The sequence below is a fragment of the Serratia sp. EC4 genome, assembly GCF_059652115.1.
In genome coordinates this window covers 1-55,939 of record NZ_JBNIDE010000013.1, presented here as the reverse complement: position 1 = coordinate 55,939, position 55,939 = coordinate 1, and the positions used below count along the sequence as shown (strand labels likewise).

The window sequence follows — 55,939 nt, the reverse complement described above, 5'->3', positions numbered from 1 at the left end:
CGGTCAACGGCACCGTCACCGCCGGCAGCTCCTCCGCCCTGTCGGACGGCGCTTCCGCCATGCTGCTGATGAGCGAATCGCGCGCCAAAGCGCTCGGTTTGAAGGCCCGCGCCCGCATCCGCTCGATGGCGGTGGTCGGCTGCGATCCTTCCATCATGGGCTACGGCCCGGTGCCGGCCAGCAAGCTGGCGCTGAAACGCGCCGGTCTGAGCGTGCAGGACATCGATCTGTTCGAGCTGAACGAAGCGTTCGCCGCCCAGTCGCTGCCGTGCATCAAGGATCTGGGGCTGATGGACAGCATCGACGACAAGATTAACCTGAACGGCGGCGCCATCGCGCTCGGCCACCCGCTGGGCTGTTCCGGCTCCCGCATCTCGACCACCCTGTTGAACAACATGGAACGTCGCGACGCGCAGTTCGGCCTGGCGACCATGTGCATCGGCCTGGGGCAGGGCATCGCCACCGTCTTTGAACGCGTTTAGCTGTGTCTATCTTGGGATGACCGCGTCACCACTTCAAATCGCGGCATCCCGCCAAGTTTAGTTGCCGTTCTTCCCGCCTGTCAGGGGCGGGTTTTTTATGCCTGAAGTTTGCCGACGCCCAAATAAAAACGGGGCGACCCTCGGCCACCCCGTTCACCGCGCATCGCATCGGTCAGATAAACGAAAACGCGTCGCCAAACATATGCGCTTCCTGCGCGCCGCGCTCGGCGCAGAAACGCTCGCGGGCGATTTTCGCCATCTCGAAACGCCCGGCTATGTAGATGTCATGCTCCGCCAACGTGCCGAAATCCTGCAACACCGCGCTGAGCACGGTGCCGCTGCGGCCACGCCATTCGGCTTCCGGCTGCTCGACCACCGGGATCACCTTCAGGTTCGGGTGTTGCACCGACAGCGCTTCCAGCTCGCTCAAATCGTACAGGTGCTTCAGCTCACGCCCGCCCCAGTAGATTGAAATGTCGCGATCCGGCTGCTGCTCCAGCGCGGTCAACAAGATTGAACGCGCGTAAGAGAAACCGGTGCCGCCGGCGATCAGCACCAGCGGACGGCTGCCCTCTTCCCGCAGCCATGCGTCGCCGTGCGGCACGTCAACGGTGATCGCCTGCTCTTTCAGGATGCGATCCATCACCGCCATGGCATACAGATTCAGTTCCGAAGCGCCAATGTGCAGCTCGATATAATCTTGCTGCGTCGGGGTTGATGCCAGTGAGAACGGACGCTTGTCGCGCTCATCCATCACCACCATCAGATATTGCCCTGCCTTGAAAGAAAACGGCTGCTCGGGCACCAGACGTACCCGATAAACCGTATCGGTAATGGCCTCTACCGAGGTCACTTTACAGCTCAATATTGTCATGCGTTCCCTCTGTCGGGTCATCAATGCAAAGCTGAGAACAGGGCCTGACGCTATAACGTCGGTTCCCTGTCACTGAAGATTGCGAGCTCATCCCAGATTTCGTCGACGCGCGCACGTACCTTTTCATCCATCTGAATCGGACGGCCCCATTCGCGATCGGTTTCACCCGGCCATTTATTGGTGGCGTCCAGCCCCATCTTCGAACCCAGGCCGGAAACCGGCGAGGCGAAGTCCAGATAGTCGATCGGCGTATTCTCCACCAGAACGGTATCCCTTGCCGGATCCATTCGTGTGGTGATCGCCCAAATCACGTCGTTCCAGTCGCGCGCATTGACGTCATCGTCACAGACGATAACAAATTTGGTGTACATAAACTGCCGCAGGAACGACCAGACGCCCATCATCACGCGTTTCGCATGGCCGGCGTACTGTTTTTTCATGGTCACTACCGCCAAGCGGTAAGAGCACCCTTCCGGCGGCAGATAGAAATCGACGATTTCCGGGAACTGCTTTTGCAGGATCGGTACGAACACTTCATTCAGCGCCACGCCCAGGATCGCCGGCTCATCCGGCGGGCGGCCAGTGTAGGTCGAGTGGTAGATCGCGTTGCGGCGCTGGGTGATGTGAGTAACGGTGAACACCGGGAACTGGTCGATTTCATTGTAGTAACCGGTGTGGTCGCCGTAGGGGCCTTCCGGCGCCATTTCACCCGGCTCGATATAGCCTTCAAGCACGATTTCGGCGCTGGCGGGCACTTCCAGATCGTTGGAAAGGCACTTGACCACTTCGGTTTTGTTGCCGCGCAGCAGCCCGGCAAAAGCATATTCAGACAAGGTATCAGGCACCGGCGTGACCGCACCGAGGATGGTAGCAGGATCGGCGCCCAGCGCCACCGCAACCGGGAAACGCTCGCCCGGGTGCGCCTGGCACCACTCCTGATAATCCAGCGCGCCGCCGCGATGCGACAGCCAGCGCATGATCACTTTATTCTTGCCCAGCACCTGCTGGCGATAGATGCCGAGGTTTTGCCGTTCCTTATGCGGGCCGCGGGTCACCGTCAGCCCCCAGGTGATCAGCGGCGCGGCGTCTTCCGGCCAGCAGTGCATCACCGGAATACGGCTGAGATCGACATCGTCACCCTGCCATACCTGCTCCTGACAAGGCGCGGATCCCAGCACCTTGGTCGGCATGTTCAGCACCTGCTTGAACTTCGGCATTTTGTCGAACAGATCGCGGAAGCCTTTCGGCGGCTCCGGTTCTTTGAGGAACGCCAGCAGTTTGCCGACTTCGCGCAGCGCGCTGATGTCTTCCTGCCCCATGCCCATCGCCACGCGATTGGCGGTGCCGAACAGGTTGCACAGCACCGGCATGTCATACCCTTTCGGGTTTTCAAACAGCAGTGCCGGACCGCCCGCTCGCAGGGTGCGATCGGCAATCTCCGTCATTTCCAGGTAAGGATCGATCGGCTGGCTGATGCGTTTTAGTTCCCCTCTCTTCTCCAGCAACGAGAGGAAATCGCGTAAGTCACGGTATTTCATGCTGATCATTATAACGGCCAGTGGGGAGGGCATTATAAGCCCTCTTCACGGTTGTTGCTGCAATTTTGTTAACGCCGCCCGCCGCCGGGTGGCCCTCAGCCGCAGTTGAACGGCACCAGCGCAGCCAGCGCGCGCGTATCCTGATATTCACGCGTCTCCTCACCGTGGCGGAACACCTTGAAGCCCTGCCCGTTAGCGCTGAAGTAACGCAGCGCATTGCCTTCAACGTGCAGCAGGCTACCTTCACGCAGCGCCACCACCGATTCGCTTGGGTTGATCGCGCAGAACTCCGCCAGGCGCTCGTCACGGGTTTCGCCCATGTGGCCGCTGATATGCGCGTCGATGTAGTGCGGGTTGATCTGCACCGGGAACAGCCCCAGCGCCGGCAGCACCACGCTGCAGCGCACCGGCATGTCATTGGTGGTGCGAATGCTCGGCGTGGCCACGTTGCAACCGGCGCTCCAGCCGACGTAAGGCACTTCACGCTCGCGCACCGCGCGCTGGATGGGCACGATCAGGCCTTGCTCGTGCAGCATTTGGTTCAGCAACCAGGTATTGCCGCCGCTGACCAAAATGCACTCCGCCTGCGCGATCGCCGCCGCCGGTGAAGCGGCATGGTGGATGCTGGTGACTTCAATGCCCAGCGTTTGCGCCAGTTCCTGCGCACGCTGGTCGTAGTCGTAACGAATCAGGGCGTAAGGGATAAAGACGGCGGATTTGATGCCGCGACGCGCAATCATCGCCAGCAGCTGGCTTTTAGCGTACCCCAGCAGCTCGGCTTCGCCAGACAGCTTGCCGTTGCTCAACAGAAACAGCTCCATTTCTTTCCCCCTCGGTCGAAAACGATGAATAGCGTCACAGCCGGCGGCGCTACGCCTGTCATACTGTGACGGTAACAAATTTTTAGCCCTCTGTTATACCAGCGCCGTATCGATAAGTGTGTGACCCCTCGCTAATAGCCGCAGATTCATAGAGATAGGTGATGTTACACGCTGAAACTTGCATCACTATGTATCCGGAATAGCTTTTGATATGCTTACCGGCTGGCAGAAAGGCATGTGAAACTATGGAATCCTGGTATCTACTTTATTGCAAACGCGGTCAGTTGTTGCGGGCGCAGGAACATCTGGAACGGCAGCAGGTAAACTGCCTCAGCCCGATCATCACGCTGGAAAAGATCGTGCGTGGTAAGCGCATCGCGGTCAGCGAACCCCTGTTTCCCAACTATCTGTTTGTGGAGTTCGACCCGGAGCGCATTCACACCACCACCATCAGCGCCACCCGTGGCGTCAGCCACTTCGTGCGTTTCGGCGCGTTGCCGAGCGTCATCCCGAGCAAGGTGATCGATGAACTGCGCACACACGCCTGCGAAACCTATGTCGATCCGGAAACCCCACAGCCGGGGGACACCGTTCTGATCGTCGACGGCGTGTTCGAAGGGCTGCAGGCGATCTACACCGAGCCGGACGGCGAAGCGCGTTCCATGTTGTTGCTGAACCTGATCAACAAGCAGGTCAGCCAAAGCATCGACAACCGACAGTTCCAGAAGATGTAATGCAAAAGGCGCCTTCAGGCGCCTTTTTGTTGGCTCATTTTACGCTTAGCGGCGCATCGCGTCGTCGTGCAGCCACTGGGCGACACGCTTGGCGAAGTAGGTCAGCACGCCGTCGGCGCCGGCGCGTTTAAAGCACATCAACGATTCCATCACCGCAGGTTGCTCCTGCAGCCAGCCGTTCTGAATCGCCGCCATATGCATGGCGTACTCGCCGGACACCTGATAAGCGAAGGTTGGCACACCGAAGGTATCCTTCACGCGGCGCACAACGTCGAGGTACGGCATGCCCGGTTTCACCATCACCATGTCCGCACCTTCCTGCAGATCCTGCGCAATCTCCTGCAGCGCTTCGTCGCTGTTGGCCGGATCCATCTGATAGGTCTTCTTGTTGCCGCCCTTCAGATTGCCGCTGGAGCCCAACGCATCGCGGAACGGGCCGTAGTAGCAGGAAGCATACTTGGCGGAGTAGGCCATGATCTGGGTATTCACCAGGCCCTGCAATTCCAGACGATCGCGGATCGCCCCGATGCGGCCGTCCATCATGTCGCTCGGCGCCACGATTTCCGCGCCCGCTTCGGCATGGGACAGCGCCTGACGCACCAGAATGTCTTTGGTCACGTCGTTAATCACATAACCCTGCTCATCGATCACCCCGTCCTGCCCATGCGTGGTGTAGGGATCGAGCGCCACGTCGGTCAGAATGCCCAGCTCAGGCACCGCGTCTTTCAGCGCGCGCACCGTGCGCTGTACCAACCCTTCAGGGTTATAGGCTTCTTCCGCATGCAGCGATTTCAGGCTCGGTTCGATCACCGGGAACAGGGAAATCACCGGCACGCCAAGTTTGGCGATGGTTTCCGCTTCCTTGACCAGCAGATCGATCGTCATGCGCGATACGCCCGGCATCGAGGCCACTTCTTCCTGGCGGTTGCTGCCTTCCATGACAAACACCGGATAAATCAGGTCGTTGACCGTCAGTTGATTCTCGGCCACCAGGCGGCGGCTGAAGTCGTGACGGCGCACGCGGCGCATACGGCGACCAGGGAAGGTGCCCGGAAATGCATAGCTCATAGTTTTCTCCTAGCTCAAACCAGCCGGAATAGCCGGCGGGCGTTCTCATCGGTTTTTTGCCCCAGCCATTGCGGCTCTTCCCGCCGCCAGACGGCGACCTGCTGCACGATGTGGGGCAGGAAACAGGGTTCGTTGCGGCGAGATGCGGGTTTAGGCTGTAAATCCCGGGGCAACAGATAAGGGGCGTCAGTTTCCAGCAGCAGACGCTCGGCTGGGATCTGCGGCAACAGTGCGCGCAGTTCCAGGCCGCGCCGCTCGTCGCAGACCCAACCGGTAATCCCGATCGACAAACCCAGCGACAGGCAGCTTGTTAATTCTTCGGCGGTGCCGGTGAAGCAGTGCACCACGGCCGCGGGCAGTTTATCCAACCACGGCGTCAGTAGCTCGGCAAAACGTGCGTGTGCGTCGCGGCAATGCAGAAACACCGGCAGCGCCAACTCCGCCGCCAGCGCCAGCTGCGCGGTGAACGCCGCTTCCTGCTGCGCGGGCGTCGAGAAGTTGCGATTGAAATCCAGGCCGCATTCGCCGATCGCCGCCACTTCAGGGCGTGCGGCTAACGCATAAATCTGCTCGGCGGCGTGTTCATCCCAACCGCTGGCGTAGTGCGGATGCACACCGGCGGTAGACCAACAGTAACCCGCATGTTGCTGCGCCAGTTCCGCCGCTTCGCGGCTCTCTGCCAGATCGGTGCCGGTAATCAACATCCCGGTAACGCCCGCCGCGCGGGCGCGCTCCACCACCGCCTGGCGATCTTTGGCGAATTGGCTGCTGGTCAGATTAACGCCGATATCAAACATGATTTTTTCCAAAGCAAAAGCCGCCCAATGGGCGGCTTCGCAATCAATGTGGATCAGGGGGCTGGGGGTTCGTCACCCTCGTCTTCTTCTTCCGCTTGCGGACGACGTTTGCCGGTATAGAAGCGAGCGAAGAACACCCCCACTTCAAACAGCAGATACATCGGTATTGCCAACAAGGTTTGCGAGAACACGTCTGGCGGCGTCAACAGCATGCCGACCACAAACGCGCCAACCAACACATACGGCCGTTTCTTCTTCAGATCTTCCGGCGAGGTGACGCCACTCCAGCACAGCAGAATGATGGCGACCGGCACTTCAAAGGCAACGCCGAACGCCATAAACAGCGCCATGACGAAATCGAGGTAGTTTTTAATGTCGGTCGCAATGGTCACCCCCATCGGCGCGGTCTTGGCGAAGAAGCCGAAGGCCAGCGGGAACACGATGAAGTAAGCGAAAGCCATGCCGAGGTAGAACAGCAGGCTGCTGGACACCAGCAGCGGCATCATCAGGCGTCGTTCATGCTTGTACAGCGCCGGCGCGATGAATGCCCACACCTGATACAAAATCATCGGCGCGGAGACAAACACCGAGACGATCATGGTCAATTTGATCGGGGTAAAGAACGGTGACGCCACGTCAGTGGCGATCATGCTCGCCCCGGCCGGCAACTGCTTCAGCAGCGGCGCAGACACCAGTTGGTAGATGTCGTTGGCGAAAAACACCAGCACCACGAACACCGCCAGCACGCAAATAATCGAGTTCAACAGCCGCTTGCGCAGCTCTATCAGATGACTGATAAGGGGTTGGGTATCTTCAACAGCCATGTATTAACGATCGCCACTAGGTTGGTGAGACGCTGGGGTTTTATCCGCAACAGGTTCGACAGGTGCCGGCGCGGTTTCCACCGGCGCTTTAGCCGGTTGCGCCGCCACCGGCGCGACGGCTTCAGGTTCCGTGGCCGGTTTTGGCACGGCGGCGGGCGCGCTGGCGCGGGTTGCCGCTTCCGCCGGCGTCACGCCGTCGTGCAAGGCTTCCGGATCGGTGATCTGCGGGTTATGAATGGTGTTCGCCAGCTCTTCTTTCTCGCCCTGGTAGGTGCGTTTCAATGATTCCGCCGCGTCTTTCAGCTCATCCATCGACGCCTTCAGTTCCGGCGTCAGGTTCTGCAAGCCAGCCTGTTCCGCTTTTTTCAGGCTGTCCTGCAGCTCCTGCAGCTTCAGCTCCTGAGACAGTTCGTGCTGCACCGAGGCCGCCAGCGAGCGTAGCGCGCGGATCCAGCCCGATACCGTTCTGACCGCGACCGGCAAGCGTTCCGGCCCGAGAACAACCAGGCCGATCACCAGCACCAGCAGCAGCTCACTAAACCCAATGTCAAACACGGTTTATACCTGCTCTTTGTTCTTCGACTCTTCCGGTTTCACTTCCGGCTGCTTTTCGGTAATAGGCTTGGCCGAGAAGTCAGCGTCATCCAGGCTGCTTTTCTCAGCCGTGTTGGGGGTCGACGGCGTATCGTCGCCGATCGCCTTCTTGAAGCCCTTGATCGAGGCGCCGAGATCGGAGCCCAGCGTGCGCAGTTTTTTGGTACCGAACAACAGCACCACGATCACTGCGATGATCAACAATTGCGTAATACTAATACCGCCCATTTTAATTACCTCTAATTTTAAAGGGTCTTTTAAAGCCAGTCCGAATTATAGGGCCGACTTTACCAGAGTAACGAATTAAATCAGGTGGTTCGCTTCCAGCCAATCACCCAGCATACGATGCCGGCGGCCATCATCCAGGCGGGAAACACCTCGATTTGCCCCAGCAGCAACAGCGTGCCGCTTACCAACAGTGTAGCGCCAACGCCGAACAAATAACGTGACTGCCCCTGACGAACCCGCTGAGCCTGCATCTGGTTGGTCAGCTTATCAACGCTTTGTTGCAACAGTTTATGCTGCTGCAGGCTGTCGTAAAACAGCTCGGGCAGTTCCGGCAGCTTCTCCGCCCAGAACGGCGCTTTCTCTTTCAGCGCACGCACCACGGCGGGAATGCCGACCTGATCGCGCAGCCAGCTCTCGAGGAACGGCTTGGCGGTAGTCCACAGATCCAGCTGCGGGTAGAGCTGACGCCCCAGACCTTCAACATACAGCAAGGTCTTCTGCAATAACACCAGCTGCGGCTGCACTTCCATATTGAAGCGTCGTGCAGTGTTGAACAGGTTCAGCAGCACGTTGCCGAAGGAAATCTCCGCCAGCGGCTTCTCGAAAATCGGCTCGCACACGGTGCGGATGGCGAATTCGAAGTCTTCCACGTTGGTGTCGCGCGGCACCCACCCGGAGTCGACGTGCAGTTCCGCCACCTTGCGGTAATCGCGATTGAAGAAGGCGATGAAGTTTTCCGCCAGGTAGCGTTTATCATCCTTGTTCAGCGAACCGACGATGCCGCAGTCGATACCGATGTAGCAAGGATCTTCCGGATGTTCGTAGCTGACGAAAATATTACCGGGATGCATGTCCGCATGGAAGAAGCTGTCGCGGAAGACCTGGGTAAAGAACACCTGGACGCCGCGTTCCGCCAACAGTTTCATGTTGGTGCCCTGCTGTTCCAGCGTGGCGATGTCCGAGACCGGAATGCCATAAATGCGCTCCATCACCAATACGCTTTCGCGGCAGTAGTCGGAATAAACTTCCGGTACGTACAGCATTGGGCTGCCGTCGAAATTGCGGCGCAGCTGAATGGCGTTAGCCGCTTCGCGCAGCAGGTTCAACTCGTCCAGCAGGGTTTTCTCGTACTCGCGTACCACTTCGCGCGGGCGCAAACGGCGACCGTCCGGCAACAGCTTCGGCACCCAGCCTGCCAGCCGGTACATCAGACGCACGTCGGCCTTGATAATCGGCCCGATATCCGGCCGGATCACCTTCAGCACCACTTCCTGGCCGGTGGTTTTCAGCCGCGCGGTATGCACCTGCGCGATCGAGGCAGAGGCCAGCGGCTGCTGATCGAAGTCATCGAACCAGGTCTCCAGCGGGCCGCCCATCGCCAGCTCGATATGCTTACGCGCCAACGCGCCATCGAAAGGCGCCACCCGATCCTGCAGCAGCGTCAGCTGATCGGCAATGTGCGGCGGAAACAGATCGCGGCGGGTCGACATCATTTGGCCGAACTTGATCCAGACCGGCCCCAATTCCTGCAGCGCCAGCCGCAGACGTTCACCCAACGGTTTGTCCTTATGCCGATTCGGCATCCAGAACAGCAGCCGGCGGCCAAAGCGCAGCGGCAGCGTCAAACGCATTTTAGGGATCAGCTCGTCCAGCCCGTAGCTGAGAAAAACGCGGACGATAAAATACAAACGGCGCAGTTCACCTGGGGTCATCGCTTGCCCTCCAACTTGTCCATGCGGGCAGACAGCGCCTCCGCGCTGCGGGCGAGTGCGTCAACTTCTTCGTTGAACCACACCACTTCCAGCGGCCCCGGCGCCAGGCGCCACTCTTCGGTCAACGCCTCCGCCATCCCCTGCTGCCGGCGCATAAAACCGGCTTTCACCAGCGAGGCGCCTTTACCCAGCGCCTGTGTAATGCCTTGGGCGGCAATATCGCCGATGTAGGGCGCCAGCCATTCCGCCGGATCCCACTCCGCCAGATCGAGCAGGCCAACCAACTGTTGCACCACCTGAATATCGCCTTCCACCGTCAATTCGCCGCTGCGCATCAGCACCGGCAGTTGCTGGCGATCGCGCAGCTTAAGTAAGGCGGGAATGCGGCTACGCACGGTGCAATCGGCGCTGTCTTCAGACTGCCCCAGCACATCCACGCGCAGTTCGCTGAACACCAACACCAGCGGTGAAGCCAGCTCTTCCAGTTCGATGCGCAGCACCTTGCCCGCCAGGCGTTGGCGGGCGGCTTTCATGCTGCGATCGCGAAACAGCAGGTTATTCAGCGAGGTTTCCAACGCGCCGGTCAGCAGAGGGGTAAACAGCATCGGCATCTCCCTCTCAGAACTTGAAGCCGCGATGCAGGGCGACAATCCCACCGGTCAGGTTGAAATAGGTGACGTTTTCAAAACCGGCGTTGCCCATCATGCCCTTCAGGGTTTCCTGATCGGGGTGCATGCGGATCGATTCCGCCAGGTAGCGGTAGCTGTCAGGATCTTTCACCACCAATTCGCCGATCTTCGGCAGCACGTGGAAAGAGTAGGCGTCATAGGCTTTGCTCAGCGGCGCCAGCAGCGGCTTGGAGAACTCCAGCACCAGCAGACGGCCGCCCGGTTTCAGCACGCGGAACATCGAGCGCAACGCTTTGTCTTTGTCGGTGACGTTACGCAGGCCAAAGGAGATGGTGATGCAATCGAAGTAATTGTCCGGGAACGGCAGCGCTTCGGCGTTGGCCTGCACGTAATTGATGTTGCCGACGATGCCGCGATCGCGCAGCTTCTCACGCCCCATCTTGAGCATCGAATCGTTGATGTCCGCCAGCACCACCTGCCCCTGCTCGCCGACCATGCGGGAGAACTTGGCGGCCAGGTCGCCGGTGCCGCCGGCCAGATCCAGCACGCGCTGCCCGCGGCGCACGCCGCTGCAGTCAATGGTGAAACGCTTCCAGATACGGTGAATACCGAACGACATCAGGTCGTTCATCACGTCATACTTTGCCGCTACCGAATGAAAAACGTCCGCCACCATGGCCTGTTTTTCGTCTCTAGCGACGGTGCGAAAACCGAAATCGGTGGTTTCCTGCGATTGATCTGCCATTGTCCTGCCTGCTATTCAGTCAATTTTGTGTGGATGAGTGTACCAGAAGCCCGGGAAATACCCCACCTCGCCACGGCCTCAGCCGTGCGAAACGAAGCCCGATTCCCCGGCGGTATCGTCATCGTCGTTCGTCTGCGGCAGCGCGGCGACATCATCGTCGTTCGCCTCTTCCGCTTCATCGTGTTGCGCGCCGGCTTGCTGCGCCAGCAGCGGGTTTATCGGCCGTTTGACTTCAACCCCCAACGCGCGGAAACCTTCAATTTGGCCGATAAGATTACCACGGCCTTCGCTCAGTTTGTTCATCGCCTGACGATAACTGCCCTGCGCCTTGTCCAGGCTCTGCCCCAGTGCGGACATATCGTCCACGAACAGCCGCATCTTGTCATACAGTTTCGCCGCGCGATCGGCGATGCGCTGGGCGTTCTGGCTCTGATGCTCATAGCGCCACAGGTTGGTGATGGTACGCAGCGCCACCAGCAACGTGGTCGGGCTGACCAGCATGATGTTGTGCTTAAGCGCTTCGCTGATCAGCTCCGGCTCGCGATCGATAGCCAGCAGGAAGGCGGGCTCGACCGGAATGAACATCAGCACATAGTCCAGAGAACGCAGCCCCGGCAGCTGCTGGTAGTCCTTGCGGCCCAGCATGCGGATGTGGCCACGCAGCGAGGCAATATGTTCGCTCAGCGCCGCTTCGCGCGCCGCCTCATCCTCGCCGTTGAAATAGCGCTCGTAGGCGATCAGCGACATCTTGGCATCGATCACCACATCCTTGCCCTGCGGCAGGCGCACGATCACATCAGGCTGCATGCGGTTCTGGTGATCCACCCGCACGTTGACCTGCGTTTCATACTCATGCCCTTCGCGCAGACCGGAGGCCTCCAGCACCCGGCTCAGCACCACTTCGCCCCAGTTGCCCTGCGTTTTGTTGTCGCCTTTCAGCGCCTTGGTGAGGTTGATCGCCTCACGCGCCATCTGCGCGTTCAATTGCTGCAGATTGCGTATCTCATGCGTCAGCGTGTGGCGCTCCCGCGCTTCCTGGCCGAAGCTGTCCTGCACCTGACGGCGAAAACCGTCCAGCTGTTCGCGCAACGGCAGCAGTAAACGATCCAGGCTTTGCTTATTTTGCTCGTCAACCTTGCGGCCGCTGTGTTCAAAAATGCGGTTGGCGAGGTTTTCAAACTGGGTGGTGAGGCGCTGTTCGCTGTTGATCAGCAGACGCTGTTTCTCCTCCGCCGCCATGCGCGTCTCTTCCAGACGGATGGTGACTTCGCGCAGCTCAGCCTCCTGCGCGCTGTTAACCTCGCGCTGGGCGCGCAGCTCTTGGTTGAGCAGCTCGCATTCGTTGCGCCAATGGGTGAGCTGTTGCAGCTTCTCATGCCCGGCCGCCAGTTGGCTGTGCAGATTGCGAAGCTCCAGCTCGCTCTGGCGCAACTGCTGCTCGTGGCGCTGTAGCGTTTCCTGCCGCACGGCCGTTTCCTGCTGCGCCTGCTGCAACGTTTGCTCCAGCAACCGCAGTTCGGTTTCATGTTGCGCATGCGTCTGCTGCACCCGCAGACTGGCGATCAGCCACCCCAACAGCATGCCGATCGCGACGCCGCCAATCCCATAAATCAGACTGGTATCCACCCTGCCTCCTGTTGCACCTAGCCGTTGCGGCGTTTTGCTCGCCCATTGCCCGTCACGTTAAGGGGAGGCTGTATGGATGTCCAGCCTGATTTTGCCGGCCGCGCACAATATTGCGCGGCGCTGCGCAATTTAGCGAGAAATCAGCCCAGCCACTGGCTGAGCCACTTGATGCCGAATGCCCCCGGCGCCAGAATGCCAAACGCCCAGATCATCGCCGACGTGACGTTGGCCAGCTGGAAATAGCGCTGCGGCATGCCGCAAATGCCGCCCACCAGCGGCACCACGGCGCGCAGCGGGCCGAAGAAGCGGCCGATGAAAATGCCCAGCACGCCCCAGCGCTCGAAGAAGGCGTGGCCGCGCGCCAGCAGCTGCGGATTGCGCGACAGCGGCCACATATGGGCCACGCGATCCTGATAGTGATAGCCGATCCAGTAAGAGAGCCAGTCGCCGAAAAACGCCCCGGCGGCGGCGGCGGCCCAAATCGGCCAAAAGGCGATGCCGCTTTCGCCGATCAGCGCGCCCAGCGCCAGCAGGATCACCGTGGCCGGCAGCAGCAGCGACAAAAACGCCAGCGACTCGCCGAACGCCAGGAAGAAAATGATAGGAATGGCCCAGCCTTCGTGCTGACGCACGACATCGCTGACCCAGTTGATAACGTCATTGAGGCTCAATACGGGGCTCCTGATACGCGATGGTTCGCCGCCTAGGATAAGCCGGGGCGAGTTAAACCCCGACTAAACACGCGGCAATTTACTCGAGGTAGAATGCCTGCAGTGCTTCGCGCTGGGCCGCGCCCAGGCCGTATTCCGCTTCCAGCCAACGGTCGGTGGAGCCGTATTGCCGGCGGATGCAGCCCAGCGCCGTCATCAGGAACTCCTCGCGCGCGCTGAGCACGTAGGCGAATTGCTCCAGCGCCGCCGCATTCAGCTTGATAGAGAGCTGATCCAGCATCTGTTCGCGGAAAGTGGCCAGCGTGGTTTCGGTCAGCAGATAGTCTTCCAGCACCGTCGCTTCGTCGGCCCCCAGCGCGAACAGCACCAACGCCGAACCGACCCCGGTGCGATCCTTGCCGACCGCGCAGTGTTGCACGATCGCACCGCCGCCAGGGTTGCTCAACAGCTGCGCCAGCCGCTGATAGGCAGCATTGCCGAACGGCAGACGGCGATACAGCTCCAGCATGAACGCCCGAGCGTCGAAAGCGGCCAGCGTTTCGTTGGTGAGCTTTTCCAGGTTGGCGTTAACTTCGCTGCTCAGCGGGTTGGCCGGCACATGGTGATAGTCGGCGCCATTCCACAGAATATCCGGTTTGGCCTGCACCTCGTCGGCATCGCGGTAGTCCAGCACCGAACGCACCGGCACTCCAGCGAGGAAAGTGCAGTCGTTTTCCGTCAGCCGCTCGAGAGAACCGGAGCGGAACAGCAGGCCGCGTTTGATGCGGCGCCCGTCGGCCACGCCGTTGCCGCCGAAGTCACGGAAGTTAATGCCGCCGTCGAGCGGCGCAAGCGAAGGATGAAGCAGGATCTGGGCGGTCATAAACGTCCTCGTTGTTTTTGTTATGACAACGCGCGGCAGCCATCGGCGCAGCGCTGAGGAGTATCACCGTAACAGATTCGCCGCGAATGGAAAAACGGGCCGCGTCAGCGGCCCGTTGAGGGGAGGCGATTACAGCAGACGGCGGGCGGCGTCCACCACGATCTGCACCGCTTTGCTTTCGGTGTTTTTCATGGTTTCGGCGTTCGGGATCTCTTGCTGGGTGCGGTTAACGATCACCCCAGCCACCATGCCGGCGCGCAGGCCCTGGCTGGCGCACATGGTCAGCAGCGTGGCGGATTCCATTTCATAGTTCATCACGCCCATCGCCTGCCACTCTTCCATCGAGCCTTTAAAACGGCTGACCACGCGGCCGGAGTAGGTGTCGTAACGTTCCTGACCCGGGTAGAAAGTATCGGAAGAAGCGGTTACGCCAATGTGGGTGGTCGCGCCGCTGGCTTTGGCCGCTTCCACCAGCGCGGTAGTGCAGGCGAAGTCCGCGACCGCCGGAAACTCCATCGGCGCAAAGTGCAGGCTGGCGCCGTCGAGGCGTACCGCCGCCGTAGTCACCAGCACGTCACCGACGTTGATATTGGCCTGAATGGCGCCGGTGGTGCCGATGCGCAGGAAGGTGCGAATGCCCAGCTGCGCCAGCTCTTCCACCGCGATAGAGGTAGACGGGCCGCCGATACCGGTGGAGCAGACGATCACCGCCTTGCCGTCCAGCTCTGCGCGCCAGGTGGTGAATTCACGATGGGAGGCCAGATGCACCGGATTTTCCATCAGCTTGGCAATCTTCTCTACGCGCTGCGGATCGCCCGGCACGATGGCAAGCTGGGCCCCTTGTAAATCGTTCTTGGTGAGGCCGAGATGAAAAACGTCAGACTGAGACATATGAGACTCCTCATGGATCATGTTTATTGGGAGGAACAAAAAAGCACTCTACTGAAAATCGCCGTTTAATTTCGTGACGATAGTCACTATGAAAAGAGAAACAAATTACATGCTACATATTTTTTGTGAATTAAGTCACAAAAAACCCATTAATGAGCCGCCCTCAAACCGCTAAACCTCAGTCTAGCCGATAAACCTTGCCGCTCCCTGCCCGTTGGTTGCCGACTGAAACTATTTAGCGCATCAATTCGAAATACCCCCATCTTATCGGTTGCTTAGGGACAAAAAAGCCCTCTAACGCACCTTATGGCACTTACGCGGGCCAAAACGCGTAATAACATGATAAAAAGCGCTTAAAAATGCCGCAAAGCCAGATAATTAGCCGTTTTTTATCGACTTGTCCGAAAGTGCGCCACGCAGCGCCAATAATGGGTAATCTTTCCTATAGTTAATCTCAGCGCTTTTTTCTATTGCACGGAGACCGCAATGAAAACCGAACATGTGATGACATTAGAACAGGCTAAGGGGGGATTCGCCCCGGCCGCCGCGCCGTTGGCCACCTCCGCGATTATCACCGACGAACAGGGCATTCACGCCGGGCAAACGACCATCCCTTCTCAGGGCGACGCGCTGCCGGCCTACGTCGCCAAACCCGCCGACCATAACGGCCCCTTTCCCATCGTGCTGGTGGTGCAGGAAATCTTCGGCGTCCATGAGCACATTCAGGATCTGTGCCGTCGCCTGGCCAAGCAGGGCTATCTGGCGATCGCGCCCGAGCTCTATTTCCGCCAGGGCGACGCCAATGACTACAGCGATATCGGCGAGCTGTTCCAGCAGTTGGTGACCAAGGTGCCGGATCGTCAGGTGTTGTCCGATCTGGATCACGCCGCGCACTGGGCTATTCGCCACGGCGGCGACGCCGGCAAGCTGGCGATCACCGGTTTCTGCTGGGGCGGCCGCATTACCTGGCTGTACGCGGCGCACAACCCGCAGTTGAAGGCGGCGGTCGCCTGGTACGGCAAACTGGTCGGCGAGAAAACGCTGAATTCACCGAAGCATCCGGTCGATGTCGCCACCCACCTGTCAACGCCGGTGCTGGGGCTGTATGGCGGGCAGGACAGCGGCATTCCGCTGGAGACGGTGGAAACCATGCGTCAGGCGATCCGCGCCGCCAACGCCGAGGCCGAAATCGTGGTATATCCTGGCGTCGGGCACGCATTCAACGCCGACTATCGCCCCAGCTACAACGCCGAAGCGGCGGAGGACGGCTGGCAGCGCATGCTGGCGTGGTTCGCCCAGCACGGCGTCAAATAATGTCCCTCGCATAAAAAAGGGCGCCGAAGCGCCCAATCATCACACCAGTAAATCTATAAGCGGCGGTTCATCCGCCGCACGGCATCACGCGTGCTCGCGCAGGCGCTGCGCCGCCAATACCATGTTGGCCAGCGACTGCCGGGTTTCCGGCCAGCCGCGAGTTTTCAGGCCGCAATCCGGATTGACCCACAGGCGTTCCGCCGGGATGTTCTGCGCCGCTTTACGCAGCAGCGCTTCGATCCATTCCACGCTCGGCACGTTCGGCGAGTGGATATCGTAGACGCCCGGCCCGATTTCGTTCGGGTATTCGAACTCTTTGAAGGCTTCCAACAGATCCATATCGGAACGCGAGGTCTCGATGGTGATCACGTCGGCGTCCAGCGCGGCGATAGAGTCCATGATGTCATTGAACTCGCAGTAACACATGTGGGTGTGGATCTGGGTGTCATCCCGCGCCACGGCGGCATTCAGTTTGAAGGCGTCCACCGCCCAATTCAGGTAGGCGGCCCAGTCGGATTGGCGCAGCGGCAGCCCCTCGCGCAGCGCAGGTTCGTCGATCTGGATGATGCCGATGCCGGCTTTTTCCAGATCTTCCACCTCGTCGCGCAGCGCCAGCGCAATCTGCTTGGCGATCACTTCGCGGGTCACGTCTTCACGCGGGAACGACCAGCACAGGATGGTCACCGGCCCGGTCAGCATGCCTTTCACCGGTTTGTCGGTCAGCGACTGGGCGAATTTGGCCCATTCGACGGTGATGGCTTCCGGGCGGCTGACGTCACCGATGATGACCGGCGGCTTCACGCAGCGGGAGCCGTAGCTCTGCACCCAGCCGTTCTGGGTAAACACGAAGCCGTCGAGGTTCTCGCCGAAATACTCCACCATGTCGTTGCGCTCGGCTTCACCGTGCACCAGCACGTCCAGCCCGAGACGTTCCTGCTCGACAATCGCCTGTTTGATGTGCTCACCGATGCTGGTGCGGTAGTTATTGCCGTCCAAACGGCCCTGTTTGAAGTCGAGACGCAGGCCGCGGATCTCGGTGGTCTGCGGGAACGAACCGATGGTGGTGGTCGGCCAGGCCGGCAGGTTGAAACGCTCGCGCTGCGCCCTGGCGCGCTCGGCGTAAGCGCTGTGGCGTTCGCTGTCCTGCGCGGTGATCGCGGCCAGCCGGCGCTCAACCTGTGGGTTATGCACACGGATCGACTGACGGCGGGCGCGGATCGGCGCGCTGTAGGCGTCCAGTTCAGCCTGTTTCGCCGCGTCAGGCGCGTTCAGCGCCGAGCTCAACAGCGCCAGTTCGGCGCATTTTTGCAGCGCGAAGGCGAACCAGCTTTTCACTTCTTCGTCCAGACGGCTTTCCACGCTCAGGTCGATCGGGCTGTGCAACAGTGAACAAGAAGAGCCAATCCACAGCGGGCGAGTCCCCACCAGCGGCTGCAGACGCTCAAACCAGCGGCTCAGATCGGCGCGCCAAACGTTGCGGCCGTTGATCACCCCCAGCGACAGCAGCCAGTCTTGCGGCAATGCGGCGCTCAGCGCGGCGATATCGTCATGACCGGCGACCAGATCGACGTGCAGCCCCTGTACTTGCAGGGTGCGAATGGTGTCGAGGTTATGGCCGACGCTGTCGAAATACGTGGTCAACAGCAGCTTCACCTGCCCCTGCAGCGCATCGTAAGCCGGTTTGAACGCGTCCAGCCAGGCTTGCGGCAGCTCCAGCACCAGCGCAGGCTCGTCAATTTGCACCCACTCAACGCCGCGCTTCGCCAGCTCGGCCAGCACCTGCTGGTAAACAGGCAGAATCTCTTTCAGCAGCGACAGGCGGTCGAACGGTTCACCCTTCACTTTCCCCAGCCACAGATAGGTCAGCGGACCCAGCAGCACCGGCTTGATGCGATGGCCGAGCGCCAGCGCTTCATCCACTTCGTCCAACAGCTGAGTCCAGCCCAGCTTGAACTGCTGGCCTTGCTGGAATTCGGGCACCATGTAGTGGTAGTTGGTGTTGAACCATTTGGTCATTTCCGCCGCGGCCGCCGGCTCGCCGGTCGGTGCGCGGCCACGGCCGATGCGGAACAGCGTGTCCAGATCGATCGAGCCATCCGCATTCTGATGGCGCGCCGGCACGTTGCCCAGCAGCAGGCTGGTGGTCAACACATGATCGTACCAGGCGAAATCGCCGACCGGCACCAAATCCACCCCGGCCTGCTGTTGCTGTTGCCAATGACGAGCGCGCAGCTCGCGGCCAACCGCCAACAGCTCTTCCTGCGTTGAGTTGCCGGCCCAGTAGCTTTCCTGAGCTTTTTTCAGCTCACGTCGTAGCCCAACGCGAGGAAAACCCAGTGTGTGATTCAAAATTGCCATCGTCATATTCCCCATTTAGCCGTCCAGATGTTTACACATCCATAATCAGCAGGTACTGTATTAACCACAAGCGCAATTTATTCACTGTCAATGTGAAGGACTCTCATGATCGAACTGAAACATTTACGGACGCTGCAGGCTCTGCGCAACAGCGGTTCGCTGGCGGGGGCGGCGGCCCAACTTCATCAGACGCAGTCTGCCCTGTCGCACCAGTTCAGCGATCTTGAGCAACGTCTGGGCTTCAAGCTGTTCGTGCGCAAGAGCCAACCGCTGCGCTTCACCGCCCAGGGCGAGATCCTGCTGCAGCTGGCGGAACAGGTGCTGCCGCAGATCCAACAGGCGCTGCAGGCCTGCCACGAGCCGCACCAGACCACGCTGCGCATCGCCATCGAATGCCACAGCTGCATTCAGTGGCTGACGCCGGCGCTGGACAACTTCCGCCAGCGTTTCCCGCAGGTGGTGATGGACTTCACTTCCGGCGTGACTTTCGATCCGCAGCCAGCCCTGCAACAGGGCGAGCTGGATCTGGTGATGACGTCGGATATTCTGCCGCGCAGCGGCCTGCACTATTCGCCGATGTTCGATTTCGAGGTGCGTCTGGTGCTGGCGCCGGATCATCCGCTGGCCGGCAAGCCGCACATCGAGCCGGAAGACTTGAGCGATGAAACGCTGTTGATTTACCCGGTGCAGCGCCAGCGGCTGGATATCTGGCGGCATTTCCTGCAGCCGGCGGGCGTTAACCCGGCATTGAAGAACGTCGATAACACACTGCTGCTGATCCAGATGGTATCGGCGCGGATGGGGATTGCGGCGCTGCCGCACTGGGTAGTGGAGAGTTTCGAACGGCAGGGGCTGGTGGTGACCAAAACCCTGGGTGACGGCCTGTGGAGCCGCCTGTACGCCGCCGTGCGCGACGGCGAACAGCGCCAGGCGGTGACCGAAGCCTTTATCCGCTCGGCCCGCCAGCACGCCTGCGATCATCTGCCGTTCGTGCGCGATGCGGCACGCCCCGGCGCGACCGGCGCCAAAGCGTTGGCGGCCGGCGTATAAACTGTCGGCCCCCCGTTTAGCCGAGCTGTTTCGGCGCCACCCAGCGGCGGTGCACCCACAGCGAAGCGACGATCACCGCCCCGCCGATGATAAAGCTCGGCCAGTGCGGCTGCTGCTGCCAGATAGCCAGGTTGACCAACAAGCCGGCCGGCACATGCATGTTGTTCATGATGCCGAGCGTGCCGGCATCCACCTGCGTCGCGCCGTAGTTCCACATGAAATAGCCCAGCCCCGACGCCACCACGCCCAGCCAGATCAGCACGCCCCACTGCAGGTTGGTGGTTGGCAACTGCTGCGGATTGCCCCACAGGAACCAGGCCACTACCGCCACCGCCGCCGCCCCCAGGTAGAACCAGGAAAAGGCGGTGTGCTGCGGCAAGGGGTGCACTTCCATCAGGCGCTTATAGCCGACCATGCCGATGGCGAAGCTGATGTTCGCCGCCTGCACCAACAGCAGCCCCCACCAGAAGTGTTCGCTCAGTTGGTGATAGCGAATGATCGCCGCGCCCAGCACCGCCAACAGCGCGCTGAACACATAGCCCCAGCGCAGACGGCGGCCGCTCAGTAAGTCGTAGATCAGCGTGATGTACAGCGGCGTCAACACGGTGAACAGCAGGAATTCCGGCACCGTCAGGTAGAGATAGGCGCGGAAGCTGAACAGGTACATGATGCCCAGCTGGAAGGCGCCCACCAGCATATACAGCAGGATCACCCTGGGCTTGATATTGCGCCAGCGCAGGAACGGCAGGAACACCAGCGCCGCCAGCCCGATGCGCACCAGCGCCGAGAACCCGCTGTCGACATGGCCCGCCAGGTACTCGCCGATCAGGCTGAAAGAAAACGCCCACAGGATGGTGGTTATAACCAAAAGCAGCACGATGGGTTCACCCTAAAAAGACCGAAAGGGCGATTGTAACGGAAGATGGACGCATAAGGGGATGAAAGGCAGTTTACATCTGAACAAAAGACAAACTACCGGCAAAATTTCACCGCTGGGTTAGGCTTAGTAAAAAGGCGAGGTAACCATCATGAAAACATCTCACATTCTGTTCGCTCTGCTGTTGCTGCCAGGGTTGGCGGCGGCGGCCAACGGCGTAACCGACCTGCGTTCACAGCAGCAGTTACTCAACCAAAACAGCCAGCAGGCGCAGCAACAGCGCTTGTTGAACAACCGGCAGATGGATCAACGCCGCCTGCAGCAACAGCGACAGTTCGACAATCAACGGCAACAGCTGTTGCAAACCACGCCGAACGGCGGGCAACTGCTGCCTAACGGCAACCAGCCGCGCGATCCGTTCAATCGCACCGTGCCGGCGGTGCCGCAGGCGCCGCTGCCGGCTACGCCCGCACGCCCATAACGGTGAGGATCAGCGGCGTGGTGATCGCCGCCAGCACGGTGGACATCACCAGGCTGGTGGCGGCCGGGCCGGTGAGCGTATTGAACTGGCGCGACATCAGGTAGACGTTCACCCCCACCGCCATCGACCCAAGCAGCACCACAACCCGGGTCTCCATCGGCGGCAGATCCATCATCCAGGCCAGCAGCCAAATCACCAACGGCTGTACCAGCAACTTCAGCACGCAGATGGCGCTGCTCAGCTGCCAGCCTTCGCTGATGCGGTACTCGGCGAGCCCCATGCCAAGCACCACCAGCGACAGCGGCGCCGCCACCTGGCCGAGCATGCTGACCGGTCGCTCGACGAAGTCCGGCAGCGGCAAGCCGGTCAGGCTAAACAACGTGCCGGACAAAATGCCGACGATCAGCGGGTTGGTCAGCACGCTGCGCGCGGTTTTAGCGAAGCCGCCCAGCGTCGGCGAGCCGTTGCGCGCCCATTCGATCGACACCGTCACCAGCGTCCACAGGATCAGGCCGTTGAACACCAGCACCAGCGCCACCGACGGGATCGCCGCCTGCCCCAGCATTACGCTGGCGATCGGTAAACCGAGCATCACGTTATTGGAGAAAATACCGCCCAGCGCAAACACCGATCCGGCGACGCCATCCAGCCGGAAGAGGTGCCGGGCGACCAGGCGGCCAAGCACGAACACGATCAGGCAACTGCCGAAGAACGCGATCAACAGCCGGGCGTCGACCGCCGGGCGCTGCGAGAAGTCGCACATCATGCGAAACAGCATGGCGGGCAAGGCGAGGGAAAACACGAAACGCGTCAGGCCATCGGTGATGCTGGAGGGCCATTTCCCCCAGCGAATCAGCCCATAACCCAACGCGATCAGGGCGAACAGCGGTAAAGACAGCACGATCTGGTGCCACAGTGACATCATAAAGCCTGGCATCGCATTCCTTCCGTTGGCGCGGCGGCAAGGCTTGTCGTCGCGGGATTTATCGGCGCCGGATTAAAAATCCGGGCCAATCAAATCTATCCGGTCGGTGCAAATGCAGTCAACGCCCCAGTCGAGCAGCAGGCGCGCGCGATCCGGTTGGTTGACGGTATACACCAGAATGCGCAGCCCGGCGTCTTTCAACGCGTTCACCCGTTCGGCGGTCAGCGCTTTGTGATCGATATGCAGCGAGACGCAATCCAGACGTTCGGTCAGCTCGCGCCAGTTGTCGTCCCAGTCCTCCAGCAGCAAGCCGCGCGGCAAATCCGGCACGGTGCGTTGCGCCGCCGCCAATGCTTCCACCGAGAAGGAGGAGAGCAACGGGTCGGTCTGCCCTTGCCACAGCAGCCGCGCCGCCAGCGCCACCACCCGGCCGGTTTCATCGTCGCTGCCGGTGGTCGGTTTGATCTCGATATTGGCCATCAGGCCGTGTTCCCGGCAGCGTTCCGCCACCTCCGACAGCAGCGGCAGCCGCTCGCCCTTGAAGGCCGAGCTGTACCAGTTGCCGGCGTCCAGCTGCACCAGTTTATCCCACGGCAGTTCGCCCGCCACGCCCCAGCCGTTGCTGGTGCGATCCAGCGTATCGTCATGCAGCAGGAAAATTTGTCCGTCCTGCGCCAGTTTGGCGTCGAACTCGATCATCTTGTGGCCGTGGCGCGCGCCGACGTCGATCGCCGCCAGGGTGTTTTCCGGCGCCAGAGAACCGCCGCCGCGGTGGGCGACAATATGAGGGTAAGGCCAGGGTCTCGTCATCAATCCATCCGTAATCCGCTGTGGGTGTCAAAGAAGTGCAGCGCCTGAGCAGGCAGCTGCAAATATAGCGTACTGCCCGCCGCCGGCAAGGTTTCATGCGACAGCCGCGCGATCACCCCGTGTCCGCCCCACTGGCCGTGCGCCAGATTGTCGGCCCCCAGCAGTTCCAACGTCTGCAGCTGCAGCGGCACGCCCTGGCCTTGCGCCACCAGCTGAATATGCTCCGGCCGAATGCCCAGCGTCAACGGCCGCCCCGCCCACTGCGGCTTGGCCGCCGGCAACGGCAGCGCCATGCCGTCCGTCAGCAGCAGCTGGCCGCCGTCAGCGCTCAGGGTGCCGGGCAGCAGGTTCATCGCCGGCGAGCCGATAAAGCCGGCGACGAACAGCGAAGCCGGCCGCTGATATACCTCGCTCGGGGTGCCGATCTGTTCCGCCACGCCCTTGTTCATCACGATCACCCGCTGCGCCAGCGTCATCGCCTCCACCTGATCGTGGGTCACGTACAGGCTGGTGGTTTTCAGGCGTCGGTGCAGCTGCTGCAGCTCCAGGCGCATCTGCACCCGCAGCTTGGCGTCCAGGTTGGACAAGGGTTCATCGAACAGGAACACCGCCGGTTCGCGCACGATGGCGCGCCCCATCGCCACCCGCTGGCGCTGGCCGCCGGAAAGTTCGCGCGGCTTGCGCTTGAGCAGCGGCTCCAGCTCCAGAATGCGCGCCGCCTCCTCCACCCGCTGGCGGATATGATCCTTGCCGAAACCGCGGATCTTGAGGCCGTAGGCCATGTTGTCGTACACGCTCATGTGTGGATAGAGCGCGTAGTTCTGGAACACCATCGCGATGCCGCGATCCTTGGGCTCCAGATCGGTCACGCGCCGGGTATCGATATAAATATCGCCGCTGGTGGTGCGCTCCAGCCCGGCCACCATGCGCAGCAGCGTGGATTTGCCGCAGCCGGACGGGCCGACCATCACGATGAATTCACCGTCCGCCACGTCGAGGTCGATCTGTTTGATCACCGGCGTTTTACCGTCGTAAGACTTGGTGACCGCCTGTAGTTTTAATCCTGCCATCGTCGTTATTTCTCGCTATCAACCAGACCGCGCACAAACCAGCGCTGCATCAGAAGCACCACCGCCAGCGGTGGCAATAAAGTCAGAATCATCGCCGCCATCACCTGGTTCCACTGGGTCGGCGCGCCGGAAGTGGAGATCATGCTCTTGATGCCCGCCACCGCGGTGCCCATCGAGGCATCGCTGGTGATCAGGATCGGCCACAGGTATTGGTTCCAGCCGTAGATAAAGGTGATGACGAACAGCGCCGCCAGATTGGTTTTCGACAGCGGCAGCACGATGTCCCAGAAGAAACGCATCGGCCCGGCCCCGTCGATGCGCGCCGCCTCCAGCAGCTCATCCGGCAGCGTCATGAAGAACTGGCGCAGCAGGAAGGTGGCGGTGGCCGAGGCCATCAGCGGCAGCGTCAGGCCGGTATAGCTGTCCAGCAGGTTGAGGTTGGAGATCACCTCCACCGTCGGGAAAATGCGCACCTCCACCGGCAGCATCAGGGTGAGGAAAATCAGCCAGAAAAACAGGCTGCGCAGCGGGAAACGGAAATACACGATGGCGTAAGCCGACAGCACCGACACCGCGATCTTGCCGCAGGTGATCGCCAGCGCCATGATCACGCTGTTGAGCAACAGCAGCGAGAACGGCACCTTGAGGTTGCCCACGCCGCCCTGCCAGATATTGCGGATGTTCTCCCACAGGTGCCCGCCGGGCACCAGCGTCATCGGCACCTGAAACACCTGTTTGTCGTCCAGCGTGGCGGCGACAAAGGCCACGTACAGCGGGAACAGCACCACCAGCACGCCGATAATCAGCATCACATGGCTGAAGACATCCAGCCCGCGTCGATTCTCAATCATTGGTAGCGCACCTTACGTTCAACGAAGCGGAACTGGATCACCGTCAGGCCGATCACCAGCAGCATCAGGATCACCGACTGCGCGGCGGAACTGGAGAGATCCAGCCCGGCGAAGCCTTCACGGTAGATCTTGTAGATCAACGTGGTGGTGGACTGCACCGGCCCGCCGCCGGTGGCGGCGTCGATCACCGGGAAAGTATCGAAGAAGGCGTACACCAGATTGACCACCAGCAGGAAGAAGCTCACCGGCGCGATCAGCGGCAGCACCAGATGGAAGAAACGCCGCACCGGGCCGGCGCCGTCGATGGCCGCCGCTTCCACCAGCGAACGCGGGATAGACTGCAGCGCCGCGAGGAAAAACAGGAAGTTATAGCTTATCTGCTGCCATACCGAGGCCAGCACCACCAGGAACATCGCCTGGCCGCTGTTTTGCGCATGGTTCCAGTTATAGCCCAGCCCGTTGAGGAAATGGGTAATCAGCCCCAGACCGGGGTTGAACAGAAAGATCCACAGCACCGCCGCCACCGCCGGCGCCACCGCGTAGGGCAGGATCATCAGCGTGCGATAGAGGCGGCTGCCGCGCAGCACGTAGTCCACCAGCGCGGCGAAGAACAGCGAAACCGCCAGCCCGATGCCCGCCACCAGGAAGCTGAAGATCAGCGTGGTGTAGAACGAGTCGAGGTAGTAAGGATCCTGGAACAGCTGTTTAAAGTTATCCAGCCCGACAAACTGGCTGGACAGGCCGAACGGATCGAGGCTCTGCACCGAATACCACAGCGCTTCGCCGGCGGGCCATAAAAAGAAGACGGCGGTAATCAGCAGCTGCGGCAGCACCAACGCATAGGGCAACCAGCTGCAGCCGAAACCGGGACGGGAAGATGACATAGCAGTTAAACCATTAATCGGGTACGGAAGGATCGGCGTGAAGACGCGAGCCCGGTCTGCCGGGCCCGCGACGCAGGGTTACTTGGTCGATGCTTCGAAGCGGCGCAGCAGCACGTCACCGCGCTGCACGGCGGCGTCCAACGCCTGCTGAGGCGTTTTCTTGCCGGTCCACACGCCTTCCAGCTCTTCATCCACCACGCTGCGGATCTGCGGCATGTTGCCCAGGCGCAGGCCCTTGGTGAACGGCAATGGCGGCTTGTTCAGCATCTGGCGAGTGGCGACGTCGGCCCCCGGGTTCTTATCGTAGAAGCCCTGCTGCTTGGTCAGATCGTAAGCCGCGGTGGTGATCGGCAGATAACCGGTCTTCTGGTGCCATTCGGCGGCGATTTCCGGCTGCGCCAGGTACTGCAGGAACTCGGCCACGCCCTTGTAGGTGGCGGCGTCTTTGCCGTTCATCACCCACAGACTGGCCCCGCCGATGATGGCGTTCTGCGGCGCGTTTTTCGCGTCGGCGTCGTAAGGCATCATGCCGACGCCGTAGTTGAATTTGGCGTAGTGCTTGATGTCCGCCAGCGAACCGGAAGAGGCGGTGGTGATGGCGCAATCGCCGTTGTAGAACTTCTCGGTGGATTCGTCTTTGCGGCCGAAGTAGGTAAAGTCGCCCTTCTTGTTCATCGCTTCGAGCAACGCGATATGCTTGACCTGCAGCGGTTGGTTGAACTCCAGCTTGGCGCTGGTGCCGCCAAATCCGTTGTTTTCACTGGCGAACGGCACGCCGTGCCAGGCGCTGAAGTTCTCGAGTTGGATCCAACCCTGCCAGCCGCTGGCGTAACCGCACTTCATGCCTGCTTCGCGCAGTTTGGCGGTATCCGCCGCCAGTTCCTGCCAGGTTTTCGGCGGCTGATCCGGGTTCAGGCCGGCCTTTTTGAAAGCGTCTTTGTTGTAGTACAGCACCGGCGTGGAGCTGTTGAACGGCTGCGACAGCAGATGGCCGCTCTTGTTGTCGGTGTAATAGCCGGCCACCGTCGGCACGAACACCGACTCGTCGAAGTTGATGCCGGCCTCTTTAAACACTTCGTAGACCGGCTTGATGGCTTTGCTGGCCATCATGGTGGCGGTGCCCACCTCGTAAACCTGCAGGATCGCCGGCGCCTTGCCGGAGCGGTAAGCGGCGATGCCCGCCGCCAGGCTCTGTTCGTAGTTGCCTTTATAAACCGGCACAATCTTGACGTCGCTGTGCGACTGATTGAAGCGATCCGCCAGGGAATCCACTTCCTTACCCAGTTCGCCTTCCATTGAATGCCAGAACGGGATTTCTGTCGCCGCCAGCGCCTGAGCGCTGACCGCCAGGGTCAATGCGACGCACAGCGTGGTTTTGCGAATAGCGTAGGTGAGCATGCCTAACTCCTGAAAAAGCTGGTGTAAAAGCGCGTGAGCGAAAAGAATCAGTTTTTTGTTCGGAAGCTAACATGCCATGCGCGGATGACAGAAAAATAACCGTTATATGACAGCCACATGACGGCAAGGTGAAGTGAAGATGGCGGTTTGATGTCGGCGGCGGGCATCGGCTCCGCCGCCGCGAGGATTACAGCGAACGGCGCAGGCGCGCCACCGCTTCTTGCATCTGCTGCTCGGTGGCGGTGGCGAACGACAGGCGGAAGGTCGAACGATCCGGGTTGTCGGAGAAGAAGTATTCCCCCGGCACGAACACCACGCCCTGCTGCAGCGTGGTGTTCAGCCATTCGGTGGCGTTGAACGGCTGGCGGAAACGCGCCCACAGGAACATGCCGCCCTTCGGCTTATCGAAGGTGATGTAGTCGCCCAGCTCCTGCTCCACCAAACCGGCCAGGATCTCGCCCTTTTGCTTGTAGGCGGCGCGGATCTTGTCGATCTGCGCCGGCAGGCGATCCAGGCCGAGGTAGCATTCGACGATGCTCTGCGACAGGGCGCTGGCGTGCAGATCCGCCGCCTGTTTGATGATCGCCACTTTATGCAGCAGGAACGGCGGCAGGATCGCCCAGCCCAAGCGTAGGCCCGGCGCCAGGATCTTGGAGAAGGTCGAGGTATAGATGATGTGGTCGGTGTTGCCCAGCACCCGCTGCGACACCTGATGCAGCGTCGGGTGGCGCTCTTCGGTGAAACGCAGTTCGCCGTACGGATCGTCTTCGATGATCAGGAAGTTATGTTCGGCGGCCAGCTTCACCAGCAGTTCGCGGCGCGCGGCGCTGAGGGTAATGCCGCTGGGGTTGCCGAAGTTCGGCACCACGTACACGCCCTTGATGCGCTGGGTTTTCAGCAGTTCGGCCAGCTCTTCCACCACCATGCCGTCGCTGTCGGACGAGACCGACATGATGTTGGCCTCCGCCAGTTCCAGCGTTTGCAGCGCCGCCAGGTAGGTCGGGCGCTCCACCACAAACACGTCGCCGGGATTGACGATGGCGCGCATCACCAAATCCAGTGCCTGCTGCGAGCCGGCGGTGACCATCACCTCTTCCGCGCCAGCGGTGACGCCGCGCTCGGCGCACAGCGCGCAAATGCGCTCACGCAGCAGCGGGCTGCCCTCGGTCAAACCATACTGAAACGCGCTTTTCGGCTGTTCGGTGATCGCCTGCTGGGTGGCGATGCTCAATCCTTCGAAATCGAACAGCGCATCAGAGGGGATGCCGCCCGCCAGCGAAATGACGTGTTCCATCTTGCTGTGCTTAAGCAATTCACGGATGGCCGAACTTTTTACGTTAACGATGCGCTGCGCGAGTAACCCTTCTGTCTTCATTTCTTCTTCTCGTACCTGATTATTTTAATTCGTAGGGGGGCGGATTAACCGCCCAGATACGCCGACCTCACTGCTTCGTTGGCTAACAATGCAGCCCCCGTATCTTCCAACACCACGCGGCCGTTTTCCAGCACATAACCGCGGTCCGCCAATTTCAGCGCCTGATTGGCGTTTTGCTCCACCAGGAAGATGGTCATGCCCTCTTCCCGCAGCTGCTGAATGATGTCGAAGATCTGCTGGATGATGATGGGCGCCAGCCCAAGCGAAGGTTCGTCGAGCAGCAGCAGCTTCGGCTGGCTCATCAGCGCGCGGCCGATGGCCAGCATCTGCTGTTCGCCGCCGGACATGGTGCCGGCGCGCTGGCTTCGGCGCTCCAGCAGGCGCGGGAACAGCGTGAACACCCGTTCGATACGCTGTTGATACTGCTGGCGATCGGCGAAGAAACCGCCCATCGCCAGGTTTTCTTCCACCGTCATGCGCGAGAAGACGCGCCGCCCTTCCGGCACGATCGCCACCGCTTCGCGCATGATGCGCGAGGTTTGCCACTGGGTGATGTCCTGGCCCTGGAAAACGATGCTGCCTTCGCTGGCGCGCGGTTCGCCGCACAGGGTGCCGAGCAGCGTGGTTTTACCGGCGCCGTTGGCGCCGATTAACGTCACGATTTCGCCCTGACTTATCGTGAGACTGACCTGATGCAGCGCCTGAATTTTGCCGTAATGGGCGGATACCTGATTGAATGACAACATATTATTCTTCGCCCAAATAAGCCCGGATCACGTCCGGGTTGTTGCGGATCTCCGCCGGTGTGCCCTGCGCCAGCGGCGTGCCCTGATTCACCACATAAATGCGGTCGGAAATGCCCATCACCAGCTTCATGTCGTGCTCGATCAGCAACACCGAGACCTTATGCCGATCGCGCAGCTCGACGATCAGATGATCCAGCTCGTCGGTCTCTTTCGGGTTGAGGCCGGCGGCCGGTTCGTCCAGCATCAGCAGCTCCGGCCGGGTCACCATGCAGCGGGCGATCTCCAGCCGCCGCTGCTGCCCATAGGCCAGGTTGCCCGCCGAACGGTTGGCCATCTCCAGCAGGCCGACGCGCTCCAGCCACTCCGCCGCGCGCGCCAGCGCCTCGGCTTCGGCGCGGCGGAAGGCCGGGGTTTTCAGCAGCCCGGCGAATACGCCGCTTTTCAGGTGCTGATGCTGCGCCACCAGCAGGTTCTCAATCACCGTCATTTCACGGAACAGCCGCACATGCTGGAAGGTACGCACCACGCCCATACGGGCGATGGCCTGCCCCGCCAACCCTTCCAGGTGGCGATCGCGCAATTTGATGGTGCCGCCGGTCGGGCGGTAAAAACCGGTCAGGCAGTTGAACACCGTGGTCTTACCGGCACCGTTGGGGCCGATCAGCGACACGATTTCGCCTTCGTTCAGCGTCAGCGCCACATTGTTGACCGCCAGCAGCCCGCCGAAACGCATCGACAGGCCTTCTACCTGCAGTAAAGGTTGAACGCTCATGCCTGTTCCCCCTTGCCCGCGTGAATGTCCGCCGCCTGCAGCTTCAACTGCGGCCGTTTCATCGGCAACAGCCCCTGCGGCCGCCAAATCATCATCAGCACCATCAGCGCACCCAGCAGCAACATGCTGTATTCATTCAGATCGCGCATCAGCTCGCGCGACACCACCAGCAGGATTGCCGCCAGAATGACCGCGAACTGCGAGCCCATGCCCCCCAGTACGACGATCGCCAACACGAAGGCCGACTCGACGAAGGTGAAGGATTCCGGGCTGACGAACCCCTGGCGCGCGGCGAACAGCGTGCCGGCAAACCCGGCGAAGGCGGCGCTGATGGTAAAGGCGGTCAGCTTGATGCGCGTCGGGCTGAGGCCCAGCGAGCGGCAGGCGATCTCGTCTTCGCGCAGCGCTTCCCAGGCGCGCCCGAGCGGCATGCGCAGCAGGCGGTTGATGACGAACAGCGTCAGCACCACCAGCAGCAACGCCACCAGGTACAGGAATACGATGCGATCGCTCGGATCGTATTTCAGGCCGAAGACGTTATGGAAAGTATCCCAGCCGCCGTCGCGCACGCTGCGGTTGAACTCCAGGCCGAAGAAGGTCGGTTTCGGGATCTGGCTGATGCCGTTCGGCCCGCCGGTGATCTCGGTATTGTTCAGCAACAGAATGCGCACGATCTCGCCGAAGCCGAGCGTCACGATCGCCAGATAGTCGCCGCGCAGCCGCAGCACCGGGAAACCGAGCAGGAAGCCGAAGGCGGCGGTGACGATGCCCGCCAGCGGCAGGCTCTCCCAAAAGCCGAAACCGTAATAGTGATTCAGCAGCGCGTAGGTGTAGGCGCCGATGGCGTAGAAACCGCCGTAGCCGAGCACCAGCAGACCGGACAGGCCCACCACCACGTTGAGGCCGAGGCCCAGCATCACGTAGATCAGCGTCAGGGTGGCGATATCCACCGTGCCGCGCGACACCAGGAACGGCCAGGCGACCGCCGCCACAAGCAGCAGAGCCGCCAGCAGCTTTTGCCGCGGCGTGGTGCCGTCGAAGCTCGGCAGCACGAACGTCGGACCGGAGACTTTTTTCAATCCCTGCTGCAGCAGCGGACGCAACAGCTGGAATAAGAAGACGATGACGCAGCCGATGCCGATCCACATCCAGCGCACTTCCGCCGCGCCGTGCACCACCAGTTTGGTGCCGTCCAGGCTGAGCTGCATGCCCATCAGGAACGACGCCATCACGAACAGCACCGCCGTGGCGATCAGCGCATTGAGCAGATTGAGTTTCATACTTTCTCAACCTCCGGACGCCCGAGGATGCCGGTCGGCATGATCAGCAGCACCACGATCAACAGCGCGAACGACACCACGTCTTTGTATTCGGTGCTCAGGTAGGCAGAGGTCAGCGCTTCCGCCACGCCCAGCACCAGGCCGCCAATCATCGCACCGGGAATGCTGCCGATGCCGCCCAGAACCGCGGCGGTGAAGGCTTTCATACCGGCCATAAACCCGATGTAAGGGTTGATGACGCCGTAGAACTGGCCGAGCAACACCCCGGCCACCGCCGCCATCACCGCACCGATAACGAAGGTCAGCGAGATCACCCGGTCGGTGTTGATGCCCAGCAGGCTGGCCATCTTCAGATCTTCCGCACAGGCGCGGCAGGCGCGGCCCATGCGTGAATAGCGGATAAACAGCGTCAGCGCCAGCATCGCCAGGAAGGTCACGAGCCAGATGGTCAGCTGCATGGTGCTGATGGTGGCGGCGAAGCCGTTGCTTTCTCCCAGCACCCACTGGCCGGTCACCAGGCTGGGCAGCGCCAGATCGCGTGAGCCCTGCGTCAGGCTGACGTAGTTTTGCAGGAATATCGACATGCCGATGGCCGAGATCAGCGCAATCAGGCGCTTGGAGTTGCGCACCGGCTTGTAGGCCACCCGCTCAATGCTCCAGCCATAGGCGCTGGCGATGACGATCGAGACCAGGAACGCGGCGCCGATCAGCAACCAGCCGACGTCGATGCCGAGCATCATCAGGGCGGCGATAACGATAAAGGAGACATAGCTGCCGATCATGTACACCTCGCCGTGAGCGAAGTTGATCATGCCGATGATGCCGTAAACCATGGTGTAACCGATGGCGATCAATGCATAGGTGCTGCCCAACGTTAAGCCGTTGAACATCTGCTGCAGAAAATAGAGGAGCTGCTCTGACATACTCTGAACCCTTGGCTGCGAAACCCGCCGACGGAGAACCGGCGGGTAAAGGGAGACGGGGCCGGCAAGCCGACCCGCCGGGCGCAGCGGACTGCGCCCCACCCTAATCATTATGGCTTATTTGATCGGTGTGGACGTGCCGTTGGCATGCCATTCGAACACGCCGAACTCGAAGCCTTTCAGATCGCCCTTGTCATCCCAGCTCAGCGGCCCCATCACGGTCTCCACCGGCTTGCCGGTTTTCAGATCCTTGACGATGTCCGCCGGCTCCTGGCTGCCGCTGCGCTCCATGCCGGTGGTCAGCGACTGCAGCGCAGCATAGGTGGTCCAGACGAACGGGCCGGTCGGATCCAGCTTCTTGGCTTTCAGCGCATCGACGATCGGCTGGTTGGCAGGCACCTGATCGTAGCGTTTCGGCAGCGTCACCAGCATGCCTTCCGAGGCGGCGCCGGCGATGTTGGACAGCGAGGAGTTGCCCACGCCTTCCGGCCCCATGAAGCGAGTGGTCAACCCGGCCTGCTTGGCCTGACGCAGGATCTGGCCCATTTCCGGGTAGTAACCGCCGAAGTACACGAAGTCGATATTTTCTTTCTTCAGGCGCGCCACCAGGGTGGAGAAGTCTTTGTCGCCGGCGGTGATGCCTTCGAACATCGCCACTTCGGTGCCCTGTTTTTTCAGGCTGTCGCGCACCGAGCGCGCCAGGCCTTCGCCGTATTGCTGCTTATCGTGCACCACGGCGATGCGCTTCGGTTTGATGTCGCTGAGGATGTATTTGGCGGCGGTCGGGCCCTGATCCGAATCCAGGCCGGTGGTGCGCAGGATCATCTTGTAGCCGCGGGTGGTCAGATCGGCATTGGTGGCCGCCGGGGTAATCATGATCACGCCTTCGTCTTCATAGATATCGGACGCCGGCTGGGTGGAAGAGGAACACAGGTGGCCAATCACGTAGCGAATGCCGTCGTTGATCACCTTGTTGGCGACCGCAACCGCCTGTTTCGGATCGCAGGCGTCGTCATATTCCACGCCGACCAGCTTGTCGCCCTTGATGCCGCCCTTGGCGTTGATGTCGGCAATCGCCTGGCGCGCGCCGGTAAACTCCATGTCGCCATACTGCGCGACCGGGCCGGACATCGCCCCGACGATCGCCACCTTGATGTCTTTCGCCATAGCCGCCTGGCTCATGGCCATCGCAATGCAACCCGCCAGCAGTGCCTTACCTGTTGTTAATTTCATCCGCAAATCCCCATCTGTCGTTGTGAACGTACCTGTTGTGTTTGCCTGCGCCCGATCGTTATTGACCGCTTTTGTTATAAGTAATAATGATTTAGGCGCTTTGTCGGCATTATTTTCTAATAAGACTTTATTTTTCATGCCATTAAACAGGAATTTTCTGCTGCAAATCAACTTCATCAGGCAGAAACAAGCGGTGTAAACAGGATAAAATTCGAATTAAATCTGCGCCGTTTACCTTGAGGCGTAGCGCGTTGTGCTGGTTAACAATCCCTTTACTAACTATTTACTCGGAAAATGCCCCGTGCAAAAAACATATTGCACAGTAATCGTACAGAAAAACTTACACAACGCTCTGCACAAGATCTATTACACTGTCGGCATCATTTAGCTGCGCGGAAATTCTGCATGAAACTGACCATCGAGCGCCTGACCGCGCTATCCCCGCAAGACCTTATCGACCTCGGTAAAATTTGGCCGCACCAGCAGCCGGAACAGTGGCAGCGCTGGCTGAGCGACGGCAGGGCGCTGTTCGCCGCCCGCTTCAACGAGCGTCTGCTGGGCGCGGTGAAAATTGTGCTGCAGGACGACCGCGCCGAACTGCAGGATCTGCTGGTGCGCGAAGTGACGCGCCGCCGCGGCGTCGGTCTTTACCTGGTGCAGGATGCGCAGCGTCAGCTGCCGCAGGTCGCCCACTGGCAGCTGTCGACCGCCGGTCTGGCGCCGCGCGAACGCGGGGAAGTCAATAACTTCATGCGCGCCTGCGGCTTTGCACCGCAGGGCGATCTCTGGCAAAAATGAAACGCCGGTTGGCGGCGCTGGTTTTGATTGCGCTGGGGTTGGCGGCCTGGTTCGCCGGGCATCAGCAGGCGCTGCGCCTGGCCTCAGGCTGCGATCAGCAGGTTTATGTCTGGCAGCGGGTGTGGACGCCGCAGCACGCCGATGCGCTGGCGCACAGCCGCGATCTGTTCAGCGGGGTGCGAGTGCTGGCGCTGCAGGTGCATCCGCGTGAAGGCTGGCGGGAAATCCCGGCCGATCTCAACCTGCTGAAGCAGGACGGCCGCCCGCTCTGGCTGGTGGCGCGCCTCGACGGCCAGCTGCCGCAGCTGGACCAGGCGGCCATTATCCAGCGCCTGCTGGCGCTCACCCAGCGCTGGCAGGCGGCCGGGCTGCCCGTCACCGGCGTCGAGATCGATCATGACGCCGCCACCGCCCGCCTGCCGGACTACCAACGCTTTCTGCAGCGGTTACGCCAACGGCTGCCCGCCGCTGTGCAGCTCGGCATCACCGCCCTGCCGGCCTGGATCGGCTCGCCCGACCTGCCCGGCGTACTGCAACAGGCCAACAGCTCCGTCCTGCAGGTGCATGCGGTGCTCTCGCCGCAGCAGGGGCTGTTTGACGGCCCCTTGGCGCTACGCTGGGTGCGGCAGTACGCCGCCGTCACACCGAAGCCGTTTCGCGTCGCGCTGCCGGCTTATGGCATGGCGCTGCTGGGGTTTGATGCGCAGGGCGCGCAGGTGGAGAGCGAATCCTCGCTGCGCGTGGCGGGCAACGGCCGTGAGCTGGCGGTCGCGCCGCAGCAGATCGCCGATTTTCTGCAAACGCTGGCGCAGCAAACGCCGCCCCGGCTGCGCGGCATTATCTGGTTCCGCTTGCCGCTGGCGGACGATCGGCGCGCCTGGTCGCTCGCCACGCTGCGAGCGGTGATCGAACGGCGGCCGCTGAATGTCGACTGGCAGGTAAAATTTAGGCCTCAGCCACAGCAAAACGGGCTGTATGATCTGATAATTCATAACAACGGGCCGGTTGACGCCCCGCTGCCGCAAGAAGTCATCATCCGCGCCGACGACTGCCTGGCGGCGGACGCGGTCGGCAACTACCGGCTGGAGTCCGCACCGCAACGGCAACGCTTTATTCGAATCAGCGGCGATCAGCTGCGCGCCGGACAATCCCGGCCGCTGGGCTGGCTGCGCTGCCAACAACTGACGCCAGGAGGCACCCTTGTCACACCTTGATACGCGCGCGGCACGGAACACCCGCCGCCTTCTTCCGCTGGCCATGCTGATCGGCGCCGCGCTGGCGCTGCCGCTGAACGGCTATGCCTGCGGCCCGGATTTTCCTAACCGGCTGCTGATCGACCGCAACGGCACCCTGCTGTATATGCCGGAGGGCAATTTCGCCTTCGAAGCCGGCCGGCTGGTGCCGACGGATAGTCAGTTGCCGCACTGGCAAGCCCCGCCGCCGCCGATGCCGCCGAAACCGATGCCGCAATCGCCGGAAACGATCGCGATCGGCAAAATGCGCGCCGCCAAAACGGTGGAAGAGGCTGACGCCGTCAATACGCAGGGGCTGTCCAACGCCGCGCGTCTCTATCAACTGGGCGCCGTGGCTTTCGCCAGCCACGATCCGCGCGCCGCAGACTATTTCCAGCAGGTGCTGAAACTACCGGCCGCCGAGCAGGGCGACTGGGGACTGCGGGCGCAGTATTCGCTGGGGCGGGTACTGATGGCGGACCACGGGACGCCGGTGAATGAATCTGGTGAAACCGCCCCCGCCGCCGAGCATCCGCCAAAAGCCGCGCTTGAACAGGCGCTGGCGGCATTCCAGCAGGTGATCGATCGGGTGAAAAACGGCGTCGCCGATCCCGATCAGCTGGCGCTGAGCAGCCTTGGGCAACAGGCGCGCATTCACCTGTGGCTGGGTGACGTCGCCCCCGCCGCCCACCTGTACGCGCAACAGGCGGCGCAGGGCGATCCGAGCGGCGGGCAGTCGCTGCAGTACGTCTCCAGCCTCCTGGTCAACCCCGACCATTTGGACACGCTGAAACAGATTATCGGCGATCCGTTGATCCAGCAGTTGGTGACCATTGAGCTGTTCGCGCGCAGCGGCAACCTGCAAATGGCGGATACCGACGGCAACGGCCGCTCCGCCCAGATCATCAGCCAGATCCTGACGCTGCTGGACGGCTCAGTGAAAAGCGGCTTCGCCGGCAGCGATCGGCTGGCGGCGCTGGCTTACCGTTCGGGGCAATACCCGATGGCGGCGAGCCTGCTGAAAAACGCCGGCGACAGCGGCCTGGCGTGGTGGCTGCGCGCCAAAATGGCGCTGCGCGACGGCGACGTGAAAGCCGCCACCGCCGCCTACGCCAAGGCGGCAAGCGCGTTCCCCGCCGACGAAAGCTGGGGTGAACAGCGCAACGCCGACTTCGTCGCGGAAACCATCGTGCCCGAGTGCCGGGTGGCCGGCGAACAGGCCATCCTGGCGCTGAACCGCGGCGACTATCTGCAGGCGATGGACCTGCTGTATCGCGGCAAAGCGCTCTACTGGGCCGACGTGGCCGACGTGGCGGAGCGGGTGCTGACCGTCGATGAGTTGAAAGGCTTTGTCGATAAGCACGCACCGGCGCCGACGACGCCGCTCAAGCCGGTAAACCCGGACGACTACGGCGGCCAGCAGATCACGCCGGAAGTGCAGCTGCGCGAACTGCTGGCGCGGCGGCTGATGCGCGTCGGACGCGCGCCGGAAGCGCTGGCCTATTTCGATATCCCCAACTACCGGCAAGCGGCGCAGCAGTATGCCGATGAGCTGAAAGCCGCCAAGGACAAATCCGCCGCGCCGCTGACGCGCGCGCAGGCTTACTATCGCGCCGCCAACCTGCTGCGCGCCCAGGGGCTGGAGTTTACCGGGTATGAGATGACGCCGGATTACGCCATCTATGGCGCCGGCTATTCCTATCTGGGGGATGCGTTCGATACTCGCGAGCTGAAGCATAAAAGCTGGATCGACAGCGCAGAAGCGGCGCGCGCCAAGGCGGCGCTACCGGAGGAAGACAACCGTTTCCTGCACTATCGCTGGCAGGCGGTGGGGCTGGCGCAACAGGCGGCCGATCTGCTGCCGCCGAAGAGCCAGGCCTATGCCGCCGTGCTGTGTAACGCCGCCAGCTGGGTTATCAAGCGCGACGCCAAAACCGGCCGCGCGCTTTATCAGCGCTATATCAACACCGGCACCCGTTATCCGTGGGCGGCGAAATTCGGCTACGACTGCCCGGCGCCGGACTTCGCGGCCGTGGCGCCATAACGCCGAATTTCAGGCACTAAAAAGCCCGGCTTGCCGGGCTTTTTTTATCGAATCTCGCATCAACTCAGGCTTCGATCGCCATTTTGAGTTTCTTCATGGCGTTCTTTTCCAGCTGGCGCACGCGTTCGGCGGAAACGCCGTACTGATCGGCCAGCTCCTGCAGTGTCGATTTGTTGTCATCATCCAGCCAACGGGCGCGAATGATATGCTGGCTGCGCTCGTCCAGACCTTCCAGCGCATAGGCCAGTTTGTCTGCGGCGTTGCTTTCCCAGTTATCTTCCTCGATGCCTTCGGCGAAGTCCGAGCTCTTGTCCTGCAGGTACAGCACCGGCGCCATCGACTGGCCATCGCGGGCCTCGTCGTCCGGAGTCGGATCGAACGTCATATCCTGCGCCGCCATGCGCGATTCCATCTCGCGCACGTCTTTGCTGGTTACGCCCAGCTCGCGGGCCACCAGTTCCACTTCGTCCTGGTTGAACCAGCCCAAACGCTGTTTGGTTTTGCGCAGGTTAAAGAACAGCTTGCGCTGCGCTTTGGTGGTCGCCACTTTCACGATGCGCCAGTTGCGCAATACGTACTCGTGGATTTCCGCCTTAATCCAATGCACCGCAAAGGAAACCAGACGCACGCCGACTTCCGGGTTGAAGCGGCGAACGGCTTTCATCAGGCCGATGTTGCCTTCCTGAATCAGATCCGCCTGCGGCAGACCATAGCCTGAATAGTTGCGGGCAATATGAGCGACAAAGCGCAGGTGAGACAGGATGAGCTGCTTAGCGGCATCCAGATCGCCCTGATAATGCAGCCGTTCAGCCAGCTCCCGCTCTTCCTCTGCCGTCAGCATCGGATAGGCGTTGGCTGCCCGGATATAGGCTTCCAAGCTACCTTGGGGTACTAAGGCTAAAGTTTGCATTTCTTTGGTCATTCAAACCCTCTCTATGAGAATACAAAATCATGCAGGTGATTATTACAGCGGGGAAATGATTGATTCTACGGCAGTTGCTGAAGCAAAAGCGGTTCCACACGCCGGGCACCTTAACATTTGCTGCAATTTTTGACCGTACTCCGCCCTAAAAGTTCACCCTTTTTGCAAGCATTGTCGCTGACAATACGTGACGAGGGTGCAGGCCGATAGGGAATTTGTGCGCTAAGAAGAGAGGGATGGTGCTGACTTCGCTTGAGGTCACTCTTCTCCCGCAACGCGATCAAAAGCAGCAGGAGAAGAGTATACCAAAAAAATCTTACTGTGGTGTAAATCGGCGTAAATGTTGCACCGTCGCCAGCCAGGCGGCGATCCAGCCGATCATCGCGGAGATGATCAGCAGCAGCAGCGCCTCATCCCAGCCCAGCCCGTGCAAGGTGAAGGTGGTGCCGAACACCTTGGCCACCCCGGCGACCACCGACTCCAGCTGCCACACCAGCGCGCCGGACAGCACCAGCGACAGCAGCGCGCCGGCAAAGCCCAGCATCGCCCCGCCGTTGAGGAACGGCCGCAGGATAAAGCCGTCGGTGGCGCCGATCAGCTTCATCACGTTGATGGTGTCGCGGCGGCTGAAGATGCTCAGACGCACGCTGTTGCCGATCACCAGGAACACCGCCACGATCATCAGCACACCGATGATCGCCGCGATCTGGCCCGCCAGCCCGGTCAGCGCCGCCAGGCGGGCAAACCAGCTGTCATCCATACGCACTTCTTCCACGCCCTGCACCGCCGCTACGCGATCGCGCAGGGTGTTGAGGGTGTCCGAACTCTGGAAGCTCATCTTCGGCGTGACGATCGCCACCGCCGGCAGCGGGTTCTCTTCCAGCATGTCCAGCGCGCCGCCAAAGCCCGACCAGTTGCGGAACTCGCCGCGCGCTTCTTCACGCGACAGGTAATTGACCTTCTCCACGCCGGCTTCCGCCTTAATGGCGTCGAGCACTTTCAGCGCCGCGTCGTCATCGAGCGATTTATCCAGATAGACGGTCAGCTGCGGCGTCGGATACCACTGGCTGGCCGCGGTGCTGACGTTTTTCCACACGATATAGCACACGCTCGGCAGCGTCAGGGAAATGGCGATCACCATCACCGTCAGCAGCGTCGCCAACGGCTGACGCAGCATGTCTTTGATGGCGTTCATCCAGGCGTAACGCCACTGTTCGCGCCAGCCGCCGCGCAGCGCCTTGCTCTTGGCGGTTTTTGCGTTATTGGCCATGGTGAGCGCCTCCTTGCATGCGGCCCTGGCTCAGCGTCAGGATGCGGTAATTGCGGCGGGCGATAAGCCCGGTGTCGTGCGTCGCCATCAGAACGGTCACGCCGACGCGGTTGAATTCTTCAAACAGGCGCAGAATGCCTTCCGACAGCGCATCATCCAGGTTACCGGTCGGTTCATCCGCCAGCAGCACCGCCGGCTTGTTCACCACCGCGCGGGCGATGCCCACGCGCTGCTGCTCACCGCCGGACAGCTGAATCGGGAAGTTCTTCGCTTTATCCAGCAAACCGACCTTGTCCAGCGCGGCGGAAACGCGGCGGCGGATATCTTCGGTGCTGGCGCCGGCGATGATCAGCGGCATCGCCACGTTGTCATACACCGTGCGATCCAGCAGCAAGTGGTGATCCTGGAAGATCATGCCGATCTGCCGACGCAGGAACGGCACCTCGCGGTTTTTCAAGCGGCTGATGTCGTGGCCGCCAAACCAGATGTGGCCGGCGCTGGGCCGTTCGATACCGCAAATCAGTTTCAGCAGGGTACTTTTCCCCGCGCCGGAATGGCCGGTCAGAAACGCCATTTCCGCCGGGCGCAGATGGAAATCGACCCCCTGCAGCGCTTGCCGTCCGCCCAGATAAGCTTTACTGACCTGTTCAAAGCGAATCATCCGTATTAATCCTCTCGGGCAAAAAGTGCCTCAATAAAATCGTCAGCCTTAAACGGCCGCAAATCTTCGATGCCTTCCCCGACGCCGATATAGCGGATCGGGATACCGAACTGATCGGCGATGGCGAAGATCACCCCGCCCTTGGCGGTACCGTCCAGTTTAGTCAGCGTGATGCCGGTTAAGCCCACGGCCTCATTAAATAATTTCGCCTGACTGACGGCATTCTGGCCGGTGCTGGCATCGAGCGTCAGCATAACCTCATGGGGGGCCTGGTCGTCCAGTTTTTTCATGACGCGGACGATCTTCTTCAGCTCTTCCATCAGGTGCGATTTGTTCTGCAGACGGCCGGCGGTATCGGCGATCAACACATCGATGCCGCGCGCCTTGGCGGCCTGCACCGCATCGAAGATCACCGAAGCGGAATCCGCGCCGGTATGCTGCGCCACCACCGGAATGCGGTTGCGTTCGCCCCACACCTGCAGCTGTTCCACCGCCGCGGCGCGGAAGGTGTCCCCCGCCGCCAGCATCACCGACTTGCCCTCCGCCTGGAACTGACGCGCCAGCTTGCCGATGGTGGTGGTTTTACCCACACCGTTCACGCCGACCATCAGGATGACATACGGGGTTTTCCCGCTGACATCCAGCGGCCGATCGACCTTGGCCAGAATTTCGGACATTTCCTCCTTCAGCTTGCCGTACAGCGCTTCGGCGTCTTTCAACTGCTTGCGGCTGGCGTGCTGGGTCAGGGAGGTGATGATCTTGCGCGTGGTGTCCACGCCGACGTCGGCGATCAGCAACTGTTCTTCCAGCTCGTCGAACAGGTCGTCGTCGATCTTTTTACCGCGGAACAGCCCCATAAAGCCGGAACCGAGGTTTTGCTTGGTCTTCAGCAGGCTGCGCTTCAGGCGCGCGAAGAAGCCCTCTTTAGTCGGGCGCTCCTGCTCTTGCGCAACGGCCGGCACCACCGGCTCAAGCGGTTCTTCTTCCGGCTCGGGCTCGACGACCGGCTCGGGTTCAACCACTGGCTCAGGTTCGACGACCGGCTCGGGTTCAACCACTGGCTCAGGCTCGACGACCGGCTCGGGTTCAACCACTGGCTCAGGCTCGACGGCCGGCTCGGGTTCAACCACCGGTTGCTGCTGCGCCGCCACTTGCTCGGTGACGCTGACGATCTCTTCAGCTAACGCTTGCGGCGCCGCCGGATGTTCAGCCGCCGCCGGTAGGTTTTCCGCGATTTGTTCACCGGCCTGACCGTTATCCCACTCTCCCGGGGTGTCGACGGAGGCGGCAGGTTCAGATTCCTGGGCGGGGAGCTTGTCATCCAGCTTGGCGGCGGCCGGTTCAGCCGGCGTCTCCGCGGCCTGAGGTTCCGCCTGCTCTACCGACGACTCAGGTTGCTGTTGCTCTTCTTCCTTTTCCTTCTGGCCAAAGCCCAGCCAGGAGAAAAACCCACGTTTCTTATCTTTTGCCATGTTATGACTCTACTCCGTACCGAAGGCTCGCTTACCCTCCATACCTGAAGGATATATGCTGACAATAATCCGCCGAGTCTATCACTTTCCCTCGCGCAGCAACACGCATCCGGCATGCTTTCCGGCGTGAAATCAGACAACAACGTTTTACCGTTCCCCCCGACGCCCGTCACCGGTAGAATAGGGACAACTTTTCGTTAACCTCGGCGGCCCCGCGCCGCGAAAGAAACCAAACAACGCTTATGACAAGACTCTCGCCACGGGCGGCGGCCAAAAAACCGCCCCAGGCCGCAGCCGGACAGATCCGCATCATCGGCGGCCAATGGCGCGGCCGCAAACTCCCGGTGCCGAACAGCCCGGGGCTGCGCCCCACCACCGATCGAGTGCGCGAAACCCTGTTCAACTGGCTGGCGCCGGTGATTCAGGGCGCGCGCTGTCTGGACTGCTTCGCCGGCAGCGGCGCATTGGGGCTGGAAGCGCTGTCGCGCTATGCCGGCAGCGCCACGCTGCTGGAATTCGAACGGTCGGTGGCGCAGCAGCTGGAAAGAAATCTGGCGCTGCTGCAAGGCAAAGGGGTGGTTATCAACACCAACGCGTTGAGCTGGCTGGCGGGTGACGGTCAACCGTTCGACGTGGTCTTCCTCGATCCGCCGTTTCGCAAAGGTCTGCTGGCGGAGACCGCCCTGTTGCTGGAACAGCGCGGCTGGCTGGCCAACGAGGCCTGGATCTATGTAGAAGCCGAGGCGGAAAGCGCCGCGGCGGACGTGCCTGCCAGCTGGCAGCTGCACCGGGAGAAGGTCGCCGGCCAGGTGGCCTATCGCCTTTATATTCGTTCGCAAGAGAAAACCGATCATGCTGATTAATCTGGGCCGCCTGCTGATGCTGTGCGTGTGGGGCTTCCTGCTCTCTAACCTGTTCCATCCATTTCCCAAGCCGCTGAAGTATTTCATCGACGTGGCGCTGTTCTTTATGGTGGTGATGCACGGCCTGCAGCTGGTGCTGTTGAAATCCACCCAGCCGAAGGATCAGCCGATCAGCTACTGGCAAGAGGCCAAGATCTTTATCTTTGGCGTGTTCGAGCTGCTGGCCTGGCAAAAGAAACAGCCGCCCATCAAGAAGAAGTGACCGCTACGGCTGAGCGGTGAACGAGACGAAGCGCGTGCCCTGCATGTTCAACGTGCCCTGCGCGCCTTTTTCAATCGGGTTGTACTGCCATTGCTTCAGCCGCAGCTGGATGTCTTCACCGCCCTGGTTCGGGCTGAACACCACCTCGTAATACATCGGCTCATTGACCAGCGGTTCGCGCTGCGGCGCGCGGGTCTTGGCGACCGGCACCGCGCGTTTGTCGCTCACCGTCACCTGCAGACTGCGCATCGGCGCGCGATCGTTTTCCGCCTCCTGCTGGCGCTGTTTGAAGTAGCGTTGCGTGGCCAACACGGCGATCAACGCCATCACGGCGACAAAAAACAACGGTGGCTTACTCATCGGTTTCCCATTTCCTTCGCGGCTAAATCAGCGTAAACATAGCATTCTCAAGAAAGCATTGTCGATCGCCGGCAGGCTACCTACACTGAAATGAAGAAGTGACATGGGTGACAGTTTGGAGCCGGTTGTTGCGGCTCCCTCATACATAAGGAAGACATAAATGAGTTGGCCGTTCCTTGCCGTATTCTTTTCCGGTTGGCTGTTCGTCGACGCCTCTTACCGTGGGCCGCGCTGGCAGCGCTGGGTGTTCAAACCCGTCACGCTGCTGTTGCTGTTGCTGCTGGCCTGGCAGGCGCCGGTGCTCGGCGCGGCGGGTTATCTGATCGTCCTCGGCCTGCTGGCGACGCTGATCGGCGACGCATTGCTCCTGTTGCCGCGCGAACGGGTGCTGTACGCCATCGGCGCCTTTTTCCTGTCCCACCTGCTGTACACCCTGAGTTTCGCCAGCCAGATGACGTTCAGCCTGTTCTGGCCGCTGCCGCTGGCGCTGCTGGCGATCGGCGCACTGCTGCTGGCCACCGTCTGGACCCGGCTGGAAGAGATGCGCTGGCCGATCGTTACCTACGTGGCGATGACGCTGCTGATGGTCTGGCTGGCGGGCGAACAATATTTCCTGCGCAGCACCGATTTCGGCTTCTCGCTGCTGATCGGCACCTCGCTACTGCTGCTGGCCAACGTGGTTTGGCTGCTCAACCGCTACCGCTTCACCTTCCGCGCGGCGGACGCCATCGTGGCTTTCTGTTACTTCTCCGGCCACTTCCTGATCGTGCGTTCGCTCTACCTGTAGAGACCTGCCGCGGGTTCGGCGCGCCGAACCCGTTTCTTCATCATGCCAGCGCTTTCAACGTCAAAGCCTCATCCGCACCCAGCTGATTGCGGTACAGATCGCCGTCGCGCGAGAAGAACGCCAGCGTGCTGCCATCCGCCCGCAGCAGGGCGATGCCGTCCGGCGCCGGGCGCCAGCCCACCACTTCCGTCGCAAACACGCTCTGCAAACACTGTTGCCGATCCACCAGCTGATAGCCGTTGGTCTCGCTTTGTTCATCCGCCAGAAACTCGATTTGGCATTGCCGTTCGCTGTCGGCCACCTGCCATTGTCCCGCCAGCGACTGCGCGGTCGGCAATGCCAAACTGCCGGCCATCACCGCGCTCGTCACCATCATGCCGCCCGCCGCCAAGGCGGTGCGCGCTAAAGTGCCTTTCATACCGGGCTCCCGCATCACGCCCGGCCGAGACTGCGCCGGGCGTTCCGTTGCTGTGTTACACGATAAAGTCCGTGGCGACGTCTACCTGGCCGACGATTTTCACCAGGAAGTCCGGCGCCTGATGCCCACCGATGTTCACCGACAAATCGGTCACGTTGCTGGACGCGTTGTAGCTCAGCAGCGCCTCACCGGCCGTGCCGCTGAAGTGATCGACGAAGTGAATGAAATCGCTGCTCTGCGCTTCTTTATTGAAGAACGACAGGTCGATCTTGTCGATCCCCTTCTGGAAGTCGCGGATCCAGTCTGAAGCGCCCGGTGCGGAATCGCTGGCGGCAGAGAACACGAAGATGTCTTTGCCGGCACCGCCCCACAATTCATCCGCCCCGCCGCCGCCGAACAGCACGTCGTTACCCGCGCCGCCTTTCAGCACGTTATTGGCCGCGTTGCCGACGATCACGTCGTTGCCGGAACCGCCAATGGCGTTCTCAATGGTCACACCGGCGGCGATCGACACGTTGCCCTTCAGGCCGCCCACGTCGGAGAACGATTTCTCGTTCAGGTTGATGCGCTGGTTAGCGGTGTAACCGGAGAAGTCGAAGGTATCGTTGCCGCCCGCATCCCAGGCCGCAAAGATCACTTTCTGCGAGTTGCTGGTGGTGCTGAGGAAGTCACGACCGGTATTGGAGTTAAAGCCGTACACGGTGTCGCCGGTGCGGGTCGACAGGTTGGCGCCATACAGATGCTGAATGGCGGCAATGTCATCCAGCAGCGGAGCCGCGGCATAGTGACCGCCGTTGTCGCCACCGGTATTGGTTTCACTCCAGTAGCTCATCAGGCTGAACTGGCGGGTATCTTCCGCATAGGTGACATCTCTATAGGTCGGGTTGCCCTCACCGGCGTTGTAGTCGCCCGGGTGGCTCAGGCCCAGCGCATGGCCAATCTCATGGGTGAACGTCTGGCGGCCGTAGTCTTCGGTCGCCGGATGCTTCACGTTGGATTGGTTGACATTGTACCAAGTCTGGCCGCCCAAATCCTGGCCCTGCCAAATGGTGTTCGGCAGGAAGGCGTAGGCCTGGGTGCCGTAATCATAGTGGCCGGGACGATCCTGGCTGTAGTTGCCGAAGGTGATATTGGCCTTTTGACCGGCCGCCACTTCGGTGAAGGTGATATTGGCGACGTCGGCCCAGGACTGCAGCGACAGCTTAGCCTGCTGCTGCTGTTCCGCGCTGAACTTGCTCAGCCCGGTGTCGCCGGCGACGTTGGTGGAAGAGAACTTATAGTCCGGGAACGAGAAGGTTAATTTGACCGGCTGGCCAAATACCTTGTAACCGTTCCAGGTTTGGTTCTCACGGGTAATAAACAGCCCAGCTTGCTCGTTAGAAAATGAATCCTTGCCATTAATCTGAATCCCGTTACCCCGCTCATGATAATGCAGCAGGTCGTCTACAGCATCGTAACCGGTTGTCGCGGCAGCGAGGCTGGATTCAGTAATTTCAATTGCCTTTTTAGTAGATTGCATTGGTTCGATTCCACTCATTACCTGATTGATATCAATCAGACAGATAGACATAACCTCCCCGTAAGCCACGGTTAATGAACCTCAAGCTTGCTGGAAGGGGCTTATGCGCCGTTACCGGCAGTGTGTTAGGTAGAATTAATGCATATATATCAGCAAATAAGATCACCATTAAAAATGGTAATCGATTCCAATTATAGGCAGGACCGTAAATCTGCACATAAAATAATCAACCATTTATTATCGCAACGAAAGTTTGTTATGCTGCTTTTTAGGCTTCTTTACAAAGCAAATGAAACTTGATGAGGATAAGTTGGCACCAAACTTCAATAGCAATGCGGCCTGCAGACTCAAGCGAATCATGCTGGCTTTACTCGGGGGAAAAGGTAAATTTTGCTAAAGCGTTATAGATTAATAACTCTTTATTATTAGGTCGGGCGATTTTTTAGTTTCTATAGGAATATTATTTTCTTATTTAAACTAACGGCAGCGAGCCTTTTCGCCCAAATAGGGGATAAGAAAAGCCGATATATTTAAATTCGCATTATTCATTATTGAATGAATCCCCCTTTTCTACGCCCGAACGCCGTTAGCAATAATTCTCATCCGGCGCTTGACTCTGGAGTGGACTCCAGGGTGTAGAGTCAGCTGAGCAAACCCGTTTAACAGCCCGAAGGGGGACGTTATGCACAATCAGCAAAACCATAATCATCAGGAACATCACCACGCCGAAGGCGGCTGCGGCTGCAACCACAGCCACAGCAAAACTCAGCATGGCTGCAGCAGCGAGCCGAAAAACGCCGCCGCACAGGCCGAACACGCCCACCATCATCACGATCATGGCGATAGCGGCTGCTGCACCGCCGCGCCCGACGATCCGGACGAAGAAAGCGACAGGCTGGCCGCCGCTCCCCCTTCCGGCAGCCAACGTTTCAGCTGGAAAGTCACCGGCATGGACTGCCCCAGCTGCGCCAAAAAAATCGAAAATGCCGTCACGGCACTTCCCGGCGTCGACAGCGCGCGCGTGTTGTTCGCCACCGAGAAACTGGTGGTCGACGCGCAGTCCGATATCAGCCTGCGGATCCAGGACGCGGTCGCCCAGGCCGGTTTTACCCTGCTCGGCGCTCAAACCGCCAAAGCCGCCGCGCCGAAAACCTCACGCTTCGGCGAATTCGCGCCGCTGCTGCTGTTAACCACCCTGATGGTGGTCAGTTGGGCGCTGGATCGGGTTAACCCGGAGCTGGGCCGCATCGCCTTTATCGCCACCACGCTGGTCGGGTTGGCGCCAGTCGCCGCCAAGGCGCTACGTTTGATTCGTTCCGGCACGCCGTTCGCCATCGAAACGCTGATGAGCGTGGCGGCCATCGGCGCGCTGTTCATCGGCGCCACCGCCGAAGCGGCGATGGTGCTGCTGCTGTTTATGGTCGGCGAACTGCTGGAATCCTACGCCGCCAACCGCGCACGGCGCGGGGTGACGGCGCTGATGGAGCTGGTGCCTGAAGATGCGCTGCTGCTGCAAGGCACGGAACGCAAACGCGTGCCGGTCGCCAGCCTGCGCCCCGGCGACGTGATTGAAATCGCGCCCGGCGGGCGCCTGCCGGCCGACGCCGAGCTGCTCAATCCGTTCGCCAGCTTTGACGAAAGCGCCCTGACCGGCGAATCGGTGCCGGTCGAGCGCCAACAGGGTGAGAAAGTGGCCGCCGGCAGCCTGTCCGTCGATCAGGCGGCGCAGATGAAGGTGATTTCCGAGCCCGGCAAAAATGCCATCGACCGCATTTTGCAGCTGATTGAAGAGGCCGAAGAGCGCCGCGCGCCGATCGAACGCTTCCTCGATCGCTTCAGCCGCTACTACACCCCGGCCATTATGCTGCTGGCGGTCGCGGTGATCCTGGTACCGCCGCTGCTGTTCTCACAGCCGTGGGAGACCTGGATCTATCGCGGCCTGACGCTGCTGCTGATCGGCTGTCCATGCGCGCTGGTGATCTCGACGCCGGCGGCCATCACATCTGGGCTGGCGGCCGCCACGCGGCGCGGCGCGCTGATTAAAGGCGGCGCGGCGCTGGAGCAACTGGGCCAGATTCAAACCATCGCCTTCGATAAGACCGGCACCCTGACCGAAGGCAAGCCGACGGTCACCGACGTGCTGCCTATCGGCGCGCTGACCGAACAACGGCTGTTGCAGCTTGCCGCCGCGGTGGAAGCCGGTTCACATCACCCGCTGGCGCAGGCGATCATCAACCGCGCCGCCGCAAGCGGGGCTGAGTTGCCGCTGGCGCAGGCGCGCCGCGCGCTGGCCGGCGTCGGCGTGGAAGGGATCGTGGACGGCAAGACCGTGTTGATCAGTGCGCCGGGCAAGCTGGCGCCGGGCCTGCTCGACGCCCAATGGCAGAGCCAGGTAGACAAGCTGGAAAACGCCGGTAAAACGGCGGTGGTGGTGCTGGAAGACGGCGCGCCCATCGGTTTGCTGGCGCTGCGCGATACGCTGCGCGGCGACGCCAGGCAGGCGATAGCCGAACTGAACGCGCTGGGCATTCGCGGCGTGATGCTGACCGGCGACAACCCGCGCGCCGCCGCGGCGATCGCCGGCGAGCTGGGCCTCGACTATCGCGCCGGTCTGCTGCCGGAAGATAAGGTCAGCGCGGTCACCGAACTGAGCGAACTGCGCCCGACGGCGATGATCGGCGACGGCATCAACGACGCCCCGGCGATGAAAGCCTCCAGCATCGGCATCGCCATGGGCAGCGGCACCGACGTGGCATTGGAAACCGCCGACGCCGCCCTGACCCACAACCGACTGGTGGGCGTCGCGGAAATGATCCGCATCTCGCGCGCCACCCACGCCAATATCCGGCAAAACATCACCATCGCGCTGGGGTTGAAAGGGGTCTTCCTGATCACCAGCCTGCTGGGGCTGACCGGGCTGTGGCTGGCGGTGCTGGCCGACTCCGGCGCCACCGCGCTGGTCACCGCCAACGCGCTGCGGCTATTGAGAAAACGCAGCTAAGTTCGGAAACAAACACGGGCGCGGCATACCGCGCCCGTTGTCATTTGGGGGAGAGAACTTTTAACTCGGCCGCGCCGCCGTTAGACGCCTTTACGCAGCAGATAACGGTATGGCGCCTGCTCGGTCTCCTGCGCCACCAGCGTGTGCTCCATAAAGCGGCAGAACCCCGGGATATCGCGGGTGGTGGCCGGATCGTCGGCGATAATCAGCAGCGTTTCGCCGTTGTCCATATGGCGCACGGTTTTGCGCACCATCATCACCGGTTCCGGGCAACGCAGCCCCAGCGCGTCGAGCGTCTGGTCTGCCTGGGCAAATAAGTCAGTCATGCAATTTTTCTCGTTCAAAAACGATCGGCGAACGCTCGCCGCATCTCATTAGCGCCTAGTTTACGCCGGTAGTTTTTCTGCGCAAGATGCGTTAACGTTTGCGTTAAATTTAACCATTGCATTGGTTGCGCAAACGCGTATCATGCCGCCGCGCAGCGTTTTTTGCTGTTTTGACAAGACACACTGGGTTCCCTCACCCCACTGCTAAAAAGGCTACAACATGTATTCGTTTACCGCACAGCAGCGCTTCACCGCGTTGGTCTGGCTTTCGCTGTTTCATATCGCCATCATTACCTCCAGCAACTACCTGGTGCAGCTGCCGATCACCGTTTTCGGCTTCCATACCACCTGGGGCGCCTTTACCTTCCCGTTTATCTTCCTGGCGACCGATCTGACCGTACGCATTTTCGGCGCGCCGCTGGCGCGACGCATTATCCTGGCGGTGATGGTGCCGGCGCTGTTCATCTCTTATGTGATCTCCACCGTCACCTATCAGGGAGAATGGCAGGGCTTCGCGGCGCTGAGCAGTTTTAACCTGTTCGTGGCGCGCATCGCCGTCGCCAGCTTTATGGCCTATGTGCTCGGCCAGATCCTCGACGTACACGTCTTCAACCGCCTGCGCCAACGCAGCGCCTGGTGGGTGGCGCCGGCGGCGGCGATGTTCCTCGGCAACATCAGCGATACGCTGGCGTTCTTCTTCATCGCCTTTTATAAGAGCAGCGATCCCTTCATGGCCAACAACTGGGTGGAGATCGCGCTGGTGGATTACAGCTTCAAGGTGATGATCTGCCTGCTGTTCTTCCTGCCGATGTACGGCGTGTTGCTGAACATGCTGCTCAAACGCATCGCGGCGCGCAGCGGCGGCCTGCAGCCGGGCTGAGTCGTGCTATTCTGGGCGGCCCTATCCTTTGGAGGCCGCTCATGACCCCAATCGTCCGCACCGCCACGCTCGAAGACATCCACCGCCTTTACCAACGCATCCCCGAATTCGGCGGCCTGCACAGCCTGGCCGATCTGCAGCGGCGCATCGGCGCCGCCCCCGCCAGCCTGTTGATCGCCGAGATAGCCGGACAGCCGGCCGGTTTCAAACTCGGTTATCAACGGCAGGAAACGGTGTTTTACAGCTGGCTGGGCGGCGTGCTGCCGGCATTTCGTCGCCACGGCGTGGCGCAGGCCTTATTGGCTGAACAGGAACGCTGGGCTCGGGCGCAGGGCTATCGCCAACTGACGGTCAAAACCCGTAACCGGTTCCGCGCCATGCTGACGATGCTGATCGCCCACCACTATCAGATTGTTCAGCTGGAAAAGAAAGGCGAAGTGGCTGATTATCGGCTATTACTGGAAAAAAACTTGTGACAACATCTGCCTTGCATTTCAACCTGGAATAGGTTGCGATACGACAGTGAATCCCTACCGGAAAGGAAGAAGGAAGCCCGATGCGTAAAGTAGCGAAATTGATGGGTATCAGCCTGCTGGCGCTTGGCCTCGCGGCCTGCGACGGCGAAACCAAAGACACCAAGGCAGCGCCAGACGGCGCGGCGGCCAGCGCGCCGGCCGGGCAGCAGGTGAGCCTGCTGGACGGTAAACTGGCGTTCACCCTGCCGGTCGGCATGGCGGATCAGAGCGGCAAGCTGGGCAACCAGGCCAACAACATGCATGTTTACGCAGACAGCACCGGCCAGCGCGCGGTGATCGTCATCTTGGGCGACAAGACCGCCGACAGCCTGGAGACTCTGGCCAAACGCCTGGAGAATACCCAGCGCGCGCGTGACGCCAACCTGCAGGTGATCACCAACAAGGCGCTCGACGTCAACGGCGTGCCGCTGCGTCAGCTGGACAGCATCATCACCAGCGGCGGTGAAAAGGCTTATTCTTCCGTCCTGATCGGTTCGCTGAACAACAACATGCTGACCATCCAGGTAACGCTGCCGGCAGACAATCAGCAGCAGGCACAGACTGAAGCCGAAGGCATCATCTCTACCCTGAAGCTGAAGCAGTAATCCCGCAGGGGCCGGCCTGCCGGCCCTTTCGTTTTATGCCAACGCCTGCGCCAGCAGGGTAATCGGATGTTCGCAGCGTTTGCTGGTGGACATTTCGATCTGCCATTTGCAGGTCTCGCAGTCGGTCACCACCAGATCCACCCCGCTCTCTTCTATCTGCCGGAACAGCGGCGCGCCGATGCCTTGCGACGTGGCGTAGTTCTCCGATTTGAACCCGTAGGTGCCGGCGATGCCGCAGCACTGCGAATCCAGCACCACCAGCTCCAGCCCCGGTATCTGCCGCAGCAGCTCCAGGGTGTAGGCGGTCCAGCCCATCTTCTCCATATGGCAAGGCGTGTGATACGCCACCCGCAGCGGCGTGCGTTTCAGCGGCAGGCGGCGCCCCTGATTGATCAGGCGATAGAGATAGCGCGTCGCCAGCTCCACCCGATCGCGCACCGGGGTAGTGTCTACGTCCAGCAAGTGGGGGTATTCGTCGCGCAGGGTGAAGGTGCAGCTCGATGAAGTGGCCACCACCGGAATGCCGCGCTCCAGCACCGTTTCATGCAGCGACTCGGCGTTAACCCTGGCCTGCTTTTTGGCCTGCTCAATAAACCCGTTGGCGATCAGCGGCACGCCGCAGCATTTCTCGCGCTTCAGCAACTGCACGCCGATATCCAGCGCATTGAACACCCGGATCAAATCCTTGCCCAGCTGCGGGTGGTTATAGTTGACGAAGCAGCCGTGGAAAAACGCCACCTGCTCGGCGTAACGCTGCTGCGCCTGCGCCTGTTGCCGGTACCAGCGGCGGAAGGTGCCGAACGAGTATTTCGGCAGTTCGCGGCGGTGATCGATCTTCAGCGCCTTGTCCAGCAGCTTGCGCACCGGTTTCAGCCCGGTGGCGGCGTTGACGATCGGCGCAAATGGCGTCGACAGCGAGCCCATGATATCGGTGTGGCTGAGGATGGCGTCACGCAGCGTCGGCTTGCTCTGGGCGAAGTCGGCGCGGGCGCGCTGAATGATGTCGCCGATTTTGACGTCGGACGGGCAGGCCACTTCACAACGCTTGCAGTTGGTGCAGTATTTCAGCGCTTCGTCGTACAGCGCCGGGTCTTTCAGCCGCAGCCGCTCGCCGTCCGGCCCCGCCTGTTTCGGCCCCGGATAGAGCGGGTTCACTTTGGCGACTGGGCAGTAGGTGGTGCAGACGGTACATTTGATGCAGCTTTCAAAGCTGTGGTCCTGATGCAGGCTCATACGCACTCCTCCGCGGCGATCTGCTGCGCGACGTGCAGCGCACCGATCAATGACACGCCGGCGCCGCAGCCCTGCTGCAGCGGATCGTAGCCGCCGGCGACCGCGCCGATGGCATACAGATTGTCGAACGGCACTCCCTGCTTCATCGCCCGCAGCCTGCCGTCGGTGCGCACGCCAAACTGCAGATAAGGCTGCGGCGCGAACAGCTCGCGCCGGCTCCAATCGGCGCGATCGGCGCGGCTGTGCACGTCCAGCCCGAAGATCGGCTCACGCACCCGGTCGAAATCGGCCACCAGCCCATTGCTGAAGAAGCTGCCGCTGGCCAGCACCACCTGCTGCGCCCGCAGCGGAATATCGCCGTGGTTGCGGGTGTACAAACCGGTGATGCGACCGGCCTCGCTCTCGGCGCGCAGCACGCTGTCGCCGGGCATGAAAACGCCGCCCAGCTGTTGGAAACGCCGCCGCAGCGCCTGATGCAAGCGCATGCCGGGCACCGAAGGCGGCAGCGTCGGCAGCAGCCGGATCGGCTTGCCGACCGCATCCTGCAGCACCGCCAGCGACGCGTCGTCCTCCAGGCCCAGACAGGCCGGCAGGAAGAGCGCCTCGGCCTCGCCCGCCAGCCGCCGCAGCTCCTCGGCCATCGGCGGCAGACTTTCCATCAAATCCAGAACCCGGGCGATGTTCACCGCGCGGAACTCGCTGGGGTTATTGCGCAATCTGTCCAGCGCCGGCATGTGCAGATAGGCTACCTCCGTCTCTACGCCGAGCTCGCGGCTCAAGGCGTCGGCGGCCATCTGCGGCTGGAAGTCGAGGAACCCTTCGATGCCGATCACCGCGATGCGCCGCCACGGCAGTTGGCCGGTCAGCGGCAGCGTCGGGATCGCCTGCGGGCTGAGCCAGGTGGCGCGGCGCGTGCCCAGCGGCGTAATGCGCAGATGGTTGTTGGCTCCCTCGCCCTGCAGGTGCAGCCCGCAGCGCTCCAGCAGCCGCTGTGCGGCGGCGGACAGCGCCGCCACCCGGCCGGGCCCAATCAGAGAATACGGATGCTGCGGCGCCTGTTGCGCCAGCTGCGGCAACGCCGCCAGCGGCATCTCGACCGGCGTGCCGTCCGGCAATCTCGCCAGCAGATCGAGCGAGCCGGAGGAGAAGTAGAGCGCGCTCTGGCCAGAACTGACCACCGCACAGCGTTTGCCCAGTTCGGCCACGGCAATGGCGCAGCTCAGGCCCGCCAGGCCGCCACCAATCACCACTACGTCAAATCGCATCATCCGCCTCCTGCTCTTTGTCTGCCTGGGCCTCAAGCCCGCATAATCCCTGGTAAACCCAACTGGTAAATTCACTCTCGCGCAGCGCGTCGCCCCAGGCGATCGGCCGCACGCCTTTCCAGCGTTCGTTGAGGAACTGCGACAGCTGCGCGATGGATTGCTGCGGCGTGCTGACCTTGAAGCGCGTCAGCAGTCCGGCGGCGCGGCAGGCGCAGAGTTCCCCCTGGCAGGTGCCCATGCCGACGCGGGTGCGGCGACGCAGATCCACCAGGTTATTGACGGTCAGCGAATTGACCGCATAGCGCACTTCCCCGGCGGTCACCGCCTCGCATTCGCACACCAGGCTGGTGTCGAGCCGATCGGCCGCCGGCACCTGGCTGGCGCGATCGCCGTGCCGGTAGATCGCCGAGCCGCGAATGCTGGCGGGCAGTGAGACCACGCTGCGCACCGTTTCCTCCGCCGACTGGCGGGATCCTGGCAACGCGTCCTGCGCGGTGGTGCACGGACGGTTTACGCCAAGCTTTTCGCACACCTTGTCGGTGGCCCACTCCGCCATCAGGCGGTAGGTCATCAGCTTGCCGCCGGTGATGGTGATAAACCCTTCCAGCCCGTCGCGGGCGGCGTGATCGAGCAGCACGATGCCGCGGCTGACGTTGCGCCCGCTGGGATCGTCGTCGCTGGCGACCAGCGGCCGCACCCCGGCATAGGCGCGCAGAATACGGGTCTGCGCCAGGGTGGGCGCCAACAGCGCCCCCTCGCGGATCAGAATGTCCACCTCCTGCGGCGTCACCAGCATGTTATCGATTTGGTCGTAGTCGATATGGGTCGAGGTGGTGCCGATCAGCGAGATGGTGTCGCCCGGCACCAGGATGTCGGCGTCCGCCGGTTTGCGGCAACGGTTGATCACCATATTGTTGATGCGGTGACCGAGGATCAGCAGCGCCCCCTTGGCTGGGAACATGCGGATGCGCAAATCGGCGTATTCGGCGATCTGCTGGCCCCAGATGCCGGCGGCGTTGACCACCACCGGTGCGTGCAGCTCATAGCGCCGCTGATTCTGATGGTCGTAAACGCGCACGCCCGTCACCCGGTCGCCGCTGCGCAGCAGCCCCACCACCTGGTGGTAAGTCAGGATCTGCGCGCCGTGTTCGCGCGCGTCCAGCATGTTGGCGGCGGTCAGCCGGAAAGGATCAACGGTGCCGTCCGGCACCCGCACCGCGCCGATCAGCGCCGGGTTAGCCGCCGGCTCCAGCCGCAGCGCCAGCTGCGGGTCGATCGCCTCGGCGTCGATGTCGGCCTGGCGACAGGCGGCGATAAACTGTTGCTGATAGTCCAGCGAGTCCTGCGGCAGGGTGATGAACAGCCCATCGGTGCGCTCGATACAGTGATGCGCGATGCGTTTCAGGATGCGGTTCTCTTCGATGCACTCGCGCGCCGAATCGCCGTCGGTCACCGCATAGCGCGCGCCGCTGTGCAGCAAGCCGTGGTTGCGGCCGGTGGCGCCGGTGGCGATGTCGTGACGCTCCAGCAAAATGCAGCGCAAGCCGCGCCGCGCACAATCGCGGGCAATGCCTGCGCCGGTGGCGCCGCCGCCGATGATGATCACATCCGTTTCGCCGCCGTCAAAATCGCTGCTCATGTCGCTCCCTCAGGATCGGTAGTTATGAGCCTATTGAGCCACGGTTATTAGGGTCTTTGTTTGATAAGGAACAAGAACGAACATAAAACGAAATAAAAATGTCCACAAAAAACCATCAATGTGATCATAATCACGATTTTTGGACGTTTTTCTATTTCATAACGTTAACGAATCGCTCAAAATCCGCCGTGGTTTCATGAAAGTGTAACAATTGCGCCATTCGTCACAGCGACACCAGGCGTATTTGATGACAATGGCGCTCGTTATGGAACACAAAAACACCACATTCGATATCCGCTCAATCATCAAATGAACGTAAAAGGTCATATTGATGTGATAACAGATAAAGCCATCGGAGGCGCTCATGTTGAGTATTTTTAAGCCGGCCGCACACATCGCCCGTGTGCCGAGCGATAAGGTAGAC

At 61.2% G+C, this 55,939-nt stretch carries 56 protein-coding genes (1 of these 56 cut by a window edge); 15 read left to right on the top strand and 41 right to left on the bottom strand.

All coding sequences use genetic code 11. From position 1 onward, the window contains the following. Positions 1–482 carry the end of an acetyl-CoA C-acyltransferase FadA gene (gene fadA / locus ACP39K_RS23130; RefSeq protein ID WP_004934476.1) on the top strand. The gene continues 682 nt to the left of window position 1, outside the view, so the window shows 482 of its 1,164 coding nt (coding positions 683–1,164); the start codon falls outside the window, past its left edge; its stop codon occupies positions 480–482. Positions 483–654: 172 nt separating this feature from the next. Here fadA and fre read toward each other — a convergent pair whose 3' ends face one another. The 3 genes from fre to pepE all read right to left on the bottom strand — a co-directional run bounded on the left by fre (position 655) and on the right by pepE (position 3,715). Beyond that, positions 655–1,356 (bottom strand): NAD(P)H-flavin reductase, encoded by a 702-nt coding sequence (gene fre, locus ACP39K_RS23125; RefSeq protein WP_033638975.1) that lies wholly within the window; start codon positions 1,354–1,356, stop codon positions 655–657. Between the two features lie 50 nt (positions 1,357–1,406). After that, on the bottom strand, positions 1,407–2,927 hold the full coding sequence (gene ubiD / locus ACP39K_RS23120) for a 4-hydroxy-3-polyprenylbenzoate decarboxylase (RefSeq protein WP_015376309.1): 1,521 nt from the start codon (positions 2,925–2,927) through the stop codon (positions 1,407–1,409). Between the two features lie 62 nt (positions 2,928–2,989). Beyond that, positions 2,990–3,715: a dipeptidase PepE gene (gene pepE / locus ACP39K_RS23115; RefSeq protein ID WP_004934469.1), complete on the bottom strand. Its 726-nt coding sequence runs from the start codon at positions 3,713–3,715 to the stop codon at positions 2,990–2,992. Between the two features lie 245 nt (positions 3,716–3,960). Between pepE and rfaH the strand changes: the two genes are divergently transcribed. After that, positions 3,961–4,449, top strand: a complete 489-nt coding sequence (rfaH, locus tag ACP39K_RS23110) for a transcription/translation regulatory transformer protein RfaH (protein WP_016929445.1) — start codon at positions 3,961–3,963, stop codon at positions 4,447–4,449. A 45-nt stretch (positions 4,450–4,494) separates the two neighbouring features. On the opposite strand, the gene hemB is transcribed toward rfaH, so the two are convergent. The 12 genes from hemB to udp all read right to left on the bottom strand — a co-directional run bounded on the left by hemB (position 4,495) and on the right by udp (position 15,096). Then, positions 4,495–5,517 (bottom strand): porphobilinogen synthase, encoded by a 1,023-nt coding sequence (gene hemB, locus ACP39K_RS23105; RefSeq protein ID WP_004934463.1) that lies wholly within the window; start codon positions 5,515–5,517, stop codon positions 4,495–4,497. Positions 5,518–5,531: 14 nt separating this feature from the next. After that, positions 5,532–6,314, bottom strand: a complete 783-nt coding sequence (gene tatD / locus ACP39K_RS23100; RefSeq protein ID WP_028127638.1) for a 3'-5' ssDNA/RNA exonuclease TatD — start codon at positions 6,312–6,314, stop codon at positions 5,532–5,534. A 53-nt stretch (positions 6,315–6,367) separates the two neighbouring features. Next, the gene (tatC, locus tag ACP39K_RS23095; protein WP_004934456.1) at positions 6,368–7,138 is read right to left on the bottom strand and encodes a Sec-independent protein translocase subunit TatC; all 771 of its coding nucleotides are present in this window, start codon (positions 7,136–7,138) and stop codon (positions 6,368–6,370) included. A 3-nt stretch (positions 7,139–7,141) separates the two neighbouring features. After that, complete coding sequence (tatB, locus tag ACP39K_RS23090) at positions 7,142–7,693, bottom strand: Sec-independent protein translocase protein TatB (RefSeq protein WP_016929448.1); 552 nt, start codon at positions 7,691–7,693, stop codon at positions 7,142–7,144. A gap of 3 nt (positions 7,694–7,696) precedes the next feature. Continuing rightward, complete coding sequence (tatA, locus tag ACP39K_RS23085; protein ID WP_016929449.1) at positions 7,697–7,960, bottom strand: Sec-independent protein translocase subunit TatA; 264 nt, start codon at positions 7,958–7,960, stop codon at positions 7,697–7,699. Positions 7,961–8,040: 80 nt separating this feature from the next. After that, positions 8,041–9,672, bottom strand: coding sequence for a ubiquinone biosynthesis regulatory protein kinase UbiB (gene ubiB, locus ACP39K_RS23080; protein ID WP_004934451.1), 1,632 nt, complete (start codon positions 9,670–9,672; stop codon positions 8,041–8,043). Further along, positions 9,669–10,277, bottom strand: a complete 609-nt coding sequence (gene ubiJ, locus ACP39K_RS23075; protein ID WP_049190742.1) for a ubiquinone biosynthesis protein UbiJ — start codon at positions 10,275–10,277, stop codon at positions 9,669–9,671. Before ubiJ ends, ubiB begins: the two co-directional genes overlap by 4 nt. 13 nt (positions 10,278–10,290) lie before the next feature. Beyond that, positions 10,291–11,046: a bifunctional demethylmenaquinone methyltransferase/2-methoxy-6-polyprenyl-1,4-benzoquinol methylase UbiE gene (ubiE, locus tag ACP39K_RS23070; protein WP_004934443.1), complete on the bottom strand. Its 756-nt coding sequence runs from the start codon at positions 11,044–11,046 to the stop codon at positions 10,291–10,293. A gap of 78 nt (positions 11,047–11,124) precedes the next feature. Continuing rightward, positions 11,125–12,672 (bottom strand): DNA recombination protein RmuC, encoded by a 1,548-nt coding sequence (gene rmuC, locus ACP39K_RS23065; RefSeq protein WP_497008900.1) that lies wholly within the window; start codon positions 12,670–12,672, stop codon positions 11,125–11,127. Between the two features lie 140 nt (positions 12,673–12,812). Continuing rightward, positions 12,813–13,343: a DedA family protein gene (locus ACP39K_RS23060; protein WP_004934438.1), complete on the bottom strand. Its 531-nt coding sequence runs from the start codon at positions 13,341–13,343 to the stop codon at positions 12,813–12,815. A gap of 79 nt (positions 13,344–13,422) precedes the next feature. Next, a complete protein-coding gene (locus ACP39K_RS23055) occupies positions 13,423–14,205 on the bottom strand; it encodes a tyrosine-protein phosphatase (RefSeq protein WP_016929452.1) in 783 nt (260 codons plus the stop codon). Positions 14,206–14,334: 129 nt separating this feature from the next. Beyond that, positions 14,335–15,096, bottom strand: coding sequence for a uridine phosphorylase (udp, locus tag ACP39K_RS23050; RefSeq protein ID WP_004934432.1), 762 nt, complete (start codon positions 15,094–15,096; stop codon positions 14,335–14,337). Between the two features lie 486 nt (positions 15,097–15,582). On the opposite strand from udp, the gene ACP39K_RS23045 reads away from it, so the two are divergent. Beyond that, entirely contained in the window at positions 15,583–16,410 is an 828-nt protein-coding gene (locus ACP39K_RS23045; RefSeq protein WP_089185192.1) for a dienelactone hydrolase family protein, read from the top strand. Between the two features lie 84 nt (positions 16,411–16,494). On the opposite strand, the gene metE is transcribed toward ACP39K_RS23045, so the two are convergent. Further along, positions 16,495–18,783: a 5-methyltetrahydropteroyltriglutamate--homocysteine S-methyltransferase gene (gene metE / locus ACP39K_RS23040; RefSeq protein ID WP_161544309.1), complete on the bottom strand. Its 2,289-nt coding sequence runs from the start codon at positions 18,781–18,783 to the stop codon at positions 16,495–16,497. 90 nt (positions 18,784–18,873) lie between these two features. Here metE and metR point away from each other — a divergent pair, with 90 nt between their 5' ends. Further along, on the top strand, positions 18,874–19,818 hold the full coding sequence (metR, locus tag ACP39K_RS23035; RefSeq protein WP_016929455.1) for an HTH-type transcriptional regulator MetR: 945 nt from the start codon (positions 18,874–18,876) through the stop codon (positions 19,816–19,818). A gap of 16 nt (positions 19,819–19,834) precedes the next feature. Here metR and ACP39K_RS23030 read toward each other — a convergent pair whose 3' ends face one another. Beyond that, on the bottom strand, positions 19,835–20,695 hold the full coding sequence (locus ACP39K_RS23030; RefSeq protein ID WP_016929456.1) for a carboxylate/amino acid/amine transporter: 861 nt from the start codon (positions 20,693–20,695) through the stop codon (positions 19,835–19,837). 151 nt (positions 20,696–20,846) lie between these two features. On the opposite strand from ACP39K_RS23030, the gene ACP39K_RS23025 reads away from it, so the two are divergent. Beyond that, positions 20,847–21,176: a hypothetical protein gene (locus ACP39K_RS23025; RefSeq protein WP_497008895.1), complete on the top strand. Its 330-nt coding sequence runs from the start codon at positions 20,847–20,849 to the stop codon at positions 21,174–21,176. On the opposite strand, the gene ACP39K_RS23020 is transcribed toward ACP39K_RS23025, so the two are convergent. The 12 genes from ACP39K_RS23020 to ACP39K_RS22965 all read right to left on the bottom strand — a co-directional run bounded on the left by ACP39K_RS23020 (position 21,157) and on the right by ACP39K_RS22965 (position 33,443). Then, positions 21,157–22,113, bottom strand: coding sequence for an AEC family transporter (locus ACP39K_RS23020; protein WP_497008893.1), 957 nt, complete (start codon positions 22,111–22,113; stop codon positions 21,157–21,159). The genes ACP39K_RS23025 and ACP39K_RS23020 overlap by 20 nt on opposite strands. Positions 22,114–22,173: 60 nt before the next feature. Further along, on the bottom strand, positions 22,174–22,911 hold the full coding sequence (gene ugpQ / locus ACP39K_RS23015; RefSeq protein WP_033638985.1) for a glycerophosphodiester phosphodiesterase: 738 nt from the start codon (positions 22,909–22,911) through the stop codon (positions 22,174–22,176). After that, entirely contained in the window at positions 22,911–23,981 is a 1,071-nt protein-coding gene (locus tag ACP39K_RS23010) for a sn-glycerol-3-phosphate import ATP-binding protein UgpC (protein WP_033638987.1), read from the bottom strand. Before ACP39K_RS23010 ends, ugpQ begins: the two co-directional genes overlap by 1 nt. Positions 23,982–23,986: 5 nt before the next feature. Beyond that, positions 23,987–24,832 (bottom strand): sn-glycerol-3-phosphate ABC transporter permease UgpE, encoded by an 846-nt coding sequence (gene ugpE / locus ACP39K_RS23005; protein ID WP_033638989.1) that lies wholly within the window; start codon positions 24,830–24,832, stop codon positions 23,987–23,989. Further along, positions 24,829–25,716, bottom strand: a complete 888-nt coding sequence (ugpA, locus tag ACP39K_RS23000; RefSeq protein ID WP_015376293.1) for a sn-glycerol-3-phosphate ABC transporter permease UgpA — start codon at positions 25,714–25,716, stop codon at positions 24,829–24,831. Before ugpA ends, ugpE begins: the two co-directional genes overlap by 4 nt. 78 nt (positions 25,717–25,794) lie before the next feature. Next, entirely contained in the window at positions 25,795–27,114 is a 1,320-nt protein-coding gene (gene ugpB, locus ACP39K_RS22995) for a sn-glycerol-3-phosphate ABC transporter substrate-binding protein UgpB (protein WP_004934396.1), read from the bottom strand. 187 nt (positions 27,115–27,301) lie between these two features. Then, positions 27,302–28,489 carry an aminotransferase-like domain-containing protein gene (locus ACP39K_RS22990; RefSeq protein ID WP_033638994.1) on the bottom strand — a complete coding sequence of 396 codons (1,188 nt, stop codon included), beginning with the start codon at positions 28,487–28,489 and terminating at the stop codon, positions 27,302–27,304. A 44-nt stretch (positions 28,490–28,533) separates the two neighbouring features. Next, entirely contained in the window at positions 28,534–29,235 is a 702-nt protein-coding gene (livF, locus tag ACP39K_RS22985) for a high-affinity branched-chain amino acid ABC transporter ATP-binding protein LivF (protein ID WP_004934391.1), read from the bottom strand. Position 29,236: 1 nt separating this feature from the next. After that, positions 29,237–30,007, bottom strand: coding sequence for a high-affinity branched-chain amino acid ABC transporter ATP-binding protein LivG (gene livG, locus ACP39K_RS22980; RefSeq protein ID WP_025304904.1), 771 nt, complete (start codon positions 30,005–30,007; stop codon positions 29,237–29,239). Further along, positions 30,004–31,287 carry a high-affinity branched-chain amino acid ABC transporter permease LivM gene (locus tag ACP39K_RS22975; protein ID WP_197818444.1) on the bottom strand — a complete coding sequence of 428 codons (1,284 nt, stop codon included), beginning with the start codon at positions 31,285–31,287 and terminating at the stop codon, positions 30,004–30,006. The genes livG and ACP39K_RS22975 overlap by 4 nt, the downstream gene beginning before the upstream one ends. Beyond that, the gene (livH, locus tag ACP39K_RS22970) at positions 31,284–32,210 is read right to left on the bottom strand and encodes a high-affinity branched-chain amino acid ABC transporter permease LivH (protein ID WP_015376290.1); all 927 of its coding nucleotides are present in this window, start codon (positions 32,208–32,210) and stop codon (positions 31,284–31,286) included. The genes ACP39K_RS22975 and livH overlap by 4 nt, the downstream gene beginning before the upstream one ends. Before the next feature lie 117 nt (positions 32,211–32,327). Then, a complete protein-coding gene (locus ACP39K_RS22965) occupies positions 32,328–33,443 on the bottom strand; it encodes a branched-chain amino acid ABC transporter substrate-binding protein (protein ID WP_033639000.1) in 1,116 nt (371 codons plus the stop codon). Between the two features lie 405 nt (positions 33,444–33,848). On the opposite strand from ACP39K_RS22965, the gene panM reads away from it, so the two are divergent. Genes panM through ACP39K_RS22950 form a run of 3 tightly spaced genes read left to right on the top strand, consistent with a single transcriptional unit; the run spans position 33,849 to position 37,517 of the window. Beyond that, positions 33,849–34,241 carry an aspartate 1-decarboxylase autocleavage activator PanM gene (gene panM, locus ACP39K_RS22960; RefSeq protein ID WP_497008890.1) on the top strand — a complete coding sequence of 131 codons (393 nt, stop codon included), beginning with the start codon at positions 33,849–33,851 and terminating at the stop codon, positions 34,239–34,241. Next, positions 34,238–35,455 carry a DUF3142 domain-containing protein gene (locus ACP39K_RS22955; protein ID WP_497008888.1) on the top strand — a complete coding sequence of 406 codons (1,218 nt, stop codon included), beginning with the start codon at positions 34,238–34,240 and terminating at the stop codon, positions 35,453–35,455. Before panM ends, ACP39K_RS22955 begins: the two co-directional genes overlap by 4 nt. A gap of 43 nt (positions 35,456–35,498) precedes the next feature. After that, positions 35,499–37,517: a hypothetical protein gene (locus ACP39K_RS22950; RefSeq protein WP_342147165.1), complete on the top strand. Its 2,019-nt coding sequence runs from the start codon at positions 35,499–35,501 to the stop codon at positions 37,515–37,517. Between the two features lie 64 nt (positions 37,518–37,581). On the opposite strand, the gene rpoH is transcribed toward ACP39K_RS22950, so the two are convergent. From rpoH to ftsY, 4 genes are all read right to left on the bottom strand, one after another. Continuing rightward, complete coding sequence (rpoH, locus tag ACP39K_RS22945) at positions 37,582–38,439, bottom strand: RNA polymerase sigma factor RpoH (RefSeq protein WP_004934345.1); 858 nt, start codon at positions 38,437–38,439, stop codon at positions 37,582–37,584. A gap of 316 nt (positions 38,440–38,755) precedes the next feature. Further along, positions 38,756–39,709 carry a permease-like cell division protein FtsX gene (gene ftsX / locus ACP39K_RS22940; RefSeq protein ID WP_033636680.1) on the bottom strand — a complete coding sequence of 318 codons (954 nt, stop codon included), beginning with the start codon at positions 39,707–39,709 and terminating at the stop codon, positions 38,756–38,758. After that, positions 39,699–40,370 (bottom strand): cell division ATP-binding protein FtsE, encoded by a 672-nt coding sequence (gene ftsE, locus ACP39K_RS22935; protein ID WP_004934337.1) that lies wholly within the window; start codon positions 40,368–40,370, stop codon positions 39,699–39,701. Before ftsE ends, ftsX begins: the two co-directional genes overlap by 11 nt. A gap of 5 nt (positions 40,371–40,375) precedes the next feature. After that, complete coding sequence (gene ftsY, locus ACP39K_RS22930) at positions 40,376–41,842, bottom strand: signal recognition particle-docking protein FtsY (RefSeq protein ID WP_497008887.1); 1,467 nt, start codon at positions 41,840–41,842, stop codon at positions 40,376–40,378. 242 nt (positions 41,843–42,084) lie between these two features. Here ftsY and rsmD point away from each other — a divergent pair, with 242 nt between their 5' ends. Then, positions 42,085–42,705 (top strand): 16S rRNA (guanine(966)-N(2))-methyltransferase, encoded by a 621-nt coding sequence (gene rsmD, locus ACP39K_RS22925; protein WP_497008885.1) that lies wholly within the window; start codon positions 42,085–42,087, stop codon positions 42,703–42,705. Further along, positions 42,695–42,967 carry a DUF1145 family protein gene (locus ACP39K_RS22920; RefSeq protein ID WP_004934327.1) on the top strand — a complete coding sequence of 91 codons (273 nt, stop codon included), beginning with the start codon at positions 42,695–42,697 and terminating at the stop codon, positions 42,965–42,967. The genes rsmD and ACP39K_RS22920 overlap by 11 nt, the downstream gene beginning before the upstream one ends. A gap of 3 nt (positions 42,968–42,970) precedes the next feature. Here the strand turns inward: ACP39K_RS22920 and ACP39K_RS22915 are convergent, their stop codons facing one another. After that, a complete protein-coding gene (locus ACP39K_RS22915) occupies positions 42,971–43,327 on the bottom strand; it encodes a DUF2500 domain-containing protein (RefSeq protein ID WP_028127633.1) in 357 nt (118 codons plus the stop codon). A gap of 160 nt (positions 43,328–43,487) precedes the next feature. On the opposite strand from ACP39K_RS22915, the gene ACP39K_RS22910 reads away from it, so the two are divergent. Next, entirely contained in the window at positions 43,488–44,114 is a 627-nt protein-coding gene (locus tag ACP39K_RS22910) for a lysoplasmalogenase (protein WP_016929474.1), read from the top strand. A gap of 40 nt (positions 44,115–44,154) precedes the next feature. Here ACP39K_RS22910 and ACP39K_RS22905 read toward each other — a convergent pair whose 3' ends face one another. After that, the gene (locus ACP39K_RS22905) at positions 44,155–44,532 is read right to left on the bottom strand and encodes an AprI/Inh family metalloprotease inhibitor (RefSeq protein ID WP_289528324.1); all 378 of its coding nucleotides are present in this window, start codon (positions 44,530–44,532) and stop codon (positions 44,155–44,157) included. A 55-nt stretch (positions 44,533–44,587) separates the two neighbouring features. Then, complete coding sequence (locus tag ACP39K_RS22900; RefSeq protein ID WP_016929476.1) at positions 44,588–46,051, bottom strand: serralysin family metalloprotease; 1,464 nt, start codon at positions 46,049–46,051, stop codon at positions 44,588–44,590. A gap of 682 nt (positions 46,052–46,733) precedes the next feature. Between ACP39K_RS22900 and ACP39K_RS22895 the strand changes: the two genes are divergently transcribed. Beyond that, complete coding sequence (locus tag ACP39K_RS22895) at positions 46,734–49,052, top strand: zinc/cadmium/mercury/lead-transporting ATPase (RefSeq protein ID WP_244757879.1); 2,319 nt, start codon at positions 46,734–46,736, stop codon at positions 49,050–49,052. A gap of 80 nt (positions 49,053–49,132) precedes the next feature. Here ACP39K_RS22895 and tusA read toward each other — a convergent pair whose 3' ends face one another. Continuing rightward, positions 49,133–49,378, bottom strand: coding sequence for a sulfurtransferase TusA (tusA, locus tag ACP39K_RS22890; RefSeq protein WP_025304890.1), 246 nt, complete (start codon positions 49,376–49,378; stop codon positions 49,133–49,135). Between the two features lie 220 nt (positions 49,379–49,598). On the opposite strand from tusA, the gene ACP39K_RS22885 reads away from it, so the two are divergent. The 3 genes from ACP39K_RS22885 to ACP39K_RS22875 all read left to right on the top strand — a co-directional run bounded on the left by ACP39K_RS22885 (position 49,599) and on the right by ACP39K_RS22875 (position 51,378). Beyond that, positions 49,599–50,258, top strand: coding sequence for a 7-cyano-7-deazaguanine/7-aminomethyl-7-deazaguanine transporter (locus ACP39K_RS22885; protein ID WP_016929479.1), 660 nt, complete (start codon positions 49,599–49,601; stop codon positions 50,256–50,258). A gap of 41 nt (positions 50,259–50,299) precedes the next feature. Further along, complete coding sequence (locus ACP39K_RS22880; RefSeq protein WP_004934307.1) at positions 50,300–50,734, top strand: GNAT family N-acetyltransferase; 435 nt, start codon at positions 50,300–50,302, stop codon at positions 50,732–50,734. Positions 50,735–50,814: 80 nt separating this feature from the next. Next, on the top strand, positions 50,815–51,378 hold the full coding sequence (locus ACP39K_RS22875; RefSeq protein WP_016929481.1) for a DcrB family lipoprotein: 564 nt from the start codon (positions 50,815–50,817) through the stop codon (positions 51,376–51,378). 33 nt (positions 51,379–51,411) lie between these two features. On the opposite strand, the gene glpC is transcribed toward ACP39K_RS22875, so the two are convergent. The 4 genes from glpC to ACP39K_RS22855 all read right to left on the bottom strand — a co-directional run. Further along, the gene (glpC, locus tag ACP39K_RS22870) at positions 51,412–52,611 is read right to left on the bottom strand and encodes an anaerobic glycerol-3-phosphate dehydrogenase subunit GlpC (RefSeq protein ID WP_048795662.1); all 1,200 of its coding nucleotides are present in this window, start codon (positions 52,609–52,611) and stop codon (positions 51,412–51,414) included. Then, positions 52,608–53,876 (bottom strand): glycerol-3-phosphate dehydrogenase subunit GlpB, encoded by a 1,269-nt coding sequence (gene glpB / locus ACP39K_RS22865; protein ID WP_060444974.1) that lies wholly within the window; start codon positions 53,874–53,876, stop codon positions 52,608–52,610. Before glpB ends, glpC begins: the two co-directional genes overlap by 4 nt. Further along, positions 53,866–55,515, bottom strand: a complete 1,650-nt coding sequence (gene glpA / locus ACP39K_RS22860; protein ID WP_497008883.1) for an anaerobic glycerol-3-phosphate dehydrogenase subunit A — start codon at positions 55,513–55,515, stop codon at positions 53,866–53,868. The genes glpB and glpA overlap by 11 nt, the downstream gene beginning before the upstream one ends. A gap of 156 nt (positions 55,516–55,671) precedes the next feature. After that, positions 55,672–55,939, bottom strand: a 268-nt coding sequence (locus ACP39K_RS22855; protein ID WP_497008882.1) for a hypothetical protein, incomplete at its 5' end; no start/stop codon positions are given.

Coding starts and splice junctions, on each gene's coding strand:
- fre (WP_033638975.1), bottom strand. CDS start 1,356: ATGACAATATTGAGCTGTAAAGTGACCTCGGTAGAGGCCATTACCGAT.
- ubiD (WP_015376309.1), bottom strand. CDS start 2,927: ATGCCCTCCCCACTGGCCGTTATAATGATCAGCATGAAATACCGTGAC.
- pepE (WP_004934469.1), bottom strand. CDS start 3,715: ATGGAGCTGTTTCTGTTGAGCAACGGCAAGCTGTCTGGCGAAGCCGAG.
- rfaH (WP_016929445.1), top strand. CDS start 3,961: ATGGAATCCTGGTATCTACTTTATTGCAAACGCGGTCAGTTGTTGCGG.
- hemB (WP_004934463.1), bottom strand. CDS start 5,517: ATGAGCTATGCATTTCCGGGCACCTTCCCTGGTCGCCGTATGCGCCGC.
- tatD (WP_028127638.1), bottom strand. CDS start 6,314: ATGTTTGATATCGGCGTTAATCTGACCAGCAGCCAATTCGCCAAAGAT.
- tatC (WP_004934456.1), bottom strand. CDS start 7,138: ATGGCTGTTGAAGATACCCAACCCCTTATCAGTCATCTGATAGAGCTG.
- tatA (WP_016929449.1), bottom strand. CDS start 7,960: ATGGGCGGTATTAGTATTACGCAATTGTTGATCATCGCAGTGATCGTG.
- ubiB (WP_004934451.1), bottom strand. CDS start 9,672: ATGACCCCAGGTGAACTGCGCCGTTTGTATTTTATCGTCCGCGTTTTT.
- ubiJ (WP_049190742.1), bottom strand. CDS start 10,277: ATGCTGTTTACCCCTCTGCTGACCGGCGCGTTGGAAACCTCGCTGAAT.
- ubiE (WP_004934443.1), bottom strand. CDS start 11,046: ATGGCAGATCAATCGCAGGAAACCACCGATTTCGGTTTTCGCACCGTC.
- ACP39K_RS23055 (WP_016929452.1), bottom strand. CDS start 14,205: ATGACCGCCCAGATCCTGCTTCATCCTTCGCTTGCGCCGCTCGACGGC.
- udp (WP_004934432.1), bottom strand. CDS start 15,096: ATGTCTCAGTCTGACGTTTTTCATCTCGGCCTCACCAAGAACGATTTA.
- ACP39K_RS23045 (WP_089185192.1), top strand. CDS start 15,583: ATGAAAACCGAACATGTGATGACATTAGAACAGGCTAAGGGGGGATTC.
- metE (WP_161544309.1), bottom strand. CDS start 18,783: ATGGGGAATATGACGATGGCAATTTTGAATCACACACTGGGTTTTCCT.
- metR (WP_016929455.1), top strand. CDS start 18,874: ATGATCGAACTGAAACATTTACGGACGCTGCAGGCTCTGCGCAACAGC.
- ACP39K_RS23025 (WP_497008895.1), top strand. CDS start 20,847: ATGAAAACATCTCACATTCTGTTCGCTCTGCTGTTGCTGCCAGGGTTG.
- ACP39K_RS23020 (WP_497008893.1), bottom strand. CDS start 22,113: ATGCCAGGCTTTATGATGTCACTGTGGCACCAGATCGTGCTGTCTTTA.
- ugpQ (WP_033638985.1), bottom strand. CDS start 22,911: ATGACGAGACCCTGGCCTTACCCTCATATTGTCGCCCACCGCGGCGGC.
- ACP39K_RS23010 (WP_033638987.1), bottom strand. CDS start 23,981: ATGGCAGGATTAAAACTACAGGCGGTCACCAAGTCTTACGACGGTAAA.
- ugpE (WP_033638989.1), bottom strand. CDS start 24,832: ATGATTGAGAATCGACGCGGGCTGGATGTCTTCAGCCATGTGATGCTG.
- ugpA (WP_015376293.1), bottom strand. CDS start 25,716: ATGTCATCTTCCCGTCCCGGTTTCGGCTGCAGCTGGTTGCCCTATGCG.
- ugpB (WP_004934396.1), bottom strand. CDS start 27,114: ATGCTCACCTACGCTATTCGCAAAACCACGCTGTGCGTCGCATTGACC.
- ACP39K_RS22990 (WP_033638994.1), bottom strand. CDS start 28,489: ATGAAGACAGAAGGGTTACTCGCGCAGCGCATCGTTAACGTAAAAAGT.
- livF (WP_004934391.1), bottom strand. CDS start 29,235: ATGTTGTCATTCAATCAGGTATCCGCCCATTACGGCAAAATTCAGGCG.
- livG (WP_025304904.1), bottom strand. CDS start 30,007: ATGAGCGTTCAACCTTTACTGCAGGTAGAAGGCCTGTCGATGCGTTTC.
- ACP39K_RS22975 (WP_197818444.1), bottom strand. CDS start 31,287: ATGAAACTCAATCTGCTCAATGCGCTGATCGCCACGGCGGTGCTGTTC.
- livH (WP_015376290.1), bottom strand. CDS start 32,210: ATGTCAGAGCAGCTCCTCTATTTTCTGCAGCAGATGTTCAACGGCTTA.
- ACP39K_RS22965 (WP_033639000.1), bottom strand. CDS start 33,443: ATGAAATTAACAACAGGTAAGGCACTGCTGGCGGGTTGCATTGCGATG.
- panM (WP_497008890.1), top strand. CDS start 33,849: ATGAAACTGACCATCGAGCGCCTGACCGCGCTATCCCCGCAAGACCTT.
- ACP39K_RS22955 (WP_497008888.1), top strand. CDS start 34,238: ATGAAACGCCGGTTGGCGGCGCTGGTTTTGATTGCGCTGGGGTTGGCG.
- ACP39K_RS22950 (WP_342147165.1), top strand. CDS start 35,499: ATGCTGATCGGCGCCGCGCTGGCGCTGCCGCTGAACGGCTATGCCTGC.
- rpoH (WP_004934345.1), bottom strand. CDS start 38,439: ATGACCAAAGAAATGCAAACTTTAGCCTTAGTACCCCAAGGTAGCTTG.
- ftsX (WP_033636680.1), bottom strand. CDS start 39,709: ATGGCCAATAACGCAAAAACCGCCAAGAGCAAGGCGCTGCGCGGCGGC.
- ftsE (WP_004934337.1), bottom strand. CDS start 40,370: ATGATTCGCTTTGAACAGGTCAGTAAAGCTTATCTGGGCGGACGGCAA.
- ftsY (WP_497008887.1), bottom strand. CDS start 41,842: ATGGCAAAAGATAAGAAACGTGGGTTTTTCTCCTGGCTGGGCTTTGGC.
- rsmD (WP_497008885.1), top strand. CDS start 42,085: ATGACAAGACTCTCGCCACGGGCGGCGGCCAAAAAACCGCCCCAGGCC.
- ACP39K_RS22920 (WP_004934327.1), top strand. CDS start 42,695: ATGCTGATTAATCTGGGCCGCCTGCTGATGCTGTGCGTGTGGGGCTTC.
- ACP39K_RS22915 (WP_028127633.1), bottom strand. CDS start 43,327: ATGAGTAAGCCACCGTTGTTTTTTGTCGCCGTGATGGCGTTGATCGCC.
- ACP39K_RS22910 (WP_016929474.1), top strand. CDS start 43,488: ATGAGTTGGCCGTTCCTTGCCGTATTCTTTTCCGGTTGGCTGTTCGTC.
- ACP39K_RS22905 (WP_289528324.1), bottom strand. CDS start 44,532: ATGAAAGGCACTTTAGCGCGCACCGCCTTGGCGGCGGGCGGCATGATG.
- ACP39K_RS22900 (WP_016929476.1), bottom strand. CDS start 46,051: ATGCAATCTACTAAAAAGGCAATTGAAATTACTGAATCCAGCCTCGCT.
- ACP39K_RS22895 (WP_244757879.1), top strand. CDS start 46,734: ATGCACAATCAGCAAAACCATAATCATCAGGAACATCACCACGCCGAA.
- tusA (WP_025304890.1), bottom strand. CDS start 49,378: ATGACTGACTTATTTGCCCAGGCAGACCAGACGCTCGACGCGCTGGGG.
- ACP39K_RS22885 (WP_016929479.1), top strand. CDS start 49,599: ATGTATTCGTTTACCGCACAGCAGCGCTTCACCGCGTTGGTCTGGCTT.
- ACP39K_RS22880 (WP_004934307.1), top strand. CDS start 50,300: ATGACCCCAATCGTCCGCACCGCCACGCTCGAAGACATCCACCGCCTT.
- ACP39K_RS22875 (WP_016929481.1), top strand. CDS start 50,815: ATGCGTAAAGTAGCGAAATTGATGGGTATCAGCCTGCTGGCGCTTGGC.
- glpC (WP_048795662.1), bottom strand. CDS start 52,611: ATGAGCCTGCATCAGGACCACAGCTTTGAAAGCTGCATCAAATGTACC.
- glpB (WP_060444974.1), bottom strand. CDS start 53,876: ATGCGATTTGACGTAGTGGTGATTGGTGGCGGCCTGGCGGGCCTGAGC.
- glpA (WP_497008883.1), bottom strand. CDS start 55,515: ATGAGCAGCGATTTTGACGGCGGCGAAACGGATGTGATCATCATCGGC.